The sequence below is a fragment of the Pseudomonas entomophila genome (assembly GCF_018417595.1).
Lineage (GTDB): Bacteria > Pseudomonadota > Gammaproteobacteria > Pseudomonadales > Pseudomonadaceae > Aquipseudomonas > Aquipseudomonas entomophila_C.
Map to the genome: position 1 here is coordinate 5,389,667 of NZ_CP070982.1, position 57,671 is coordinate 5,447,337.

Annotated in this window: 47 protein-coding genes, 1 pseudogene and 1 riboswitch (2 of these 49 running past the window's edge); of the genes and pseudogenes, 28 read left to right on the plus strand and 20 right to left on the minus strand. The window is 63.5% G+C overall.

Annotated features, from left to right (window positions below; all coding sequences use genetic code 11):
* The 6 genes from fba to tkt form a co-directional block, all read right to left on the minus strand.
* Positions 1-761 carry the 5' portion of a class II fructose-bisphosphate aldolase gene (gene fba / locus JYG34_RS23650; RefSeq protein WP_011536013.1) on the minus strand. 304 nt of this gene lie to the left of the window's left edge, so only the first 761 of its 1,065 coding nucleotides appear in the window; the start codon lies at positions 759-761; its stop codon lies off the left edge, out of view.
* A 99-nt stretch (positions 762-860) separates the two neighbouring features.
* Positions 861-1,190, minus strand: a complete 330-nt coding sequence (locus tag JYG34_RS23655) for an MliC family protein (protein WP_213658589.1) — start codon at positions 1,188-1,190, stop codon at positions 861-863.
* 80 nt (positions 1,191-1,270) lie between these two features.
* Positions 1,271-1,522, minus strand: coding sequence for a hypothetical protein (locus JYG34_RS23660; protein WP_434011792.1), 252 nt, complete (start codon positions 1,520-1,522; stop codon positions 1,271-1,273).
* Positions 1,522-2,685 (minus strand): phosphoglycerate kinase, encoded by a 1,164-nt coding sequence (locus JYG34_RS23665; RefSeq protein WP_213658591.1) that lies wholly within the window; start codon positions 2,683-2,685, stop codon positions 1,522-1,524. Before JYG34_RS23665 ends, JYG34_RS23660 begins: the two co-directional genes overlap by 1 nt.
* Before the next feature lie 12 nt (positions 2,686-2,697).
* Entirely contained in the window at positions 2,698-3,759 is a 1,062-nt protein-coding gene (gene epd, locus JYG34_RS23670) for an erythrose-4-phosphate dehydrogenase (RefSeq protein WP_213658592.1), read from the minus strand.
* Between the two features lie 149 nt (positions 3,760-3,908).
* Positions 3,909-5,906 carry a transketolase gene (gene tkt, locus JYG34_RS23675; protein WP_213658593.1) on the minus strand — a complete coding sequence of 666 codons (1,998 nt, stop codon included), beginning with the start codon at positions 5,904-5,906 and terminating at the stop codon, positions 3,909-3,911.
* Positions 5,907-6,176: 270 nt separating this feature from the next.
* On the opposite strand from tkt, the gene JYG34_RS23680 reads away from it, so the two are divergent.
* The 5 genes and pseudogenes from JYG34_RS23680 (at position 6,177) to JYG34_RS23700 (ending at position 18,266) form a co-directional block, all read left to right on the plus strand.
* Positions 6,177-7,169: an ArsR/SmtB family transcription factor gene (locus JYG34_RS23680; RefSeq protein ID WP_213658594.1), complete on the plus strand. Its 993-nt coding sequence runs from the start codon at positions 6,177-6,179 to the stop codon at positions 7,167-7,169.
* Positions 7,170-7,188: 19 nt separating this feature from the next.
* Positions 7,189-8,379 carry a methionine adenosyltransferase gene (gene metK / locus JYG34_RS23685; protein WP_213658595.1) on the plus strand — a complete coding sequence of 397 codons (1,191 nt, stop codon included), beginning with the start codon at positions 7,189-7,191 and terminating at the stop codon, positions 8,377-8,379.
* A gap of 172 nt (positions 8,380-8,551) precedes the next feature.
* Positions 8,552-16,468, plus strand: a complete 7,917-nt coding sequence (locus tag JYG34_RS23690) for a neuraminidase-like domain-containing protein (RefSeq protein ID WP_213658596.1) — start codon at positions 8,552-8,554, stop codon at positions 16,466-16,468.
* Between the two features lie 145 nt (positions 16,469-16,613).
* Positions 16,614-17,739: pseudogene (locus JYG34_RS23695) on the plus strand (hypothetical protein).
* 131 nt (positions 17,740-17,870) lie between these two features.
* On the plus strand, positions 17,871-18,266 hold the full coding sequence (locus JYG34_RS23700; protein WP_213658597.1) for a DUF1090 domain-containing protein: 396 nt from the start codon (positions 17,871-17,873) through the stop codon (positions 18,264-18,266).
* Positions 18,267-18,399: 133 nt separating this feature from the next.
* On the opposite strand, the gene JYG34_RS23705 is transcribed toward JYG34_RS23700, so the two are convergent.
* Entirely contained in the window at positions 18,400-18,846 is a 447-nt protein-coding gene (locus JYG34_RS23705) for a c-type cytochrome (RefSeq protein WP_213658598.1), read from the minus strand.
* Between the two features lie 119 nt (positions 18,847-18,965).
* On the opposite strand from JYG34_RS23705, the gene mltA reads away from it, so the two are divergent.
* Entirely contained in the window at positions 18,966-20,117 is a 1,152-nt protein-coding gene (gene mltA / locus JYG34_RS23710; protein ID WP_213658599.1) for a murein transglycosylase A, read from the plus strand.
* 49 nt (positions 20,118-20,166) lie between these two features.
* Here mltA and JYG34_RS23715 read toward each other — a convergent pair whose 3' ends face one another.
* Positions 20,167-20,553, minus strand: a complete 387-nt coding sequence (locus JYG34_RS23715) for an MAPEG family protein (RefSeq protein ID WP_213658600.1) — start codon at positions 20,551-20,553, stop codon at positions 20,167-20,169.
* Between the two features lie 30 nt (positions 20,554-20,583).
* Complete coding sequence (locus JYG34_RS23720; RefSeq protein WP_213658601.1) at positions 20,584-21,417, minus strand: DMT family transporter; 834 nt, start codon at positions 21,415-21,417, stop codon at positions 20,584-20,586.
* A 205-nt stretch (positions 21,418-21,622) separates the two neighbouring features.
* Here JYG34_RS23720 and JYG34_RS23725 point away from each other — a divergent pair, with 205 nt between their 5' ends.
* Positions 21,623-22,861 (plus strand): cation:proton antiporter, encoded by a 1,239-nt coding sequence (locus tag JYG34_RS23725; RefSeq protein WP_213658602.1) that lies wholly within the window; start codon positions 21,623-21,625, stop codon positions 22,859-22,861.
* Positions 22,862-22,910: 49 nt separating this feature from the next.
* Here JYG34_RS23725 and JYG34_RS23730 read toward each other — a convergent pair whose 3' ends face one another.
* On the minus strand, positions 22,911-23,312 hold the full coding sequence (locus tag JYG34_RS23730; RefSeq protein WP_050707228.1) for an acyl-CoA thioesterase: 402 nt from the start codon (positions 23,310-23,312) through the stop codon (positions 22,911-22,913).
* A 337-nt stretch (positions 23,313-23,649) separates the two neighbouring features.
* On the opposite strand from JYG34_RS23730, the gene JYG34_RS23735 reads away from it, so the two are divergent.
* The 7 genes from JYG34_RS23735 (at position 23,650) to JYG34_RS23765 (ending at position 31,491) form a co-directional block, all read left to right on the plus strand.
* On the plus strand, positions 23,650-24,156 hold the full coding sequence (locus JYG34_RS23735; protein ID WP_213658603.1) for an inclusion body family protein: 507 nt from the start codon (positions 23,650-23,652) through the stop codon (positions 24,154-24,156).
* Between the two features lie 85 nt (positions 24,157-24,241).
* The gene (locus JYG34_RS23740; protein WP_213658604.1) at positions 24,242-24,754 is read left to right on the plus strand and encodes a hypothetical protein; all 513 of its coding nucleotides are present in this window, start codon (positions 24,242-24,244) and stop codon (positions 24,752-24,754) included.
* Positions 24,755-24,852: 98 nt separating this feature from the next.
* Positions 24,853-24,948: riboswitch (S-adenosyl-L-homocysteine riboswitch) on the plus strand.
* Between the two features lie 21 nt (positions 24,949-24,969).
* On the plus strand, positions 24,970-26,379 hold the full coding sequence (gene ahcY / locus JYG34_RS23745) for an adenosylhomocysteinase (protein ID WP_213658605.1): 1,410 nt from the start codon (positions 24,970-24,972) through the stop codon (positions 26,377-26,379).
* A 141-nt stretch (positions 26,380-26,520) separates the two neighbouring features.
* Complete coding sequence (metF, locus tag JYG34_RS23750) at positions 26,521-27,366, plus strand: methylenetetrahydrofolate reductase [NAD(P)H] (protein WP_213658606.1); 846 nt, start codon at positions 26,521-26,523, stop codon at positions 27,364-27,366.
* 98 nt (positions 27,367-27,464) lie between these two features.
* Positions 27,465-28,535 carry a hypothetical protein gene (locus tag JYG34_RS23755; protein ID WP_213658607.1) on the plus strand — a complete coding sequence of 357 codons (1,071 nt, stop codon included), beginning with the start codon at positions 27,465-27,467 and terminating at the stop codon, positions 28,533-28,535.
* A 37-nt stretch (positions 28,536-28,572) separates the two neighbouring features.
* Positions 28,573-29,373, plus strand: a complete 801-nt coding sequence (locus JYG34_RS23760; RefSeq protein WP_213658608.1) for a substrate-binding periplasmic protein — start codon at positions 28,573-28,575, stop codon at positions 29,371-29,373.
* A 222-nt stretch (positions 29,374-29,595) separates the two neighbouring features.
* Positions 29,596-31,491, plus strand: coding sequence for a DEAD/DEAH box helicase (locus tag JYG34_RS23765; protein WP_213658609.1), 1,896 nt, complete (start codon positions 29,596-29,598; stop codon positions 31,489-31,491).
* Between the two features lie 87 nt (positions 31,492-31,578).
* On the opposite strand, the gene JYG34_RS23770 is transcribed toward JYG34_RS23765, so the two are convergent.
* The 3 genes from JYG34_RS23770 to JYG34_RS23780 form a co-directional block, all read right to left on the minus strand.
* Complete coding sequence (locus JYG34_RS23770; RefSeq protein WP_213658610.1) at positions 31,579-32,157, minus strand: YceI family protein; 579 nt, start codon at positions 32,155-32,157, stop codon at positions 31,579-31,581.
* 35 nt (positions 32,158-32,192) lie between these two features.
* Positions 32,193-32,744, minus strand: a complete 552-nt coding sequence (locus JYG34_RS23775; protein ID WP_213658611.1) for a cytochrome b — start codon at positions 32,742-32,744, stop codon at positions 32,193-32,195.
* 241 nt (positions 32,745-32,985) lie between these two features.
* Positions 32,986-34,848, minus strand: a complete 1,863-nt coding sequence (locus tag JYG34_RS23780) for a flavin monoamine oxidase family protein (protein ID WP_213658612.1) — start codon at positions 34,846-34,848, stop codon at positions 32,986-32,988.
* 205 nt (positions 34,849-35,053) lie between these two features.
* Here JYG34_RS23780 and JYG34_RS23785 point away from each other — a divergent pair, with 205 nt between their 5' ends.
* From JYG34_RS23785 to JYG34_RS23795, 3 genes are all read left to right on the plus strand, one after another.
* The gene (locus tag JYG34_RS23785; RefSeq protein ID WP_213658613.1) at positions 35,054-35,542 is read left to right on the plus strand and encodes a hypothetical protein; all 489 of its coding nucleotides are present in this window, start codon (positions 35,054-35,056) and stop codon (positions 35,540-35,542) included.
* A 78-nt stretch (positions 35,543-35,620) separates the two neighbouring features.
* Positions 35,621-37,027, plus strand: coding sequence for an adenosylmethionine--8-amino-7-oxononanoate transaminase (locus tag JYG34_RS23790; RefSeq protein ID WP_213658614.1), 1,407 nt, complete (start codon positions 35,621-35,623; stop codon positions 37,025-37,027).
* Positions 37,028-37,085: 58 nt separating this feature from the next.
* A complete protein-coding gene (locus JYG34_RS23795; protein WP_213658615.1) occupies positions 37,086-37,805 on the plus strand; it encodes a 16S rRNA (uracil(1498)-N(3))-methyltransferase in 720 nt (239 codons plus the stop codon).
* On the opposite strand, the gene trhA is transcribed toward JYG34_RS23795, so the two are convergent.
* From trhA to pilG, 7 genes are all read right to left on the minus strand, one after another.
* Entirely contained in the window at positions 37,802-38,419 is a 618-nt protein-coding gene (gene trhA / locus JYG34_RS23800; RefSeq protein ID WP_213658616.1) for a PAQR family membrane homeostasis protein TrhA, read from the minus strand. The genes JYG34_RS23795 and trhA overlap by 4 nt on opposite strands.
* Before the next feature lie 96 nt (positions 38,420-38,515).
* Positions 38,516-38,989 carry a chemotaxis protein CheW gene (locus JYG34_RS23805; RefSeq protein ID WP_213658617.1) on the minus strand — a complete coding sequence of 158 codons (474 nt, stop codon included), beginning with the start codon at positions 38,987-38,989 and terminating at the stop codon, positions 38,516-38,518.
* A complete protein-coding gene (locus JYG34_RS23810; RefSeq protein ID WP_213658618.1) occupies positions 38,982-44,261 on the minus strand; it encodes an Hpt domain-containing protein in 5,280 nt (1,759 codons plus the stop codon). Before JYG34_RS23810 ends, JYG34_RS23805 begins: the two co-directional genes overlap by 8 nt.
* Positions 44,262-44,275: 14 nt before the next feature.
* Positions 44,276-46,300, minus strand: a complete 2,025-nt coding sequence (locus tag JYG34_RS23815) for a methyl-accepting chemotaxis protein (RefSeq protein WP_213661249.1) — start codon at positions 46,298-46,300, stop codon at positions 44,276-44,278.
* Positions 46,301-46,363: 63 nt separating this feature from the next.
* Positions 46,364-46,918, minus strand: coding sequence for a chemotaxis protein CheW (locus JYG34_RS23820; protein ID WP_213658619.1), 555 nt, complete (start codon positions 46,916-46,918; stop codon positions 46,364-46,366).
* Positions 46,915-47,280, minus strand: a complete 366-nt coding sequence (pilH, locus tag JYG34_RS23825) for a twitching motility response regulator PilH (protein ID WP_213658620.1) — start codon at positions 47,278-47,280, stop codon at positions 46,915-46,917. The genes JYG34_RS23820 and pilH overlap by 4 nt, the downstream gene beginning before the upstream one ends.
* 46 nt (positions 47,281-47,326) lie before the next feature.
* Positions 47,327-47,728, minus strand: a complete 402-nt coding sequence (gene pilG, locus JYG34_RS23830) for a twitching motility response regulator PilG (protein WP_044488517.1) — start codon at positions 47,726-47,728, stop codon at positions 47,327-47,329.
* A gap of 245 nt (positions 47,729-47,973) precedes the next feature.
* Between pilG and gshB the strand changes: the two genes are divergently transcribed.
* From gshB to phaC, 11 genes are all read left to right on the plus strand, one after another.
* Complete coding sequence (gshB, locus tag JYG34_RS23835; protein WP_213658621.1) at positions 47,974-48,927, plus strand: glutathione synthase; 954 nt, start codon at positions 47,974-47,976, stop codon at positions 48,925-48,927.
* A 91-nt stretch (positions 48,928-49,018) separates the two neighbouring features.
* On the plus strand, positions 49,019-49,918 hold the full coding sequence (locus JYG34_RS23840; protein ID WP_213658622.1) for an energy transducer TonB: 900 nt from the start codon (positions 49,019-49,021) through the stop codon (positions 49,916-49,918).
* Between the two features lie 223 nt (positions 49,919-50,141).
* Entirely contained in the window at positions 50,142-50,711 is a 570-nt protein-coding gene (locus JYG34_RS23845) for a YqgE/AlgH family protein (RefSeq protein ID WP_213658623.1), read from the plus strand.
* The gene (ruvX, locus tag JYG34_RS23850) at positions 50,711-51,136 is read left to right on the plus strand and encodes a Holliday junction resolvase RuvX (RefSeq protein WP_011536052.1); all 426 of its coding nucleotides are present in this window, start codon (positions 50,711-50,713) and stop codon (positions 51,134-51,136) included. Before JYG34_RS23845 ends, ruvX begins: the two co-directional genes overlap by 1 nt.
* 51 nt (positions 51,137-51,187) lie before the next feature.
* Positions 51,188-51,706, plus strand: coding sequence for a bifunctional pyr operon transcriptional regulator/uracil phosphoribosyltransferase PyrR (gene pyrR, locus JYG34_RS23855; RefSeq protein ID WP_213658624.1), 519 nt, complete (start codon positions 51,188-51,190; stop codon positions 51,704-51,706).
* A gap of 12 nt (positions 51,707-51,718) precedes the next feature.
* Positions 51,719-52,723, plus strand: a complete 1,005-nt coding sequence (locus JYG34_RS23860) for an aspartate carbamoyltransferase catalytic subunit (RefSeq protein WP_213658625.1) — start codon at positions 51,719-51,721, stop codon at positions 52,721-52,723.
* Positions 52,720-53,991 (plus strand): dihydroorotase, encoded by a 1,272-nt coding sequence (locus JYG34_RS23865; RefSeq protein ID WP_213658626.1) that lies wholly within the window; start codon positions 52,720-52,722, stop codon positions 53,989-53,991. The genes JYG34_RS23860 and JYG34_RS23865 overlap by 4 nt, the downstream gene beginning before the upstream one ends.
* Positions 53,992-54,195: 204 nt before the next feature.
* Entirely contained in the window at positions 54,196-54,726 is a 531-nt protein-coding gene (gene hslV, locus JYG34_RS23870; protein WP_011536056.1) for an ATP-dependent protease subunit HslV, read from the plus strand.
* Positions 54,727-54,800: 74 nt separating this feature from the next.
* Positions 54,801-56,144 carry an ATP-dependent protease ATPase subunit HslU gene (hslU, locus tag JYG34_RS23875; protein WP_213658627.1) on the plus strand — a complete coding sequence of 448 codons (1,344 nt, stop codon included), beginning with the start codon at positions 54,801-54,803 and terminating at the stop codon, positions 56,142-56,144.
* Positions 56,145-56,315: 171 nt separating this feature from the next.
* Complete coding sequence (locus tag JYG34_RS23880) at positions 56,316-56,693, plus strand: gamma-butyrobetaine hydroxylase-like domain-containing protein (RefSeq protein ID WP_046853917.1); 378 nt, start codon at positions 56,316-56,318, stop codon at positions 56,691-56,693.
* A gap of 336 nt (positions 56,694-57,029) precedes the next feature.
* On the plus strand, positions 57,030-57,671 hold the beginning of the coding sequence (gene phaC / locus JYG34_RS23885) for a class II poly(R)-hydroxyalkanoic acid synthase (protein ID WP_213658628.1). Its footprint extends 1,038 nt past the window's final position; the window shows 642 of its 1,680 coding nt (coding positions 1-642); it begins with the start codon at positions 57,030-57,032; the stop codon falls past the right edge of the window.

Here is a 57,671-nt window from a genome sequence, read left to right on the forward strand (position 1 = left end):
TCTTTGATGTCGCCACCGTACTGGTTGATGATCGCCAGCCACTCTTGCGGCACCGAGGACGAACCGTGCATCACCAGGTGAGTGTTGGGGATGCGCTTGTGGATTTCCTTGATACGGTCGATCGCCAGCACGTCACCGGTCGGTGGCTTGGTGAACTTGTAGGCGCCGTGGCTGGTGCCGATGGCAATGGCCAGGGCGTCCACCTGAGTTTTCTTGACGAAGTCGGCGGCTTCTTCCGGGTCGGTCAGCATCTGGCTGTGGTCCAGCACGCCTTCGGCGCCGATGCCGTCTTCTTCACCGGCCATGCCGGTTTCCAGCGAGCCCAGGCAGCCCAGTTCGCCTTCCACCGAAACGCCGCAGGCGTGGGCCATGGCAACGGTCTGCTGGGTGACGCGAACGTTGTACTCGTATTCGGTCGGGGTCTTGCCGTCTTCGCCCAGCGAGCCGTCCATCATCACCGAGCTGAAGCCCAGCTGGATCGAGCGCTGGCACACGTCAGGGCTGGTGCCGTGGTCCTGGTGCATGCACACCGGGATGTGCGGGAACTCTTCGATGGCCGCCAGGATCAGGTGGCGCAGGAATGGGGCACCGGCGTACTTGCGGGCACCGGCGGAGGCCTGGACGATGACCGGAGAGTCGGTCTTGTCGGCGGCTTCCATGATAGCGCGCATCTGCTCGAGGTTGTTGACGTTGAAAGCCGGTACGCCGTAACCGAACTCGGCGGCGTGGTCCAGCATCTGGCGCATGCTAATGAGTGCCATTGTGTATCTCTCTCCCGACAAGCGTCGTTGTTTCGTGCAAGCCTGCCGCAGGGGCGGTTGCTGTTCAAGTAGTGTGGGCCATCCATGCGGCCCGGCCAGTCACGGTGCCTTGCAGCCCCGCCCAATCAGATCGTTGGTCGCCACCCAGTACACCAGGCCCTCATTGCCTTTGGTGTGCAGGGCCAGCACGCCATCGCTGTACAGCGCGCCCGAGGCGCCCGGCTCGGACTTGAGCCGGTAGACCTGGTCGCCGCCACCGAGGCGCACGTCGACCGCATCCTGTTTCGCGTCTGTGAAACGCCACAGCACCTCGGCCTGGCTGTCGCAGACCCAGCGGGTCCAGTTGTCCGCCGGGGCGGGTTGGGCAGGTTGCAGCATCGAGCAGCCTGCCAGGGTCGCCAGGGCCAACGCGGCCAGAAGCGCTTTCATTCTAAAAACCTCGTTGGAGGCCGTTGCGCGGCCCCAATGTCCAAGACCACGAAACCCGCTTTAGGTTGCCCGCCACCCGATCAAGGGCAGCCCGCCGCCTTGCGCTGGTGCTCGTCGTCGTACTTTTCCAGGCCATCCGGGCCCAGGCGCTTGTTGATCACCGGCGCCGTCTCCGCCTGCCACTGGGACTGGTAGCAGCCGCCCTTGGGCGGCTGCGCCGGATCTGCGTCGCTGCCGGGGTTGCTGGCGCAGGCGCCCAGCAACACGGCCACGATCATCACAGGCAATTGCTTGACCATCAGGTCGCTCCCTTTGCCAGGCGCCGTCAAAATCAGGCCTTGGCCCGCTCTTCCAGGATTGCCACCGCTGGCAGGACCTTGCCCTCGACGAACTCGAGGAACGCGCCACCACCGGTAGAAATGTAGGAGATATCGGCACCAACGCCATACTTGTCGATGGCCGCCAGGGTGTCACCGCCACCGGCGATGGAGAACGCGGCGCTGTCGGCGATAGCCTTGGCCAGCACCTTGGTGCCGTTGCCGAATTGGTCGAACTCGAACACACCTACCGGACCGTTCCACAGGATAGTCTTCGAGGTCTTCAGCAATTCGGCGAACTGCTCGGCGGTTTTTGGACCGATGTCGAGGATCATGTCGTCGGCAGCCACGTCGGCGATGGCCTTTACAGTGGCTTCGGCGTCTTCGGCGAATGCCTTGGCAACCACCACATCGACCGGCAGCGGCACGCTGACCTTGGCGGCGATGGCCTTGGCAGTCTCGACCAGGTCAGGCTCGTACAGCGACTTGCCGACCGGGTGACCGGCGGCGGCGAGGAAGGTGTTGGCGATGCCGCCACCGACGATCAGCTGATCGCACACCGTACTCAGGCTGTTCAGCACGTCCAGCTTGGTGGAAACCTTGGAGCCGGCGACGATGGCGGCCATCGGCTTGGCCGGGGCCTTCAGGGCCTTGCCCAGGGCATCCAGCTCGGCAGCCAGCAGCGGGCCTGCGGCCGCGACCTTGGCGAACTTGGCAACACCGTGGGTGGAACCCTCGGCGCGGTGGGCGGTGCCAAAGGCGTCCATGACGAACACGTCGCACAGGGCAGCGTACTTCTGCGCCAGCTCGTCGGCGTTCTTCTTCTCGCCCTTGTTGAAGCGCACGTTCTCGAACAGCACCAGGTCACCGGCCTTCACTTCGACGCCGTCGAGGTAATCGGCGACCAGCGGCACGTCGCGGCCCAGGGCCTTGCTCAGGTAAGCGGCGACCGGCTTCAGGCTGTTCTCTTCGGAGAACTCGCCTTCGGTCGGGCGGCCCAGGTGCGAGCAGACCATTACCGCCGCGCCCTTTTCCAGGGCCAGCTTGATGGTCGGCAGCGCTGCCAGGATACGCGCATCGCTGGTTACCACACCGTCCTTCACAGGCACGTTGAGGTCTTCGCGGATCAGTACGCGCTTACCTTGCAGGTCGAGGTCGGTCATCTTCAACACGGTCATGAATGCAGTCCTTCAGGGCTGTTTGCTGCGGGTGGGGTGGACGACGTGCAGAAAGTGTTCGGCAACGTCGAGCATACGGTTGGCGAACCCCCATTCGTTGTCGAACCAGGCCAGCAGGTTCACCAGCCGAGGGCCGGAAACGCGGGTCTGGCTGGCATCGACGATGGCCGAATGCGGGTCATGGTTGAAATCACAGCTGGCATGGGGCAGCTCGGTGTAAGCCAGCAGGCCTTTCAGCGGGCCGTCCAGAGCGGCCTCGCGCAGCACCCGGTTGACTTCCTCGGCGCTGGTGTCGCGGGAGGTCTGCAGGGTGATGTCCAGGCACGACACGTTGACGGTGGGTACACGTACCGCTTTGGCCTGGATTCGCCCGGCAAGTTCCGGCAGCAGGCGTTCGATGCCGCGCGCCAGGCCCGTGGACACCGGAATCACCGACTGGAACGCCGAACGGGTGCGGCGCAGGTCTTCGTGGTGGTAGGCGTCGATCACCGGCTGGTCGTTCATCGCCGAGTGGATGGTGGTGATCTGCACGTACTCGATGCCGAAGGCCTGGTCCAGCACACGCAGCAGCGGCACGCCGCAGTTGGTGGTGCAGGAGGCGTTCGACACCAGCAGCTCATCGCCGCTCAGGCAATCCTGGTTCACGCCGTAGACCACCGTGGCATCGACGTCCGCCTCGCTGGCCATGGGCTGGGAGAACAGCACCCGGGGCGCGCCGGCGTCGAGGAAACGCTGGCCGTCGGCCCGGGTGTTATAGGCACCAGAGCACTCCAGCACCAGGTCGATGCCCAGGGCGGCCCAGTCGATGCCTTCGGGGGTGGCGCTGCGCAGCACTTTCACGCAGTCACCATTGATATGCAGACAGTCGCCGTCGACCTTCACCTCGCCGGGGAAACGCCCGTGGGTGGAGTCGAAGCGTGTCAGGTATTCAAGGCTGGCCTGGTCGGCCAGGTCGTTCAGCGCGACGATCTCGAAACCGGCCTTCGCCCCTCGCTCAAACAGCGCGCGCAGGACACAGCGGCCGATGCGGCCGTAACCGTTGAGTGCAACTTTGTAGGGACGCGGATGGGGCATTCGGGACTCACGGAACAGATCAATTGTCGGCAACCTGCGGGATTTGCGGTGTGGCATTCGCGGGCAAGCCCGCTCCCACAGGGTGCAGTGACCACTGTGGGAGCGGGCTTGCCCGCGAATCTGGGCGACACCGCCCGCAGATCCTTACATCAGTCTTCCAGCAGCTCTTCGGCGGTGCCCAGGATGTTGTCCAGGGTGAAGCCGAATTCCTCGAACAGCGCGGCGGCCGGCGCCGACTCACCGTAGGTGGTCATGCCGATCACGCGGCCTTCCAGGCCGACGTACTTGTACCAGAAGTCCGCATGAGCGGCTTCGATGGCGATGCGCGCACCGACTTGCAGTGGCAGTACCGACTGCTTGTAGGCGGCGTCCTGGGCGTCGAACACGCTGGTGCTCGGCATCGACACGACACGGACCTTGCGGCCCTGTTCGGTCAGCTTGTCGAACGCCTGAACGGCCAGGCCTACTTCGGAACCGGTGGCGATCAGGATCAGCTCAGGCTCACCGGCGCAGTCTTTCAACACGTAACCGCCGCGGGCGATATCGGCGATCTGCTGGGCGTCGCGTGGCTGATGCTGCAGGTTCTGGCGCGAGAAGATCAGTGCCGACGGGCCATCTTTACGCTCCAGGGCGGCTTTCCAGGACACGGCGGATTCGACCGCGTCGGCCGGGCGCCAGGTGTCCAGGTTCGGTGTGCTGCGCAGGCTGGTCAGCTGCTCGATCGGCTGGTGGGTCGGGCCGTCTTCGCCCAGGCCGATGGAGTCGTGGGTGTAGACGTGGATCACGCGCTGCTTCATCAGCGCCGACATGCGTACCGCGTTGCGGGCGTACTCCATGAACATCAGGAAGGTCGCGCCGTACGGGACCAGACCGCCGTGCAGGGCGACACCGTTCATGATCGCGGTCATGCCGAACTCGCGCACGCCGTAGAACACGTAGTTGCCGCTGGCGTCGTTGGCTTCGACGCCTTTGCAACCTTTCCACAGGGTCAGGTTGGAGCCGGCCAGGTCGGCCGAGCCGCCGAGGAACTCAGGCAGCAGTGGGCCGAAGGCGTTCAGGGCGTTCTGGCTGGCCTTGCGGCTGGCGATGGTTTCGCCCTTGGCGGCGACTTCCGCGATGTAGGCAGCGGCTTTCTCCGAGAAGTCGGCCGGCAGTTCGCCGCTCAGACGACGCTTGAGCTCGCTGGCCAGTTCCGGGAAGGCGGCGGCGTAGGCGTCGAAACGCTTGTTCCACTCGGCTTCGACCTTGGCGCCTGCTTCCTTGGCATCCCACTCGGCCTTGATGTCGGCCGGGATCTCGAACGGTGCGTGGTTCCAGTTCAGTTCCTTGCGGGCCAGGGCGATTTCGTCGTTGCCCAGTGGAGCACCGTGGCAATCTTCCTTGCCCTGCTTGTTAGGGGAGCCGAAACCGATGATGGTCTTGCAGCAGATCAGGGTCGGACGGTCGCTCTTGCGCGCGGTCTCGATCGCCATCTTGATCTCTTCGGCGTCGTGGCCGTTGACGTTGCGGATCACCAGCCAGTTGTAGGCTTCGAAGCGCTTTGGCGTGTCATCGGTGAACCAGCCGTGCACTTCACCGTCGATGGAGATGCCGTTGTCGTCGTAGAAGGCGACCAGCTTGTTCAGGCCCAGGGTGCCGGCCAGCGAGGCGACTTCGTGGGAGATGCCTTCCATCATGCAGCCGTCGCCGAGGAACACATAGGTGTTGTGGTCGACGATGTTGTGGCCTTCACGGTTGAACTGGGCGGCCAGCACTTTTTCCGCCAGGGCGAAGCCCACGGCGTTGGCCAGGCCCTGGCCCAGCGGGCCGGTGGTGGTCTCGACGCCTGGGGTGTAGCCGAACTCCGGGTGGCCCGGGGTGCGGCTGTGCAGCTGGCGGAACGACTTGAGGTCATCGATGGTGACGTCGTAGCCGGTCAGGTGCAGCAGCGAATAGATCAGCATCGAGCCGTGGCCGTTGGACAGCACGAAGCGGTCGCGGTCGGCGAAGCTCGGGTTGCTCGGGTTGTGCTTCAGGTAGTCGCGCCAAAGCACTTCGGCGATATCCGCCATACCCATGGGGGCACCTGGGTGGCCGCTGTTGGCCTTTTGCACGGCATCCATGCTGAGGGCACGAATGGCGTTGGCACGTTCACGACGGCTGGGCATCGCTGAGTCTCCTGGGGCTTGAATAAGTAGTGAAACGAAAAAAGGCGGCCATTTTCGCCCACTGCAGGGGCCGGGGGCAATGACGGATGGTCGCAGTCGGGCTTTTTTCCTGTGTTTGTTCGGCAATTTGGGTGAAAACAGCGGGATTGCCGTCGGCTGCTTCGCGGGTAACCCTGCACAGGCGAGCTCATCCTCCGCCCATCGACCAATATCAAAACTTTTTGATATTGGTCTTGCTAGGGCAACGATGCCTGTCTAGACTCCCGCCCCATGAACGTCAATGCCCCCATCACGCCTCAACGTAACGACGCGCTGGCCGCCCTGTGCAAGGCCAGTGGCGACCCGTTGCGCCTGAACGTGCTGCGCGCACTGGCCAGCGACTCGTTCGGCGTGCTGGAACTGGCGCAGATCTTCGACATCGGCCAGTCGGGCATGAGCCACCACCTGAAAGTGCTGGCCCAGGCCGACCTGGTCGCGACCCGCCGCGAAGGCAACGCGATCTTCTACCGCCGCGCCCTGCCCGACAGCCAGCGCCTGGGCGGCCGCCTGCACACGGCGCTGCTCGAAGAAGTGGACGACCTCGCACTCGCCCAGGACGTGCAAGCACGCATCGCCCAGGTCCAGCAGCGCCGCGCGGCCACCAGCCAGGACTTCTTCCTGCGCGTGGAAGAGAAATTCCGCGCCCAGCAAGACCTGATCGCCGGCCTGCCGCAGTACCGCGAGAGCCTGCTGGCACTGCTCGACAACCTGAGTTTCGAGGCCGGCGCCAGCGCCCTGGAGGTCGGCCCCGGCGACGGCGGTTTCCTGCCTGATCTGGCCCGGCGTTTCGCCCAGGTCACGGCCATGGACAACAGCCCGACCATGCTCGAACTGGCCCGCCAGGTCTGCGAGCGCAACGAATTGAGTAACGTAAACCTGCAGTTGGCCGATGCACTGGGTGTAACGGATGTGGAAGCCGACTGCGTTGTGCTGAACATGGTGCTGCACCATTTCAGCGACCCGGCCCTGGCCTTGCGCCTGCTGGCCAAACGGGTGAAGGCGGGCGGCAGCCTGCTGGTCACCGAGCTGTGCAGCCATGACCAGGGGTGGGCCCGCGAAGCCTGCGGCGACCTGTGGCTTGGCTTCGAACAGGACGACCTGGCCCGTTGGGCCGACGCTGCCGGGCTGACCCCCGGGGACAGCCTCTACGTGGGCTTGCGTAACGGTTTCCAGATCCAGGTCCGACACTTCCAGCGGGCCGCTGGCGACACACAACATCGGTAAATTTCAGGAACCCATCGAGATGAGCGAATACTCCCTTTTCACCTCCGAGTCCGTGTCCGAAGGGCATCCGGACAAGATCGCCGACCAGATCTCCGACGCAGTCCTGGACGCGATCATCGCCCAGGATAAATACGCCCGCGTAGCCTGCGAGACCCTGGTCAAGACCGGTGTCGCCATCATCGCCGGCGAAGTCACCACCTCGGCCTGGGTCGACCTGGAAGAACTGGTGCGCAAAGTGATCATCGACATCGGCTACAACAGCTCCGACGTCGGCTTCGACGGCGCCACCTGCGCCGTGATGAACATCATCGGCAAGCAGTCGGTGGACATCGCCCAGGGCGTCGACCGCTCCAAGCCGGAAGACCAGGGCGCCGGCGACCAGGGCCTGATGTTCGGCTACGCCAGCAACGAGACCGACGTGCTGATGCCCGCCCCGATCTGCTTCTCGCACCGCCTGGTCGAGCGCCAGGCCGAAGCGCGCAAGTCCGGCCTGCTGCCGTGGCTGCGCCCGGACGCCAAGTCGCAGGTCACCTGCCGCTATGAAAACGGCAAGGTAGTCGGTATCGACGCGGTGGTTCTGTCGACCCAGCACAACCCTGAAGTGTCGCAGAAAGACCTGCAGGAAGCCGTGATGGAGCTGATCGTCAAGCACACCCTGCCAGCCGAGCTGCTGCACAAAGGCACCCAGTACCACATCAACCCGACCGGCAACTTCATCATCGGTGGCCCGGTGGGCGACTGCGGCCTGACCGGCCGCAAGATCATCGTCGACTCCTACGGCGGCATGGCCCGTCACGGTGGTGGCGCGTTCTCCGGCAAGGACCCATCCAAGGTCGACCGCTCCGCCGCCTACGCCGGCCGCTACGTGGCCAAGAACATCGTTGCCGCCGGCCTGGCCGAGCGTTGCGAGATCCAGGTATCCTACGCCATCGGCGTGGCCCAGCCGACCTCCATCTCGATCAACACCTTCGGCACCGGCAAGGTGTCCGACGACAAGATCGTCCAGCTGGTACGCGAGTGCTTCGACCTGCGCCCGTACGCCATCACCAAGATGCTCGACCTGCTGCACCCGATGTACCAGGAAACCGCTGCCTACGGTCACTTCGGCCGCGAACCGCAGCAGAAGACTGTCGGCGACGACACCTTCACCACCTTCACCTGGGAACGCACCGACCGCGCCCAGTCGCTGCGTGACGCTGCCGGCCTGTAAGTTTTCCTGCAGCGTTAAATGAAAGCCCCTGCCGAGTAATCGGCAGGGGCTTTTTTGTACGCGCGCAACTGACATTTTTGCCAGTTGCCGCCCCCAGCCTTCCGTTGGATGGTGATTCCTCGCACTTGCGCCGCGCCAGTACGTCGAACCCTCACCCTCGGGAGCATCGAACATGAGTGAAAGCACGCCGGTCACCGCTGCAACAAACACACCTGTTCCCATTTCAGAGGCTGCACCCCAGCGCGCCACCTATGCCGGCTTGCATCCTGAACAGGTTGCAGACAGGTGCCAACCCGATGCGCTCGAGTGTATCTACGCCCTAACTGCCTATCAGGTCGCACTGTACACACAAGTCCATGCCATCGAAGAGTGCGGCAATGCCGAGTCGATCATCAGCCTTGCCAAGCGTCGCCCTGATATCGACGAGCTGTTGCTGGACCAGAACTGCTTCGACAGTAAATACCCCACGCTCAAGCTGGTTATCGACGCTCTCAGCCGACAAGCCAAGACACACGCAGGTAATACACCCCTACCCACTGCGCTGAGCACAGCGGTACGCCGTGCCAATCTGCCCTACCATCAGCCGTTCGAGCAGATCCAAGCCGTACTTCAGCACAAGAAGCTGTCGCATTTCGACCTGCTGCAACAGACCGAATACACACACCCCAACTTTTGCTATGGCAACCTGCGTACCGATGGGCTGCGGGCAGTCATGCGCAACGCCTGCGGCCTGAGCCCCACACTGCAGGCACTGCTGCTCGATAACACAGCCCCCACGAGCAAAGGTTACTTCAAGTCGCGATTCGGTGTGGAAGGCAGGGCCGCCGATGCCGTCGAGGCGTTGTGCGACGTCGATCTGTTTTGCCGCAGCACCGGCCTTACGCCAGAAGACGTGCTCGACATGCTCGCCTTGTCCGCCGTGCCCGACGATGGGACGCAGGGTTTCACCACCGTCAGGCGCAGCACCGCCTTTCGCCCGAGCGGTACAGCAGACACCGGCGCCCATCTATACGGTGCCGTTTTCATCAACCAGGGGCAGGCACCTGCACTGAACCTCGAAGATAAGAAATCCGGCCCTGGCATCCAACTGAAGTTCCAAAACGCTACCGCGGACCACTTCCAGAAAATCTACAAATTGATCCACCTGCGCGCCGCACTCGGTCTCAGCTTTGCCGAGACGGACCTGCTGCTGACCTCGGCCCTGCGTGCGCAGAATGCCAACAACCTCTCCAAGATCTTGCCGGGAACCTTATGTGCCCTGGGCGTATTCACCCTGCTGCGTGAGCGCTACGGCATTTCCGTCGAACAATACGCCGCCCTGCTTCGGGAGGTCTCCCCCTACGCAGTCGGCACAGACACCCCATTTCTCGACCGCATCCTGGATGGCCCCGGGAGTGGTCAACTGGCGAGCGTGGGAGAAGGGCTGATCATCGATGATCGCGAGTTCACGCTGCCCGCTGATGCGGACATTAAAGACCGCCGCCCGACCTCATTGCTCATGAGCAAGCTAAGCCTGGCCCTGGGTGTAGACGAACGCCTCACTCATGAGTACCTGAAGCGGGTAATCAAGCAGCAGACGTTGACAGCACCACGCCTGTCACTTGGGCTGATCACATCCCTATACCGCCTTAGTCGGTTGCCTCGCCTGCTAGGGCTTTCCCAGTCTGATGGCACTGCTTTGTTCGAGCTACTGGAAAGTAGTGGCGCAAACATCTACGCGCAGTTGGCCGGCACCCCATTCATCAGCGACGAAGCAGAACAGGCTGACCTGCTCGATGTGCTGGTGGGCATCAGCAACACCGAGCGCTGGCTGCATCAGAATGGCCTGTCAGCCGGCCTGGTGCACCAGCTGGTTACGCCACTGGCCAAGGCTGACAGCGCATTGCTGAAGGTCTCCACGTCTATCCGTGAGGCGGCAGCGCAGGCACTGCCCGATCTACAAAAAGGACTGCTGCCGGAACCGCGACTGGACACGGAGACAGATATTTATCTCAAAACCCCCTGGAAGGAGCTATTTACCGACCTGATCGATCACCAAGGGCTGCTCAAGCCACCGCCCCAAAGTGCCAAAGAAGACCTGCCTCGCTTCCTCCAAGATAAGCTGAAGGATCATTTCAAGGAGGGAGCTGACGCAAGTAAGATTGCCGCCAAGCTTGCAACAGTTTTTGAGACCGCTCGCGCCGCCCAGGAAGGCGTAGTCAAGCAGATCCTGACCACGGCACTGGGCCAGAGAGAGAAACGCCTGTCGAGCGACCATGCACTTTCTTTGCTGCAGGTAGCAGGCAAAACAAGCTTCGACGTCCTGACCGATCTGCTTGCCGCACAGGCAAATGACTCGATGCTCACCGATGACAGCGCCCCGCGCTTTTCCACACTCAGCCCCACACTGTGGCACCACCTTCAGCGATATGCCATGGCAACTCTGGCCATGAAAGTAAGTCCCGCCGGCCTCGAGGCCCTCGCCAAGCATCCAGAGTGGTTTGACCTGCAGTCTGAAGCAGATGCCCCCAGCAGCGACACAACGACTGGTACGCCCCTCAACCTCGACCTGCTGTATCAGCTCAGCCGCTACCGCGATTGGGTCGACCTGTGCCGCAGCAATGGTGCTGAAGAAAGCGATGCGCTCGCGTATCTGCAGCGCCGAGCACAGGATGATTCCGCCGATGAAGTGGAACAAGCCAGCCAGGAACTGGGACGACTGATCGGCTGGGACGCGAATGAGGTCTACCACGCGTCCCCTACCGTGGAGCGTGCAGTCGTCACAGAAACGACAGTGCCAGCAACAAATTCACTTGGCGCCTTCCTGCAATCACTGAACGTTCATGAAAGAAACAGCTACAACCAGGGTGCAGCAAGTCAATGGGGAGCACTGGGCAAGCTACTCGATGACTATTACAAGGGCGTACCCGACCCAGAGCCCGCCCCCAATGCTATCAATACGAAGTTCAGGGCACTCATGGAGCGTTTTGGCCGAACGCTCGCCATTCCTATGGCCGAAAAAGTCAAACTCGATACATCGGATTCTTGGGCGCAGATGCTTGGCGAGCTTGAGACACCGCCCATTGCGCTAAGTGTCGATGAAGCGCCTAAGGGAACGATTGATGGTTTCCTCGACACATTGACACTTAAAGAATACAAGTACTATTTAGATAAGGGCTTAAGCCACATATTCAAATGCTATTACTTTCTCCGAAAGGGGCGCAGATACGTCTCCCTAGCTGCAAGCGTTTACAACAAACTCGTAGCATTTATCCACGAAAACCCTGGCCCACTGAGGATGTCCGACAAATTCGAATCCGTCGCTACACCTCGAGATTATTGGATAGACAAGATAGCTGAATACAACGCGACAGATGAAAGAGAAAACCCCACCTTCATCGAGTTTGAGCTCTATTCACTCGACAACGAACCGAACACTGTTGTCAAACCTGTCTATATCCCGCTGCCGCCCGCCGACATCAGCGATATCGAATACGTTCTACGCCTGCAGGCGCTGAGCAAGGCTAGCGGGCTGTCGTGCCAATCCCTGCTGAATCTGTCATGCCTTGACAAGGACAGCGCCCTTGACGAGTTTGATACCGCAGCCTCTTTGCTGCTTGGCGCTTGCAGCGAAAAGCAGCGCAGTGCCCTGGAGCAAGCCCTCCAGCCACAATTGCGTGATGCTTTGCTGGCCTACCTGATGAGCGAGTGGGTAGCATCCGACAAAGCCCTGCAGGCGTTCATCCCCACACCTGAGGCGCTGTCAAACTACTTCCTGACCGACGTACAGGTCCCCAGTGAGGTACAGACCACCCCTGCCAACCATGCCATCGCCAGCCTGCAGCACTACTTGCACCGCCTGACCGCGCAATTGGAACCCGGCTATGCGGCGAACGCGGTGTCGGACGATATCAAGCAAGCCTGGCACCAGTATCTGAGCGAGTACCGTAATTGGCGAATTCGGCAAGAACGACTGATACACCCGGAAAACCTCATCCACCACAGTAACCGCAAACACAAGACCACCGCGTTTGCAGACCTTGAAGTAGAACTGAACCAGGGCAAGCTCGATACCAGCTTGCTGCAGACCGCCATTTGCAATTATTTGAACAAGTTCGAGCGCCTCAGCAACCTTCAAGTGATCAGCGGCTACCTCGATGGCGACGACCCGCTGAATGATACCTATTACCTGATCGGCAAAACCAACAGCACACCGGTCGAGTATTACTGGCGCTCGCTGGACATAGGCATGCGTGATAACAAGAAGCGCCTGAGCCCTCTGGCGTGGAGTGAATGGCAAAAGATTACGCTTGCGTCCACTGGCGAGATAATGAAGCTGTCGCGCACTAGCGACGTAGACAACCCCAAAAAGGCGGACAACGAAAAACTAAAAGCTGATCTCAAAAATAACCTGGCCAAAAAACAATCCTTTACCTCGACTAGACGAGGTGACGGTTCCGAACTGCACTACTACAGTTACGATAGCGAAACAGGAACTACTCATGCCAGTCATTGTGACAATACCAAAAAGACTATCCGCCATGAAGAATTCCAGGCTGAGCTGCAGTTCATCAACTCAATCAACGTTGCCAACAAGGTCAAGGCCACAGTCAATCTCGACCTGGTGCGGCCGGTAGTGATTGCCGGTCGGCTCTACGTGTTCTGGGCCGAACGCGATATGCAGGGCATCCCGGATAAAGATGACAAATCCAAGATAAGCCAGCACAAAGCCATCAGGGTTCAGTGCTGCCACCTGCAGAGTGACGGCGCATGGTCGACCGCCAATGAAGTCATCCGACTCGATGGCACTTATGGGCACGAGCGTGGCGTGGCGCGTGACAATTCCTTGTTCACCGAAAAATGGCAATTCACACTGATAGTGGCCGTTAATGACAAAGAGGAACGAGCGAACGATCCTTGGGTGACCGTACTGCTCGCCCCCATTGAACGGACTGTTGAGAACCGTGATACTGGTTACTTCCTGGAAGTATTTGACTTACTTTTCGACCGCAAGCCAATCACCGATGACAGCATGGCAGATCAGCTTGCCGGCACGCTACATGCTATCTATGGAAACGAGCAACACATACAAGCTCCGTATGGACAAAAAATGCTCACAGACGCGAAAACCCACTCCACCACCTATAAAGTAGACAATCTTTCAGATTTATTTAAAAACACTTTTAACTCAATTGCCAACACCATAAAATTCAAACTAAGCATAAATAAATCGCCAAACACGTCACGCTACACCCTATCCATTTTCGCAAGCCAATTCCCCGCTCTTATCGTGGAGGCGAGCAAAAGAAGCACTGCTGGATTATCAAGCTTTATGGAGTACATTACCAAGGATAAGCATTCAGCGACTTCATCCACAAGCTTTAAAGTAGATATCAATGACAAGGGCGAAATCCATGCAGACCTTTCCTTGCCCGACCCCCCTTCAACTATCGAAGAAATAACACTAACCCTCTACTCAGACGCTAACAAAATAAAATTGATTTCCTTCAGCACTAAATTAGGAAACCTACTAATTAACACATTAAATCGCGCAGAAAATCATGTAAAACTCCACCAACAGAACCAAGCGCACTACTTGGAACTTTCCAAGACACCCAATACTGATAAAGCATTAGCCAGTCCTTACATCAGGTTGAACACGCTATTCGGAAAAGGCTTGGTATCACGCGCTACGGAGAGCGTCGAGCGGGTGCTGGCTTGGGAAACCCAGCAGTTCCCCGAGCCTGTCATCGATGGCAAGCAACCCGTTTCCGCTCTCGATTTCCACGGTGCCAATGGCTTGTATTTCAGGGAGTTGTTCCTGCACCTGCCCGCCATGGTCGCGTCTCGCCTGACCGAACAACATCAGTTTGAAGAGGCAGAGCATTGGTACCTGCACTACCTGTTCGATCCTTATCGCGCCAGCGACGATAATCAGCAGCTGGATCGGCCCGATCGCGAACGACGCGTGGCATTCTGGAACACCCGCCCGCTGGCCGAAGGTGGCACTTTGAGCTCCAATTTGCTCAAGCCTGTCGACCCCGTGAGCCGCGCCTTCGTCTTATCCCGTTACTACCGGCAGGCCATCTTCCTGGCGCTGCTGGAAAACTGGCTGTTGCAAGGCGACCAAGCCTTCCGCCAACTCAGCGACAGCAGCCTCACTAAGGCCGAGTTATGCTACCTACAGGCCCTGGAGCTGCTGGGGCCGTTGCCCGAACGCGCAGCCGTGTCACGCTGGCAACCGAAGCAGTTGAAGGACATCGATGCCAACTGCTTCCTCAGCCCCATCAACCCCCGCGTGCTCAAACTACGCGACGATTTGCGACGTCGTCTATACAACAAGCGCCATGGTTTGACCCTCAATGGCAACCCGCGTCCCGACGACAAGTGGGAAAGAGAACTGAATGATCCACTGGTTTCAGGCAAGGGTGGCTTGAGCCAGGTTGCCCGCCCCTACCGCAGTAGCCACAGCCCCATACCAGCGTACCGATTCCGCCAGTTGCTGGCGATGGCCCGCAGCGCCGTTCAACAACTGCTTGACTACGGCCGGCATTACATGAAGCTAATGGAGGACGAATTCAATACCAGTCTGTCCGTGCTGCTCAAGGAGCAGGAAATCAAGCTCTGCGACTTCACACTCAGCATTCAGAAAGAAAATGTGGACGGGATTAAGGTCAAGAAACACACACTGGAAATCAATAAACAGGCGGCAGTAGATAGACGCAACTACTTCGCTGGGCTCATTGACGAGAGTCGTAATGGATGGGAAATAGCTGCCGCGACACTTCACGCGGCCCAAACATATTTGACGGGGTATAAGCTCCCCCTGAATATGATGAAAGCTGCATTGGCCCCCATTCCGGACACTTTTGGCTTTGCAGTAGGCGGGTACAAGCTTTGGGTGATTCCGGAGGCAGCGGCCGACTCTGTCGAGACGACCGCCACGATCCTCGGCCTTACCGCTGACCAGTTGCTACGCGAATCAGAATACAACCGCCGCGATCAGCAGTGGCAATTCGAACTGAAGCAGGCCGAGTGGGACATCAAGGCACTGGAAAGCGAGATTAAGAACACCAGCATAGAACTCAATGCCGCAACGTTGTCCCTCAACATGATCAAGCAAGACAGGATGAATCTCGAGGAAGCCTATGTGGCCATGACCACTGGCTTCACCATCATTCCGATTTACAACTGGCTGGTGAAACGCCAAGAGCAACTCTATGACGCAGCGCATGATGCCGTCATGTCGCTATGCCTCAGCGCGGAGGCGGCCTGGCGCTACCAAATCGGCGACTACAAGCGGCCGGCCTTTATCAGGCCCAGTGGCTGGAGCGACGCCTACAAAGGCATGCTGGCCGGGGAGTCCCTGCTCAATGACTTGCTGCAAATGGAAAATGCCTACCTGCAGGCAAACGAGCGGCGGTTGACCATCAAGAAAACCTTTAGCCTCGCCACGCTGCTTGGCAATGATGCGATCAAGACCTGGGTCGATGCTCTTTCTGCTAGCACAGCAAAGGAAACAAACAAAAAATTGGAGTTTTCGTTCGCTGCCGAGCACTTCGACCAGAGCTATCCAGGGCACTATCGTCGGCAAATCCAACACGTATCGGTTTCTCTTCAAACCGTCGGGCTACCCGAGGATTGCGAGATCAGCGCAGTGCTGAGTCAAGTGGCCAGTACCACGCTGGTGGAGGCCGATAAAGCCGGTATCGAGTATTTCTATGCCAACCCAAAGGCTGCCAAAGAGCCCGTATTACCCGAAACCGTCAAACGTAACCTGCGGGCCAATCAGCAGATTGCACTGTCATCCGCCCGGCTGGAAGACGGTCTTGGCTTTCAACCAGGCGAGTGGATCTATGAGTTGATCGAACATGACGGACGCTACCTGCCATTCGAGGGGACTGGCGCCATTTCGAAGTGGCGCCTGGAAATTCTGGATGACACCTTTGCCGCTGCATTGAAGGGCAAACTCAAGGATATCCGCGTCACGCTGGTCTATACCGCCTGCGATGGAGGGGAGGCATTTAGAGACACTGTCAGGACAGCACGCAGTAACTGGTTGAAAAAGAAAAGCGAGCCTTCAGACACGGGGGACAAGTCCGAACCTTAGCCTTTTTTGTGGCAGTCGAGGAAAGCCCCTGCCGAGTGATCGGCAGGGGCTTTTTTTTGACATATCGGCTGACAACTGCGCGACGCGACGCTCACTGCTGTTGCCTAGGCTGAGGCTTTCACTCCGCCAAGCAAGGATGCTGGCCATGCCGTTACTGCTCCTGTCCCTGCTCTATCTATCGTTCAACGCGCAAGCCGACGGTTGCCCTGCCTGGTCGGCCGAGCGGGCACGCGCAGAAGTCACCAGCCTGCGCGCGACCGTCCTGCAATGGGATGACCACTACCATCGCCTGGGCAAGTCGCTGGTGCCCGACGAGGTCTATGACCAGAGCAGACAGCGCTTGCTGCACCTGCAAAGGTGCTTCGCACTGGAGAGCGAGCTGGATTCGCTGGCCAGCGCACACGGGCCGATTGCCCACCCGGTCCGCCACACCGGCGTCGACAAGTTGCCGGACGAACAGGCCGTGAGCCGTTGGATGGCCGGCAAGACAGGTGTCTGGCTGCAACCGAAGGTTGATGGCGTCGCCGTGACCCTGGTCTATCGTCAAGGCCGGCTGGTCCAGCTGCTCAGCCGTGGTGATGGCACCCAGGGGCATGACTGGAGCCGACATATCGCGGTTCTCGAAAACGTCAACCGACACCTGCCCAGCCCACTGGACCTGATCCTGCAAGGGGAGCTGTACATGCGCCTGGGTGACCATGTGCAGGCACAAGCCGGCAGTGTCAACGCCCGCACCACTGTCGCGGGGCTGTTGGCGCGCAAGCAACTGGGGCGTGAACAAGGCGCGGAGATTGCGCTATTCGTCTGGGACTGGCCGCAAGGGCCGATTGATCAAGGCGAGCGTATGGCTCGGCTGGCTGCCCTGGGCTTCCCCGACAGCCAGCGTTACAGCGTGGCCATCAACAGTGCTTTCGAGGCTGCACACTGGCGCATGCACTGGTATCGCACCGCCCTGCCCTTCGCCACGGACGGGGTGATCCTGCGCCAGGCGCCTGCAACGAAGCTTCGAGGCTGGCCGCACCCGGCCGTTCGCCCGGTGGATCAGCGGCCTCGGCGCGCCGATACCGCGCAACTTGCCACTCGAAGGCGACTGGGCAAGCCTCGCCAGCCGCTCAGCTGCGCAATGGCAGGCCTTGCCCGGTATCGGCGCAACCCGCGCCAGCCAGCTACAGGCTTTTTTCGCAGCGGAGCACGTGCAGGACCTGGCACAACAGCTGAGTGCAAACGGCATTCAAGGGTTCATGGCCGCAGCCACCCGTGAGAGGCAATGAGTTCTAACAAAATCAGCCGTAGGCAAACGCCGAGATTGTTCCAGAAATATCCAACAAGGGTTCCTAAATCGTCAAAAGCAAGGCAGGATTTGCCCCATCTTTTGCTGCCCCGCCCCCTCAAGGAGGCTTTGATGAAATTGATTTCCACTCTGGCACTGCTGACCACGCTTGGTCTTGCGGCTGGCGTTGCCCAAGCTGCCCAGCCCGAAGAGGGCCTGACTGGTTGCGCGGCCAAGCGCCAGGCCATCGGCGAGCAGATCGAACAGGCCCGTGCCCATGGCAACGGCGACCAGCAGGCCGGGCTGGAGAAAGCCCTCGCCGAAGTCACCGAGCACTGCACCGACGCGGGTTTGCGCAAAGAACGTGAGCAGAAGGTGCTCGATGCCCGCCACGAAGTGAACCAGCGCACCAAGGACCTGGACAAAGCCATGAAGAAAGGCGACGCGGAGAAGATCAACAAGCGCAAGGACAAGCTCGCCGAAGCGAAGAAAGAACTGCAGGAAGCCGTGGACGAGCTCGAACGCTAACGCTCACACGATCCCTGTAGGAGCGGCTTCAGCCGCGATCACCCGCGAAGCGGGTGCCTGACACCGCAATGCCTGCATCGCGGCTAAAGCCGCTCCTACAGAAGCGCCCTAGGCAGGGCGATCCTCCTGAACATCAATGATTGCGAAACTCGCTATGACAGGCCTTGCACGCCGCCTCGACCTTGTCCATCGGCGCCTTCATCTGCGCAACGTCCAGCGGCTGGGTGCGGGTCGCCTCGACCAGCTCGCCGGTAACACCCTCCAATTGGCGGGCAAGATCCTGGAACCTGGCCTGACGCTCCCAGACTTCAGCCCGCGCGCTGCTGTCGCCCTGGTCACGCACTTGCGGGAAATGCTGCCAGGGCTGGTGGGACAGGCCATCGAGCTTCGCCGCCCCGTCGGCGAACTTCGCGCCATCGAACGGCAAGCGGCCACGCAGCATGCCGCCCATGTCTTCACTGGTCTTGAGCATCGCCTTGAAAATGGCCTTGCGCTGGCCCAACGGCGAGTTGGGGTCGACGCGGTCACAGGCACTCAGGGCAAGGGCGGCGAGCAGAACTACGGTCAATCGCTTGAACATCACGGTCACTTCGGCCTGGCAAAACGGGCGGCCAGTATCACCGCCTGTCGGGCAAAGACCAATAGCCACACAGAAAACAGGGGCGATTTTTCATCTTCGCCCGCACCAGGATCACATTCATGACATCTGTAATGCGCCATCTCATCTGGGCATTCCCGGCCCTGGCCCTCTTGGCCGGCTGCAATGGCGGCGAGAACGCCAAGCCCGAACCCCATGCCATTGCCACCTACGCCAACGCCACCTGGCAAGACCTGCCCACGGTCAGCGACAACGATCTGCTGGCCGGTTTCCAGGCCTGGCGCAATGGCTGCGAGAAACTCACCCGCGACCTGGTCTGGGCTGAAACCTGCGCGGCAGCCACCGGCGTCGCGGCAGACCCCGCCCAGGTACGCGCCTTCCTGCAACAGAACCTGCAAGTCCACGGCCTGCGCTCGGCCGAGAACAATGCCAACGGCCTGATCACTGGCTACTACGAACCGGTCTACCCCGGCAGCCTGACACGCACCGAAGCTGCCCAGGTACCGGTGTACGGCGTCCCTGAGGACATGATCGTGGTCGACCTGGCCAGCGTGTACCCCGAACTCAAGGGCAAACGCCTGCGCGGGCGCCTTGAAGGCCGCGTGCTCAAGCCCTACGACACCGCCGAGGTGATCAACCGCGAGGGCACCAAGGCCCCCGTGCTGGCCTGGCTGACCGACCCGATGGACCTGCAGTTCCTGCAGATCCAGGGTTCCGGCCGCGTCCAGCTGGAAAGCGGCCGACAATTGCGCCTGGGCTACGCCGACCAGAACGGCCACCCCTATCGACCGATCGGCCGCTGGCTGATCGAGCAGGGCCAGCTGAAGAAAGAGGACGTGAGCATGGGGGCCATCCACGCCTGGGCCCAGGCCAACCCGCAACGCGTGCCGGAACTGCTGGCCAGCAACCCCAGCTATGTGTTCTTCAGTGCCCGCCCGGACAGCAACGAAGGCCCGCGCGGGTCGCTCAACGTGCCGTTGACCGCAGGCTACAGCGTGGCCATCGATCGCAAGGTGATTCCACTGGGCAGCCTGCTATGGCTCTCCACCACACGCCCCGACGGCTCACCGGTGGTGCGCCCGGTGGGTGCGCAGGATACCGGCGGCGCCATTACCGGCGAGGTGCGTGCGGACCTGTTCTGGGGCACTGGGCCTGCGGCCGGCGAGCTAGCTGGCAACATGAAACAGCAGGGGCAGATCTGGATGCTGTGGCCCAAGGGCAAACCGCTGCCCGAAGTGCCTGAAGTACCTTGATCGGTGCTGGGTTCTTCGCGGGCAAGCCCGCGAAGAAGGCAACTCGGTATCAGATGGAAACCACGAAGAACGACACGATCAACGCCAGCCCGGCAAACCAGACCAGCGAGCGCAACGCCGCCCAGTCCGCCAGGTAGCAGATGATGTAAAGCAGCCGGCTGGTGATGTACAAAACCGCCAGCACATCCTGGGTCACCTGTTCGGCGTTGCCGACGATATCGGCTACCAGTACCGCCGCGGCAAACGCCGGAAACGCCTCGTAGCCATTCTGCTGCGCGGCATGGGCACGCCGCGGCAGGCCTGCCAGCTTGTCGAGGAACGCGCGCGGATCATGATTGTCCTTCAGCCCGAAGCGGCCGCTGCTCACCTTGGCAATCAATGCACAAAGCGGTGGCAGGACCAGCGCGATCAGGATGCACCACAGGGCTACGGTCATGCACAAGACTCCTTGTTCACAGGGATAGGTTCAGAGCTTCATCACCAGCATGCCTGCCAGCACCAGCCCGCAAGCTAGGAGTCTCGGGCCGCCAAAAGGTTCTTTGAGGTAGCGCATGCCCAGCAGCACCACGAGGATCACGCTCAGCTCGCGCAGCGCCGCGGCCTCGGCCACCGAGCCCAGGTGCATGGCCCACAGCACCAGAGCGTAGCTCAGCAGCACGCACAGCCCCACGGCCAGCCCCAGCCGCCACTGGGTGCGCCAGAACAGCGCGAACTGCGGGCGGCGGGCGACGCCGGCCAGCAGCGGAAACGGCCAGGCACTGAGCAGGGTCAGCCATACCAGGTAGTCCAATGGCTTGCCCCACAAACGTACCGCTTGGCCATCGAACCACGTGTAGCAGCCGATGCACAGGCCGATCAGCGCCACCACCGGCAGCATCGACCAGGGCAGGCGGTCACCGCCACCGCCTTGCCACAGCAGGCACGCCATGCCACAGGGGATCAGCAGGATGCCGATGATCTGTTGCTGGCTGAGCGACTCGCCGGCAAAGGCCAGGGTCAGCCCCAGCACCACCAGTGGCGACAGGCCGCGCATCAGCGGATAGACCAGGCCCAGGTCGCCCACTTTGTAGGCTTTTATCAACAGGTAGCGATACAGCTGTTCGGCCAGTGCCGAAGCCAGCAGCCAGGGCCAGATAATGGCCGGTGGAAAGTCGACGAAGGCCACGGCCAGGACCGCGAAGACCAGCGCGACCAGGTCCATGCTGGCGATCACCAGCAGGCGTTCGGCGCTGAATTTGACCAGGGTGTTCCAGGTGGCGTGCAGCAGGGCCGCGACCAGTACCAGGGAGGTTGCCAACACGCCTTTGGATCCTTGGAGCCGATTAGAGGCGATCACTATATAGCGTGCCGGCTGGTTCGCCGGCAAGCCGGCTCCTGCACGGGTGGACGGGAACGAATCCGAGAAATCCGGTCATAGGGTGTGTCCCGAGCCCGCCGCCAGATCATCAAAGAACTGCCCGGGCACTTCGGGTAACGACTTGGAAGCCACTGTCACAGGATTCGGGATGCTTGAATTAGTTGCCGCGTTTATCTGCCTCACCACCCTCCTCACTTACGTGAACTACCGCTTCATCGGCCTGCCGCCGGCCATCGGCGTGATGGTCACCGCACTGCTGTTCTCCCTCATTCTGCAGGGTTTGAGCCTGATCGGCTTCCCTGGCCTGGAAGAGCGCGTCGAAGGTTTGATGAACCAGATCGACTTCAATGACCTGCTGATGCACTGGATGCTGTCGTTCCTGCTGTTCGCCGGCGCCCTGCACGTCAACCTCGCCGACCTGCGCAGCTACCGCTGGCCGATCGGCCTGCTGGCCACGCTGGGCGTGCTGATCGCCACCGTGGTGATCGGCTACCTGGCGCACTGGGTGTTCGCCCTGTTCGGCTGGAACGTGCCGCTGATCTACTGCCTGCTGTTCGGCGCGCTGATCTCGCCGACCGACCCGATCGCCGTGCTCGGCGCCCTGCGTACCGCCAACGCCTCGAAACCGCTGAAGACCACCATCGTCGGCGAGTCGCTGTTCAACGACGGCACCGCGGTGGTGGTGTTCACCGTGCTGCTGGGCATCATCCAGCTGGGTGAAACCCCGAGCGTCGCCGAAACCGCCACCCTGTTCGCCCGCGAAGCCATCGGTGGCATCGTCTTCGGCGGCCTGATCGGCTATGCCACCTATCGCATGATCAAGAGCGTCGAGCAGTACCAGGTCGAGGTCATGCTGACCCTGGCACTGGTCATCGGTGGGTCGGCAATGTGTTACGAGCTGCATGTCTCGGCGCCGATCGCCATGGTCGTGGCCGGCCTGATCATCGGCAACCTGGGGCGCAACCTGGCGATGAACGACATGACCCGTCGCTACATGGACGGTTTCTGGGAGTTGATCGACGACATGCTCAACGCCCTGCTGTTCGCGCTGATCGGCCTGGAACTGCTGCTGCTGCCGTTCAACTGGCTGCACCTGGCAGCGGGCGGTGTGCTGGCAGTGGCGGTGCTGCTGTCGCGGCTGCTGACCGTGGCACCTGCGATCGTCCTGCTGCGCCGCTGGCGCAGCGTGCCCCAAGGCACCATTCGCGTACTGACCTGGGGTGGCCTGCGCGGTGGCGTGTCGGTGGCCCTGGCGCTGTCGTTGCCGCAGGGCGATGAGCGCGACCTGCTGCTGTCGATCACCTACATCGTGGTGCTGTCGTCGATCCTGGTGCAGGGTTTGACGGTCGGGAAAGTGGTGCGCAGGGTGAGCCAACCGGCCGAATGACGCGCGGCGCAGGAGCCAGCAGGGCTGGCTCCTGCCTTCCTTGCGGCGCTTACTCGACGGCGCTGTCCGGGAACTGGTCCTGGATGTACTTGATCTCGGTGCGCCCGTGCGGTGCCGGCTGGCCATCCTCGCCCAGGTTGACGAAGACCATCTTGTCCACCGTCAGGATGGCCTTGCGGGTGATCTTGTTGCGCACTTCGCATTTGAGGGTGATGGAGGTGCGACCGAACTCGGTGGCGGTGATGCCCAGCTCGATGATGTCGCCCTGGCGCGAGGCACTGACGAAATTGATCTCGGAAATGTACTTGGTCACCACGCGCTGGTTGCCCAGCTGGACGATGGCGTAGATCGCCGCCTCTTCGTCGATCCAGCGCAACAGGCTGCCGCCGAACAGCGTGCCATTGGGGTTGAGGTCTTCGGGTTTTACCCATTTGCGGGTGTGAAAGTTCATCTGTACTCCTGGCCGGTGGCCTCATGAACGTCGAGTGGCGGGCGGCGGATCAACCGGCCCGGCCACGCTCTACATGGTAGTCCCATTGACTTGGGTCAACCATGGTCACGCCCTACGACCATTGGTCAGTATCCGCAGGCCGCCGTTTGACACCCACCCCCACGGATCTAGCCTGATCCTGTGACCCGCAGGTCACTCCAAGTGGTCGGACAACCGGAACTTGGCATACGGCGCGGCGAGACCGGCATTCGCAGGAAGCGAGGCTCCGGGCGGTGCCAGTGGAGAGCGACTGAGGCTCACCATTGACCTACTCGAAATCAGTGAAAGGGAATCCACTATGTCCAGAATCATTGATGTCAGCATCAACTTCGACACAGAAACCATCCTCAAGAAGTTCCCCAACGCGAGCAAGGACCCGAACAAGCCCACGTTCATCCAGCCGGAACACATCTACATGGTCACCTACCAGGACAACGTCATCTCCGGCCAGGCCGGGGGTGAGCTGCACCTGAAGGGCCGGGTGGGCGATGTGGTCCGCTGGCGCGAGCAGAGCATCTCGTTCGGCTTCGAGCAGTCGGTGATCCTCTATGGATTCGTATCGGACGATCCGAATCATCAACTGCTGGAGGATCCGCGCGCGCTCAAGGCCAAGGTACAGACCGCCGTACCGAACGCCAACAACAAGACCGTGCCAACCTGCCAGGTCAACGAAAACTACTACTGGCGCAGCGACCTGCTCGCGCAAGGCAAGGTCACCTACCACTTCAAGTTCATGATCATCGACCGTGACTGCAAGTGCTGTGGCTACTTCGAATGGGATCCGTTCATCACCATCACCAACTGATCCACACCTCGCACCGCCGCGCCTCGGGCCGGCGGTGCGCGCCTGTACCCGGATCCATCGTTGGTGCTCAAGGAAGGAGCGCATCATGATTTCGGAGAAATCCCCCCACCACTTGCTGCTGATCGTCGACACCCGGGGCCTGCTGGAGGCCTTCGCGCAACTCCCCGACGATCCCGGCGCACCCGCCGAACTCGATCCCCGGCACCTGTGCATCCTGCACACCCGCCCGACATCGGATGAAACCCTGCTCCTCGACTCGCCAGCACTGGACGTGGCGACCGGAGACACCCTGCTCCTCAAGGTGGTCCCGGTGGCGCTGCTCGGCGAAGAAATGCTGTTCAGCCACAGCCCCGCCAGCGAACCGCCGCTGGACATCGAGCTGGTCGAGCAACGCGACCTGCCCCTGGCGCTTCCCGATGCCTCGGCCCCCCTGCAACCGGAAAGCCGCCTGGTCGATACTTATCACTGGCGTATCCAGTGCGACACACCGGGCGAGTTCGCGCTGAGCTGGCAGGTAATGGTGCTGGCCCAGGGCTGCGACCCCATGGCCCACCTTACCTTGCGTCTTGCATTGCGGACCAACGGCCGCCCTCGTTGAGCCCGTCTGTGCTGTTTAGCCCTTGGGATGCATCGAAAGCCCCGCTATAATCGCCCGGCACTTTCGACGGTGGCCCCTGCGGCCGCCGTTCCCGCCACCCATCCGAGGGGCGCTGCAGCAGGTTCGTCCTGTCAGGCTCGGTTGGGGCGTTGTCCGCACAGCGGACGCTCAACGCACAACGGCGCCCATTCGCACACTACGAATGGAGGCTCTCAATGAGCGCTGTAAACACGCCTGCTGGTTTTTCCGACTTCAAGGTCGCCGACATTTCCCTGGCCGACTGGGGCCGCAAGGAAGTCATCATCGCCGAATCGGAAATGCCCGCGCTGATGGGCCTGCGCCGCAAGTACCAAGCCGAGCAACCGCTCAAGGGCGCGAAGATCATCGGCTGCATCCACATGACCATCCAGACCGCCGTGCTGATCGAAACCCTCGTCGCCCTGGGCGCTGAAGTACGCTGGTCGTCCTGCAACATCTTCTCCACTCAAGACCAGGCCGCCGCCGCCATCGCCGCCGCCGGCATCCCGGTGTTCGCCTGGAAAGGCGAAACCGAGCAGGAATACGAGTGGTGCATCGAGCAGACCATCCTCAAGGATGGCCAGCCTTGGGACGCCAACATGGTCCTGGACGACGGTGGCGACCTGACCGAAATCCTGCACAAGAAATACCCGGCCATGCTGGAGAAGATCCACGGCGTGACCGAAGAGACCACCACCGGCGTGCACCGCCTGCTGGACATGCTGGCCAAGGGCGAGCTGAAAGTCCCGGCGATCAACGTCAACGACTCGGTCACCAAGAGCAAGAACGACAACAAGTACGGCTGCCGTCACAGCCTGAACGACGCCATCAAGCGCGGCACCGACCACCTGCTGTCGGGCAAGCAGGCCCTGGTGATCGGCTACGGCGACGTGGGCAAGGGTTCGGCCCAGTCCCTGCGCCAGGAAGGCATGATCGTCAAGGTTACCGAGGTCGATCCGATCTGCGCCATGCAAGCCTGCATGGACGGCTTCGAAGTCGTCTCGCCGTTCAAGGACGGTATCAACACCGGTACCGAAGCCGGCATCAACAAGGACCTGCTGGGCCGCATCGACCTGATCGTCACCACCACCGGTAACGTCAACGTCTGCGACGCCAACATGCTCAAGGCCCTGAAGAAGCGCGCCGTGGTCTGCAACATCGGCCACTTCGACAACGAGATCGACACCGCCTTCATGCGCAAGAACTGGGCGTGGGAAGAGGTCAAGCCACAGGTGCACAAGATCCACCGCACCGGCGCCGGCACCTTCGACCCGCAGAACGACGACTACCTGATCCTGCTGGCCGAAGGCCGCCTGGTGAACCTGGGCAACGCCACCGGTCACCCGAGCCGCATCATGGACGGTTCGTTCGCCAACCAGGTCCTGGCACAGATCTTCCTGTTCGAGCAGAAGTTCGCCGAGCTGCCAGCCGCGAAGAAAACCGAGCGCCTGACCGTTGAAGTGCTGCCGAAGAAGCTGGACGAAGAAGTGGCCCTGGAAATGGTCCGCGGCTTTGGTGGCGTGGTCACCCAGCTGACCCCGCAGCAGGCTGAGTACATCGGTGTGACCGTCGAAGGTCCGTTCAAGCCGGACGCCTACCGCTACTAAGCGGCGGGTTGCCAGTCCCCGGCGCCTCGCCGGGGACTGGCTGGCAACGTTTCGAACCGATGTCCGAGCCAGGCCGGCCCCCACCGTCCTGGCTTTTATTTGCAGGCAGCTGCCCAGTGTTCGCTGTCCAAGGAACCAGAGATGTCACAAGAACGCCGCTACAGTTTCGAGTTCTTCCCCACCAAGACCGACGCCGGCCATGAAAAGCTGATGGGCGTCGCCCGCCAGCTGGCCAGCTACAATCCGGACTTCTTCTCCTGCACCTACGGTGCCGGCGGTTCGACCCGCGACCGCACGCTCAACACCGTGCTGCAGCTGGAGAGCGAAGTGAAGGTCCCCGCCGCCCCGCACCTGTCGTGCGTGGGTGACAGCAAGGACGACCTGCGCGCCCTGCTCGCCGAGTACAAGGCCGCCGGCATCAAGCGCATCGTCGCCCTGCGCGGCGACCTGCCCTCCGGCATGGGCATGGCCAGCGGCGAGCTGCGCTACGCCAGCGACCTGGTCGAGTTCATCCGCCAGGAAACCGGCAACCACTTCCACCTGGAAGTCGCTGCCTACCCGGAGATGCACCCCCAGGCGCGCAACTTCGAAGTGGACCTGGCCAACTTCGCGCACAAGGTCAAGGCCGGCGCCGACAGCGCCATCACCCAGTACTTCTTCAACGCCGACAGCTACTTCTACTTCGTCGAGCGTGCGCAAAAGCTGGGCGTGGACATCCCGGTGGTACCCGGCATCATGCCGATCACCAACTATAGCAAGCTGGCGCGTTTCTCCGATGCCTGCGGCGCCGAGATCCCGCGCTGGATCCGCAAGCAGCTGGAAGCCTATGGTGACGACACCGCCAGCATCCAGGCCTTCGGCGAAGAAGTGATCACCCGCATGTGCGAGCAATTGCTGCAAGGCGGCGCACCTGGCCTGCACTTCTACACCCTCAACCAGGCCGAGCCGAGCCTGGCCATCTGGAACAACTTGAAGCTGCCGCGCTGAAGGTATTTCCCGGTAATAATTATTTCGAGCTATGAAGAAGGCTTTGGCTTAGGCTAAAGCCTTCTTCACATTTGCCTCGCAATAGGTTAACGGCCAGCATGCAGCACCCTCAAACCGCCACTCCCCAGCTCGTCTACCTGGCATTCGGTGCGGCCACCTATCACCAGGAAGCCTGCTTCAGCATTGTCAGCGCCCTGGCTCATCTGCAGCCCGGCGAGATCATGGACATCCAGGTCTACACCGACGACCCCGCGCCGTACGACAAGCTGCCCATAACCCTGCACCTGCTCGACGAAGCCACGCGAAGTGCCTGGAATCAGCCCCACGGCTATCATTTTCGCAGCAAGCACGTGCTGCTGCGCCAGGTCCTCGAGCACCACCCGCTGGCCGTGCTCATCGACACCGACACGTTCTTCCGCACATCCCCCATGCAACTGTTTCGGCGGGTCGCCCCCGGTAGCCTGCTATGCAACGCCATCGTCGGGCGTTATGGCGAACACCCCGAGTGCCTGCTGTACAAGCACCTGCTGTCAACGCTTGAGGCCCGCAACCTGGCCGACTGCCAGATGCCACTGCTCAACTCCGGCGTGATCGGCCTTGCTAAAGAGGACGCCTCGATACTGGATCACTCCATCGCCATGATGGACGAGTTCTACCTGCTCTCGCAGAAAGCCTACATCCTCGAGGAGTTCTGCCTGGCGGTAGCGGCCTATCGCACACTGCAGGTCAACACCTGCACCGATGTGATCCACCACTACTGGAGCCGCAAGGCCCAGTTCCGCGCCAAGATCCAGGCCTGGTTGCGCAAGCACGGTGACGCACCGCTGAGCGCCGCGGCGCTTGCCGATGTCAGCCTGGTCAATGACCAACTGCCTCGCCCCCCCAGGCTACAGCGCCTGGGCTACAAGGCTCTGAGCCTCACCTTGCCACGCAGCCAGCGGCAGTTTGCCCGGGAGTTGCTGTACGGCTGCTACCCCTACGAGAACGAGTTCGACCGCGCCTGCGCATCGGCCTGGTGGGACAAGGCCCTCGAGAACCTCCGCCAGCGTCATGGCCAACTGGATGCGGCGCAGTTGCGCCAATGCCTGCGCCAACCCGGGCTGCGCCTGGCGCTTGGCAAGCATCGGCAGGCCATAGAAACCCGCCTGCTCCAGCAGCAACAGGCCTGATCGACATGCCGGGCACGTCACCACAGGGGTACCGACCTTGCCCCTGACACCCGCCCTGCTCTCGCTCCTGCGCCCAGCTTGCCTTCTACTGCTCCTATGCCTGAGCCCCCAGGCATACAGTGAGCGGCTGCGTATCGTCAGTGATGACTGGGCGCCTTACCTCTACCAGGACAATGCCCAGGCCAAAGGCATCGACTACGAAGTCACCAACGAGGTATTCAAACGCCTGGGTATCGAGGTGGAGTGGGAATTCCTGCCCTGGAAGCGCTGCATGGCGATGATCCAGCAAGGGCTGGCTGACGGCGTGATGGATACTTTTCGGGTCGAATCGCGTCAGGGCTTCCTGATCTATCCGGACGAGCCCATGTCGGATGTCGAGTTCATCCTGTATCAGGCCCGCGCCCGGCGCCACACCATCGAACGCCCTGAAGACCTGGCCGGCCTGACCGTGGGGACCTCACCGGGCTACAACTATGGCGATGCCTTCGATAATTCTGCGTTGTTTCGCCGCGAGTCGGCCCCGACTCAGGAGGCCAATTTCGGCAAGCTGGCCCTGGGGCGCATCGACCTGCTGGTGACCGATCGCCGGGTCGGCCGCTTCCTGAGCCGGCAACTCGGCATGGAGCAGACGGTCGAGGCCCTGCCCATGGTGATCAGCCGCCGCCAGCAGTACCTGGGGCTGGCGCGCAAACCGGGCCGGGAGCAACTGGCCAAGGCCTTTTCGGATGAACTGCGGCGCTTCAAGCAGGAGCCGGCGTACGCCGCCATCGCCTTGCGATATGACAACCTGGATAACTTTCCTGTCACCGTTGAGCAGCAGGAACGCAGCACGCGCTGATTGCTCTGTTATACTCGGGCCTTCCCGCCAGGCTCACGCCCGGACGCTCGGCCTCACCACAGGCATCCCAAACGACGGCAGCGCATGAAAGATGCCCGCCAACCGTTCCCCGGATACACCGTGACAGCCCAGCTGGACCGGACGCGATCGCATCCCTCCGATGCCCGTCGCGCCAGGCAGAACACCCCATCGGGCCCAGCCCCCACGAGAACAGGATTGCCCATGTCCTTTGCTTCCCTCGGTCTCTCCGAGGCTCTTGTCCGCGCTATCGAGGCTGCGGGCTATACCCAGCCCACTCCGGTGCAACAGCGGGCCATTCCCGCCGTGTTGCAAGGCCGCGACCTGATGGTTGCCGCCCAGACAGGTACTGGTAAAACCGGCGGCTTCGCGCTCCCCATTCTCGAGCGCCTGTTCCCGGGTGGCCACCCCGACAAGTCACAACGCCATGGCCCGCGCCAACCACGCGTACTGGTGCTCACACCCACCCGCGAGCTGGCTGCCCAGGTGCATGACAGCTTCAAGGTTTATGCCCGCGACCTGAATTTCATCAGCGCCTGCATCTTCGGCGGCGTCGGCATGAACCCGCAGGTCCAAGCCATGGCCAAGGGCGTCGACGTGCTGGTCGCCTGCCCAGGCCGTCTGCTCGACCTGGCCGGCCAAGGCAGCGTCGACCTCTCCCGCGTCGAGATCCTGGTCCTGGACGAAGCCGACCGCATGCTCGACATGGGCTTCATCCACGATGTGAAGAAAGTGCTCGCGCGGCTGCCGGCCAAGCGCCAGAACCTGCTGTTCTCGGCCACCTTCTCCAAAGACATCACCGACCTGGCCGACAAGCTGCTGCACAACCCCGAGCGCATCGAGGTCACGCCACCCAACACCACGGTCGAGCGTATCGAGCAACGCGTCTATCGCCTGCCGGCCAGCCACAAGCGCGCACTGCTGGCGCACTTGATCACCCTGGGCGCCTGGGAACAGGTACTGGTGTTCACTCGCACCAAGCACGGCGCCAACCGCCTGGCCGAGTACCTGGAAAAGCACGGCCTGACCGCCGCCGCGATCCACGGCAACAAGAGCCAGAACGCCCGCACCAAGGCCCTGGCCGACTTCAAGGCCAACACCGTGCGTGTGCTGGTCGCCACCGACATCGCTGCCCGCGGCCTGGACATCGACCAGTTGCCCCACGTGGTCAACTTCGAACTGCCCAACGTCGAGGAAGACTACGTACACCGCATTGGCCGCACCGGCCGTGCCGGTCGCTCGGGCGAGGCCATCTCGATGGTCGCGCCAGACGAAGAGAAGCTGCTCAAGAGCATCGAGCGCGTCACCAAGCAGAAGATCCCCGATGGCGACCTGATGGGCTTCGACGCATCGACCGTCGAGGCGGAGAAGCCGGAAGTCCGCGAACGCCAGCAGAACAATGGCCGCGGTGGCCGCAACCAGCAACCTCGCGGCGAAGGCGGCAAGGAAGGCAGTGGCGGGCGCAAGGACAAGGGCAAGGACAAAGGCAAGCAGAAACCTGCCGCCGAGAAACAGGCCGACAAGGAAAAGTCCGGCGACAAGCAACAGCAAGGCCAGCAACGCAAGCCGCGTGACAAGAAGCCACGCCAGCAGCAAGCTGCCCAGGGCCAGAAAGCGGCTCCGTCGGTACCTGCCGACCGTGATCCAGAAGAGTTCCTGGACGACGATGTCGACAATTTCGGTAACCGCGCCGACTACGTCAGCCCCTACCAGAACGCCAAGAACCAGGGCCGCAACCGCCGCCCGGGTAGCAATGGTGGTCAAGGCCAGGGCACCGGCCAGCGCAGCGGCGCAGGTCAGGGTCAAGGCCGTGGCAACGGCCAGCAACGTCAGGGCCAGAACCAGGGTTCCGGCGAAAAACGTGCCCGCAATGGTGGCGGTAGCGGCGGCGCTCGTCGTGACAACAATGGTGGCCGCAACCGCCGCGACGACACGGCGCGCCAGGAACCGGCCGTGCGTAACCCGCGCGAGCCGCAGAGCGCGCCGGTGATCATTCGCAAGGAATCCAAGCTCGACCGTTATCCGACACCCGAGCAGTTGGACGACCTGCCAAGCCGCCCACGGGGTGAGCGTCCGGCTCTGCTGACCCGCAAGGGTTGAGGCCTGTTCGCCGGCTTACCGGCGAACCTGTACGGCACACCAACAAAAACGCCGCCCAATGGGCGGCGTTTTTGTTGGTGCAACCGATTACTTCTGCTTCACGCCTTCGACACTGATGTCCAGGTCCAGGGTCTGCGAGGTAGCGCCCGGGCCCTTGATGTTGAAGTCGTTCAGGTTCAGGGTGGTGGTGGCGTTGAAGCCGGCACGCTCGCCGCCCCACGGGTCCTTGCCTTCGCCATTGAACACAGCCTTGAAAGTGACCGGCTTGGTCACACCGTGCATGGTCAGGTCGCCAGTCACATCAGCGGTCTTGTCGCCAGTGGGCTTGACGCTGGTGGAGACGAACTTGGCTTCCGGGTACTTCTTCACATCCAGGAAGTCTTTGCTGGCGATGTGCTTGTCACGCTCGGCGTGGTTCGACCACAGGCTGGCAGTCTTCAGGTCGACGTTGATCTTGCTGGCCTCGGGCTTTGTGCTGTCCCAGGTGAAGTTACCGTCGAAATCCTTGAAGGTACCGTGGATGAAGCTGTAGCCCAGGTGGCTGATCTTCCAGTCGACGAACGCGTGCTGGCCTTCCTTGTCGATCTTGTAATCGGCAGCCATGGCCTGGCCGGCGGAAATCAGGGCGGTACCGAGCGCCAGGGCGGCAAAAGTCTTTTTCAACATCCTTACGTTCCTTCCATTGCAATTGAGGGTGAGGGTCAAGCTTTGCGGCCCAACATACGGGTCAGGGTCGCGTCACGGTCGATGAAATGGTGCTTGAGTGCCGCCAGTGCATGCAGGACGGCGAAGATCACCAGCCCCCACGCCAGCCACAGGTGGATCACCCCGGCGGTATCAGCCTGGTCGGGCAGGTCGCTGACCAGTGCCGGCACCTCGAACAGGTCGAACACCGGAATGCCGACGCCATCGGCAGTGGAGATCAGGTAGCCCGCGGTCATCACCGCGAACAACCCCAGGTACAGCGCCAGGTGGCCTAGCTTGGCGGCCAGGCGGGTCACCTTGCCATGGTTGGCCGGTGCCGGTGGCGGCGGGCTGACGAAACGCCAGAGCACGCGCAGCAGCATGACCGCCAACAGCACCAGGCCAATGCTCTTGTGCAGGTCGGGGCCGGATTTGCGCCAGGGGCTGTAGTAATCCAGGCCGACCATCCACAGCCCCAGGCCGAACAGGCCGAAGACCGCCAGCGCCACGCCCCAGTGCAGGACGATGCTGACCAGGCCATAGCGAGAAGATGAGTTGCGCAGTTGCATGTTGGCGTATTTCCCCGTGAAAGCTGTGCACAGACTAACGCGTAACGTATCGAAGAAAAGCGGAAAAAATTGCTTCGGATAATCGAAAAATCCGATATTTAGTCTGCAACCTTCCCATTAAGGAAACATTAACGATAGACGTTGCGAGGGAGGCTGCCAATGCTGGAGGGCTGAGGCGTCAAAAGTTCGCCGGCAAGCCGGCCCCTACGCAGGAGCCGGCTTGCCGGCGAAGAGGCCGTTGTCAGTTCGCGTTTGCCTGGCTGTTCACCACAGGCTTTTTCACGGGCTCGGACTTGGCCGTGGCTTTCTTGACCGGCTCAGGCTTGGACGCGGGTTTATGCGCTGCCTGCTTGGCCGCAGGCTTGGCGACTGCCTTGGCCGGGGCTGGCTTGGTCGCGACCGGCTTGGCGGGCTCTTCCTTGGCCTCGATTACCGGGGCTGCCGGAGCAGGAACCTGGACAGGGGCCGGCGCAGGCGCTGCCTCCTCAGCCTTGGCAACCGGTGCAACCTTGACTTGCGGCTTGTCAGCACCACCGAACAAGCGAGAGAAGAAGCCCGGTTTGTCCTGCGCGGCCGCTTCGGTTTTGACCGGCTCGGCCTTGGCAGATGCGGGTTGTGCCTTGTCCGAGGAGCCACCGAACAGGTTGGAGAAGAAACCGCCCTTGTCCTTGGCTGCAACGGCGCCCACAGCTGCGGCAGCGGCCACTGGCGCCGCCTTGACCGGGTCGAACGACTTGCCTGCAGCCAGGTCCAGCACCTGGCTGGCGGCACGCTGGCCACTGCGCAGGGCGCCTTCCAGGGTGCCAGGATAGAGCGCGTCAGTGTGCTCACCGGCAAAGGTGATGCGCTGCACCGGGCGTTCCCACAGACGCCAGTACTTGCTGATCTGGCCTGGGCCGTAGGCCAGGTAGGCGCCACCGGTACCGGCATCGGTGCTGTAGCGACGTACTTCGTAGCCGGTGAACGCGCCACGGGCTTGCGGGTAGAACGCATGCAGGCGAATCAGCACCTGGTCGACCATCTGCTTGTCGCCGAACGCCTGCAGCAGGCGAGCATTGTCGCCGGACAGGTTGATCACCACGTTGGCCCCGCCCTTGAGCGCCGGTTCGATCCACAGCATGCCCAGGCCGGCATTGCTGAAGATCTCGCCGGACATGCGCGCACGGCTTTCCCAGACCGGGTTCTTGAACTTGAGCATCAGCTGGTCGCGCCAGCCGTAGTTGGTGCCTTTGAGCGCAGCCAGGTGCTGGTTGTCCAGGCCCGGGGTCATCTGGATCTTGGCCAGGGCGCGCAGCGGCACGGCCATCACCAGATAGTCGGCCTGGTAGCCAACGCTGCCGACCTTGACCGTCACCCCGTCCTTGTCCTGGACGATGGAGGTGACTGGCGAGCTGGTCTTGATGGTCTTCAGTTGTTTGACGAAAGCCTGGGCCAGCACCGGACTGCCACCCGGCAGGCGTGCGGCGCGCAGGTCACGGTCGCTGATATTGCGATAGACGCGGTTCTGCTGGGCGAAGTACAGCAGCGACAGGCGCGACGGTTCATCGTAGCGGGTGCGGATCTGCTGGTTGACCAACTGACGGGCGGTCGCCGGCAGTTGCAGCTTGTCGAGCCAGGTGGACACGTTCATCTGGTCCAGGGCGAACAAGGTGCTGTTGGCCGCCGGGTTGAGCGGGTCTTCAATGGAGCGAGCCAGGTCGTCGAGGGTCTTCTCGTAGCGCTTGAGCGCCTCGGCGGTAGCCGGCTGCTTGGCGGTAAGGTCGGCGGCGCTGAAGTACTCGCCATCGATCAGGTAACCGGGGGTGCGGACGAACTCCGGCGCTGGCAACGTAGCGACCTTGAACTGCTCCAGGTACTGGTTGAGCACCGGCTGGGTCTTGCCGTTGCCGATCCATTCGCTGGTGGCCAGGCCCGAACGCCCGCCCATGCCCGGCTTGGCTTCCAGCAGGGTGACCTGCCAGCCCTTGCCTTGCAGCTCGTAGGCGGCGGTCAGGCCCGCCAGGCCGCCGCCGACAACGATCGCAGTCTTGTCTTTGGCCAGCGTCGCGCCGCTGGACACCCCAATCAATACAAACGCGCACAGGCGCACCCAAGCAGCAGCCATGATGGCGAACTCCGGTAAGAGGGTTTTTAGGGAAAAAGGAGGGGAACGCCCCCCGGGGCAGATGCGTTAAGAATACGTCACCTCTACCCACCCTGCCACCGCAGTGCCATCAAGTGCTTTTGGCAACTGGTAATTTTGTCAGTTGCCCACGGAGCATCGTGTGGTCGATGCTCGCCCTGGCCCCATTCGCCTGCCAGGAGGCGTGATGATCTATCAGAAGCGGTTCGCCAGCGTGTCCCCGCAATTGCTCGAGAAAAAGCAGCCCTGGCGTACCTCGTCGGGCTTGCAGATCAAGTCGAATGGTTCGTTGTGCACAGGTTTCTGGCCATCTGCCGGGCAAAGGGATACCGAACTGATCATCGGTAGCCAATGCGATGTCGAAATCAGCTTCGCCCGCGAGGTCGACAGCCTGGCCATGGAGTTCTACGCAGTCTGCGACGACGCTGATCAGTGCCCCCAGACCCTGCTGGAGATCGAACGCCCCGACCAGGCTGACCGGCCCGATGAGCCTGGCCATTTCTTCTGGCTGACCCTGGCCGAAGACTTCTCCATGGACTGCGTTCCCGGGGCCTACGCCACCGAGCCCAGGTGGCAGGTTCTGCCGGGGCCGCTGCGCCGCCTGACCCTGTCGACCTCGCAGCACGCGCAGTTGCATATCCGCAACCTGAAGTGGACGCCCGTGCGCCGTCAATGAGCCCCAAGGTTGTCCTGCCCTGTCGCATTGCTTAGGCTTACGCGGTCCAACCAAGCCGCAATGCCAGGAGAAGCGCCCATGGGCCTCAACGATCAGTGGATGCAACGCGACCTGAAGGTCCTGTGGCACCCCTGCACCCAGATGAAAGACCACGAGCAGCTGCCACTGATCCCGATCCGTCGCGGTGAAGGCGTTTGGCTCGAGGACTTCGAGGGCAAGCGCTACCTGGACGCGGTCAGTTCCTGGTGGGTCAATGTGTTCGGCCACGCCAACCCGCGCATCAACCAGCGCATCAAGGACCAGGTCGACCAGCTCGAGCACGTGATCCTTGCCGGCTTCAGCCACCAGCCGGTGATCGAGCTGTCCGAGCGCCTGGTGGCCATGACCCCGGCCGGCCTCGATCGGGTGTTCTACGCCGACAACGGCTCGTCGTGCATCGAAGTGGCGCTGAAGATGAGCTTCCATTACTGGCAGAACACCGGCAAACCCCAGAAGAAGCGCTTCGTCACCCTGACCAACAGCTACCACGGCGAGACCATCGCCGCCATGTCGGTGGGCGATGTGCCGCTGTTCACCGAGACTTACAAGGCCCTGCTGCTGGACACGATCAAGGTGCCCAGCCCGGACTGCTACCTGCGCCCCGAAGGCATGGGCTGGGAAGAACACTCAAGGAACATGTTCGCCGCAATGGAGCAGACGCTGGCCGAGCAACACGCCAGCATCGCCGCGGTGATCGTCGAGCCGCTGATCCAGGGCGCCGGGGGCATGCGCATGTACCACCCGGTGTACCTCAAGCTGCTGCGCGAAGCCTGCGACCGCTACGACGTGCACCTGATCCACGACGAAATCGCCGTGGGCTTCGGCCGCACCGGGACGATGTTCGCCTGCGAGCAGGCCGGCATCCGCCCGGACTTCCTGTGCCTGTCCAAGGCCCTGACCGGCGGTTACCTGCCGCTGGCCGCCTGCCTGACCACCGACAAGGTGTACCAGGCGTTCTACGATGACTACCCGACCCTGCGCGCCTTCCTCCATTCGCACAGCTACACCGGCAACCCGCTGGCCTGCGCCGCGGCGTTGGCGACCCTCGACATCTTCGCCCAGGACAACGTGGTCGAAGCCAACAAGGCCCTGTCCGCGCGCATGGCCAGCGCCACCGCGCACCTGGCCGACCACGCCCACGTCGCCGAAGTGCGCCAGACCGGCATGGCCCTGGCCATCGAGATGGTCAAGGACAAGGCCGGCAAGGTCGCCTTCCCCTGGCAGGAACGCCGTGGCCTGAAGGTGTTCGAACATGCCCTGAGCCGTGGTGCGCTATTGCGCCCGTTGGGCAGTGTGGTGTATTTCCTGCCGCCCTACGTGATCACCCCGGAGCAGATCGACTTCCTGGCCGAAGTGGCCAGCGAAGGGATCGACATCGCCACCCGTGACAGTGTCAGCGTGGCGGTACCAGCCGACTTCCACCCCGATTTCCGCGACCCGGGCTAGCCCGCAAGCTCGCCGCTCCCACAGGGTCCCCGTTCCCATTTCTAGCTTGAGCTGAACCATGAGACTCTCCCGCTTCTTCATCGACGCCCCGCTTGGCCTCGGCGAGCACGAGCTCCCCGAAGCCCAGGCCCACTACATCGGCCGCGTGCTGCGCATGGCCCCCGGCGACGCCGTGCAGCTGTTCGACGGCAGCGGCCAGGAATACCTCGGCCAACTCCTCGAGGTGGGCAAGAAAACCGTGCGCGTCAGCCTCGACCAGGCCCTCCCCGGCCAGGCCGAGTCGCCCTTGCACATCCACCTCGGCCAGGGCCTGTCCCGCGGCGAGCGCATGGACTGGGCGATCCAGAAAGCCACTGAACTGGGCGTCAACGCAATCACCCCGATCATCAGCGAACGCTGCGAAGTGCGCCTGAAGGACGAGCGCGCCGACAAACGCCTGGCCCACTGGCGCCAGGTGGCAATCAGTGCCTGCGAGCAATGTGGCCGTTCGACCGTGCCGGTGATTCACCCGCCGGTCACCCTGGCGGAATGGATCAAGGGCAGCGACGCCGACCTCAAGCTGGTCCTGCACCCGGTGGCGGCGCCGCTGACCAGCCACGAAAAACCCGCCCGCCTGGCCTTCCTGATCGGCCCCGAAGGCGGCCTCAACGATGCCGAGGTCGAGCAGGCCAAGGCCGCCGGCTTCCACGCCGCCCGCCTTGGCCCGCGCGTGCTGCGCACCGAGACCGCGCCGGTGGTGGCGCTGTCGGTGGCGCAGCAGCTGTGGGGCGACTTCTAGCGAACGTAGAGATAGACCGCGACGAAGTGCATCAGGCTCCCGGCAATCACGAACAGATGCCAGATGCCATGCCAGTGGCGGAAGCGACTGTCGAAAGCGAAGAAGACGATGCCGACGGTGTAGAACACACCGCCGGCCGCCAGCCAGGCGAAGCCCGCAGCCCCCAGGCTGGACAGCAACGGCTTGACCGCCACCAGCACGATCCAGCCCATCACCGCGTAGATGATGATCGACAGGATGCGTGCTTCCGAACGTGGCTTGATCTCCTGCAGCATGCCGATCACCGCCAGCCCCCAGACCACCCCGAACAGGCTCCAGCCCCAGGGCCCGCGCAGGCTGACCAGGCAGAACGGGGTGTAGCTGCCGGCGATCAGCAGGTAGATCGACAGGTGGTCGAGCTTGCGCATGACCTGCTTCGCCCGCCCCCGGGTGCTGTGGTAGAGGGTGGAGATGCTGTAGAGCAGCAGCAGCGTGAAGCCGTAGATGGAAAAACTGACGATCTTCCAGGGGTCGCCCTGGAGCCCGGCCACGACGATCAGCCAGACCGCGCCAATGCAGGCCAGCACCGCACCGACCAGGTGGGTCCAGGCGTTGAAACGTTCACCATGGTACATGCAGGCACAGACCTCCTGAGGCGGTGCGGGTTCCGAAAGAGACTGCTTTGCGACCGGTTCGCCGCAGGAGCCGGCTTGCCGGCGAACCGGTCCATTCTAACTGGCCGCTGATTGCAGTTCGGCGTCACGCACCAACCGCTCCAGCCCCGCCAGGTCCGGCACCCGTGCCACCTGCTCGCCCACCTGCACCGCCGCCAATTCGAATTCGGCCAGTGGTACATCCACGTAGTTGAGCTGGCTGTCGAGCTTGCACGAACGCGGAATCCCCTGCAGCAGCATCGCCAGGTAGCGTAGCCCGGTGTCACCCAGGGCATTGAGCACGACGATCCGCGCCCGCTCGCCGGATGGGGTATGACCGCCACAGGCCGTCTCGAAGCCGATCAGCGGCAGGCGCTGCTGGCGCCAGTCGACCCAGCCCAGGTGCCAGGCCGGCTCAGCGGGCTCGCAGGCGATGGCAGGGTGGCCGATCAGTTCGGCCACCGCGACGTTGGGCAACACCAGCGTCCGGTCGCCCAGGGGCAGCAACAGCCCGGTCAGGCTGCTGCGCTGGCCGGCGATATGGTCAAGCATGGTTCTGGCTCCAATGGGCGATGCTCTGCAACAGCACCGACTCCTGGTAAGGCTTGCCCAGGTACTCGTTGACGCCGATGGCCATCGCTCGCTCGCGGTGTTTCTGCCCGGTGCGCGAGGTGATCATGATGATCGGCAACTGCTTGAGGCGTTCGTCGCGGCGAATGCGGGTGGCCACCTCGAAACCGTCCATGCGCGGCATCTCGATGTCCAGCAGCAGCACATCCGGGCGGTGCTCCTCGAGCAGGGCCATGGCATCGACACCATCCTTGGCGGTCAGCACGCTGATGCCATGGCGCTCGAGCAGGCGGCTGGTGACCTTGCGCACGGTCACCGAGTCGTCCACCACCATCACCAGCAGCGGCCGCCGTTGCGTCGGCCCGACCAGCCCGCGCTGGCTGCCCGCCGCACCCGGCAGACGTGCCAGGCGCCGCTGCTGGCCACGCAGTTGGCCGAGCAGGTCGAGGATCAGCACCACCCGACCGTCGCCAAGCAACGTCGCGCCCGACAACCCAGGCACGGCGGCGAACTGCGGCCCCAGGCTCTTGACCACGATCTCGCGACTGGGCGACAGGTTGTCGACCTGGATGGCGAACGACTGCTCGTGGGAGTGAGTGAGCAGCACCGGTAATGGCACGCTCTGGCCCAGCAGGCTGGGCTGCCCACCGCCCTGTACCAGCTCGCCCAGGTAGCGCAACGCATAATCGTGCCCGGCATAGCTGTAACGCGGCGGGTCGAGGCGATAGCAGGCCTCCAGTTCGGCCGGAGGCACCCGGACGATACCTTCGATGGTGTTCAGCGGGATGGCGTACTGCTCCTCCCCCAGGTGCACCATCAGCGCCCGGTTCATCGACACGGTGAACGGCAGGCGGATCAGGAAGCGCGCGCCCTTGCCAGGGCTGGACTCGATGCTCATCGAACCGCCCAGTTGCTTGACCTCTTCATGGACCACGTCCATGCCCAGGCCACGCCCGGAGATCTGGGTGATCTTCTCCGCCGTGGAGAACCCCGGGCGCAGGATGAACTGCAGGATCTCGTGGTCGCTCAGGCGCGCCTGCGGGTCGAGCAGCCCACGCTTTATGGCTTTGTTGCGCACCGCTTGCAGCGGCACGCCGGCACCGTCGTCGCTCATCTCGATGACGATGTCGGCACCCTCGTGCAGCAGGTTCAGGTGGATGGTGCCCAACTCCGGCTTGCCGGCGGCCAGGCGCACCTCGCGGGCTTCGAGACCATGGTCGACAGCGTTGCGCAGCATATGCTCCAGCGGTGCCACCATGCGTTCGAGCACGCTACGGTCCAGCTCGCCCTCGGCGTTGCCGACCACCAGTTCGACCTGCTTGCCCAACTCACTGGCCACCTGCCGCACCACCCGCTGCAAACGCGGCACCAGGCGCTCGAATGGCACCATCAATGTGGCGGTCAGGCCCTCCTGCAACTGGCTGTTGACCCGCGCCTGCTGCTGCAGAAGGCTGTGCGCCTCCTGGGCGCGCTGCATCAGGGTTTCCTTCAGGTCGAGCAGGTCGGAGGCCGACTCGAACAGGGCCCGGGACAACTGCTGCAACTGTGAATGGCGGTCCATCTCCAGCGGGTCGAAGTCGTCGTAGGCATCGCCTTCGAACTGTTGCCGGCTGGAGATCCGCCCTTGCGTTTCGATGTCCAGCCGCAGCAGCTGGTCGCGCATGCGCTCCAGCGTGGTTTCCATCTCGTTCAGGGCGAACTGGGCGTCGTTGACCTGCTGTTCGATCCGCCCGCGGATTACCGAATGCTCGCCGGCCAGGTTGCCTAGATCGTCGAGCAGTTCGGCGTCGACCTTGACCATGTCCCCTGCGGCTCTCTCGGGAGCGGCGGTCGGTGTATCGACCGGGGCGACCTCGCCCTGGGCCTGGCCAGCCGCACTGTCGGTGAGGGCGGCACTGGAGAAGTTGCGGATGTAGTCGATCAGCGCCGTGGCGGCGTGCAGCGGCTGCCCCAGGCGTACCGCGTCGAGCATGTGCGCCAGGCGGTCGTGGCAGTTCTGCAGCAGGCTGAACAGCGCCGGGGTCGACGGCAGGCGCCCGGCAGCCAGCAACTCGTAGAGAAACTCCAGTTCATGGGCGAGGTCGCCGATGGCGGCGATCTCCACCATCCGTGCACCGCCCTTGAGCGTGTGCAGGTCGCGCAGCAGGTTCTCCACTTCGACCGTATTGCGCGGGTCGGCCTGCCAGAGGGCCAGCGATTGCGCGGCGCTCTCGACGATGTCGGAACTCTCTTCGAGGAAGACCTCCAACAGCTCCTTGTCGCCTGCGGCCTCGTGTTGTTCCTCGGGCGGTTCTGTCTGGCCCGGTGGTGGCGTGGTATGGCGGAACTCGCGCAATTCGCCGAGCAGCGCCACCGCCGATGCGGGTCGCTGGCCCTGCTGAACGCCGTGCAACATCTCGGCCAGCGCACCGTGGCTACGCCCGAGCAGCTCGAACAACGCCGCGCTGGCGCCCAGGCGGCGGTCCACCAGGCCTTCGTAGAGCAGCGCCAGCTCCTGGGCAAGGAGTTCCACCGCGCCGATGGCGGCCATCTGCGCCCCGCCCTTGAGTGTCAGCACATCGTGCTGCAGGGCCGACAGCGCAGAGACGCTGTCCGGATCGGCCTTCCACTGTTGCAAGGCCTGGTCGGCACTGTCGAGGATGTCCCGCGCCTCTTCCAGGAACAGCTCGACCACCGCAGGATCCGGCAGTTCGCCTGCCCCCTGGAGCGGCGTCACCCGGTCGGCGCCAACCACCCCCATGGCACCCGGGTCGAGCGCATCGTCCAACAGGCCGCGCAATGCCGCCAGGCACTCCGGACGGGCATCCAGGTCTTGCCCGGCGGCAATCTCGTCGAACATGTCGAACAGTGCTTCATGAGCCTGCTGCGCCACCGCGAACAACCGTGGCGTGACTGCCAGGCTGCCCTCCTCCACCGCGCCGTACAGGTCGAGCAGCCCTTCGCAGATCTCATCCACCTGCCACAGCTCGGCCTGATGGGCGCTGTGGCCGAGGGTGGTCAAGTCATCCAGCAAGGTCTCCAGTGGCTGGCGCTCGCCTGGGTGCGCCTGCCAATGCATCAGCAGCGATTCGGCATCGAGCAGAATGTCCATGCCCTGGGCCAGGAAACTGCTGATCAACTGCGGGTCGCGGCGGCTGCGCCGTGGCTGATGCGGGTCGTCCTGATGCTGCGCCAGGCGGTTGTCGACGGTCTGTCCGACCTGCTCGATCAACTGTGCCGCGCCGGGAATGGCGGCCAGCGGCGTGCTGCCCAGCTGGGCCAGCCCCAGGTGGAACAGGGCACGGGCTGCCTCAAGCAGTTCGATCTCGGCCATGTGCAGCGATAGCTGGTGCCCCTTGTACTCACGCACCAGGCGGTCAAGCGCGGTGGCCAGCTCCGCCACCGGCATCACCCCGGCCATGGCGGCGCTGCCCTTGAGCGTGTGCAAGGCGCGCTGCAGGCTGTCACTGACCACGGTGCCCTGCACATCGGCGCCTTGCAGGAAAGTATCGAGCCCCGCCAGATGGCCCAGGGCCTCGTTGCGGAAGATCTCCAGCAAGTGCGGGTCGAGCCCGTCGATGCTGGTGCTGGCCGGCGTATCGTTGAGTGCCAGTGCGTGCAGGTGGCCCGCCAACTGCTCGATCTCGGCCGAAGGCGGCAGCTGGCTGGCCGCGAAATCGGCCAGCAGGTCGGGCAGGCGCACGAACACCTGCTGCAACGCCACCAAGCCCTCCGGGCTGAGCACGATGCGCCCTTCCAGCACGCGGTTGAGCAGGTGCTCGGCGCCCCAGGCCAACTCCGCCACGGCTTCGGCATGGACCATGCGCCCACTGCCCTTGAGCGTGTGCAAGGCCCGGCGCACTTCGACCAGCGGCTCGCGCAGGCTGTTGTCCGCCCGCCAGCGCAGCCAGTGGCGCTCGATCTCGGGCAGCAGTTCGGCGGCTTCCTCGAGGAACACTTCGCGCAACTCATCGTCGATGCCATCGATGGACTGCCCGGCATCGACTCGCTGGCACTGCACGCCCAGGGCGGCCAGGCTGGCATGGGCCATGTCGATGAACCGCTGGGCGTCGGCCAGCGGGTCGGCCACGCGCCATTGCAGGTAGGCCTCGCCAGCACTGAGGGCGTCGGCCAGGTGCGCCAGCTCGTCGGGCAGGGGCTCCTCCTCGAGGTGCACCAACCAGCCCTGGACATATCCGGCACAGCCGGCGAACACCTCGGCGGCCGCAGGCAACGCCAGCATCGCCAGGGCGCCGCGCACCTGATGCAACAGCCCGGGCAGGGCCTGCAGGCGCTGGCGCGACCAGTCCGATTCCAGGCAATCGCCGATCAGGTCCTTGGCCTGTTGCAGCACGTTGAGCGCTTCTGCGAGCACCAACTGGCGAATCTCAGCAAGGTCCGAGCCCGGCAAGTTGCCCGGCGCGGTCTCCTCCAGAGGCCCCACCATGCCGTTCAGGGTCGCTTCCACATAGAGCAGCGCGCCAGCCACGTCCATCAGCACCGCTTCGTCCACGCCATCGTCCCGCTCGACCACGGCCTGCAACGCCAGCACCTGGTCGATGATCACCCGCCGTGGTTGCTGGAAACCCAGCACCGACAGGGTGTCAGCCACATGCCGTAACGGCGCCAGCAGGCTTTCCAGCGGTTCGCGAGGCTGTCGCTCGCCGCTGACGAACGGGTCGAGGCGCTCCTTGATGCGCATCAGGTCGTCACACAACGCCATCACCACCGAACGCAGTGCATCACGACCAGAACCGGCCTGCATGTGCTCCCGCCAGTTGCCCAGCGACAGGTCGAGGTTGGCCAGGTCTTCGGCGCCCGCCAGGCGCTGGCCGAGCTCGCCCAGCAGGCTGCCCTGGGCCAGGGGCTCGGCGCCCCGGCAGACACGCAACTGGTTGAGCAGCGGCATCACCACCAATGGCAGGTCGTGCCGTGCGCCACGCAAACGGTCGAGGTAGGGGGGCAACTGCTCCAGGCCACGGAACAACGCGCCCAGGCAATCGCCACGAGGGCTGACCTGGCCCTCGGCCATGGCCCGCCCGAGCAGTTCCAGCTCCTCGGCCAGGCGCGCGGCACCCGACAGTTCGAGCAGACGCAGGCAGCTGTACACCTGGTGCAGGTTGTCGACGAAGAACGCGAGGATCGACAGATCCTCGGGCATACCGGTGAATCGTTCCAGGGCCTGGCGCGCCTGCCCCAGGCAATCGAGGATCGGCGCCTTGGTCCAGGCCAGGGCGACGGTGTCGTGCCGCGCGCCGCTGAGCGTACCCCCCATCACACTCGCCCCTTTCATTGACGCTCGACCGGTTTGGGTAGAGTGAAGCCGGACACCGAACGGCGCATCTCACTGGCCATGCGCGCCAGGTGGCGGATGCTGTCGGCGGTGGCGCCGGAGCCGGCCGAGGTCTGCGCGGTGATCTGCTGGATCACCGCCATGGTGTGGGAGATCTGCCCGGCGGACGAGGTCTGCAACTGGGCCGCATCGGAGATGCTGTGGATCAGCTCGGCCAGGGTCTGCGATACACCCTCGATCTCGGCCAGGGCCACGCCCGCGTCCTGGGCCAGGCGCGCGCCGCGCACCACTTCGGCGGTGGTCTGCTCCATGGAGATCACCGCTTCGTTGGTGTCGGCCTGGATGGTGCGCACCAGCGCCTCGATCTGGCGGGTGGCCGAGGACGAGCGCTCGGCCAGGCGCTGCACCTCGTCGGCGACCACGGCGAAGCCGCGCCCGGCCTCGCCGGCCAGCGAGGCCTGGATGGCGGCGTTGAGGGCAAGGATGTTGGTCTGCTCGGCAATGTCGTCGATCAGGCTGACGATGTCGCCGATCTCCTGGGAGGACTCTCCCAGGCGCTTGATCCGCTTGGCGGTGTCCTGGATCTGCTCACGGATGTTGTCCATGCCATGGATGGTGTTGTGCACCACTTCGTTGCCCTTGTTGGCGATGGCAACCGAGCGCTCGGCAACCTTGGCCGACTCGTAGGCATGGGCCGACACCCGGTCGATCGACTCGACCATGTCGCCCACCGCCTCCGACGCCTCGCTGATCTGCTCGGCCTGGTGCTCCGAGGCCTTGGCCAGCTGGCGCGCGGTGTTCTGCGTGTCCTGTACCGCCGCAGCCACCTGCTCGGCACTGTGGTTGATGGTGGCGACCAGGTCGCGCAGTTGGTCGACCGAATAGTTGATCGAGTCGGCGATGGCACCGGTGAAGTCCTCGGTGACCGATACGGTGACGGTCAGGTCGCCGTCGGCCAGCTCCTCGATCTCGTCGAGCAGACGCATGATCGCCTGCTGGTTGCGTTCGTTCTTCTCGGCGGTTTCGCGCAACTGGCGACTGGTGGCGCGCACCATCACCAGGCCGATCAGGATGATCGAGGCCAGCGCCAGCAGGCCGAGCACATAGCCGCCGACGGTGTCGAGGGTGCGCCCTCCGGCCAGGTTCTCGAAGCCGTTGGCCAGGTGCGAGGCTTCGTCGAGCAGCGTCTGCGACAGGCTGAAGATGTTGCCGGCGGCCTCGCGCACACGGAACAGCTCGGGCGAGGTCTCGAGGATTTCGTCCACGGAGCCTGCGACGAACTGGAACAGCTCGGCGATCTCGGCCAGACGTGCGCGGGCATCGGCGTCCTCGACCCGGGTCACCTGGATCGCCGGGTTGCCGGCGAGCATGCCCTCGAGCACCTGGCCGAAACGGCTGGCGTCGCGGCCGAAGGCATCGGCCGCCTGGACCGAAGTGTCGTCGCCGGCCAGCACGGTGTTTACCGAACCCAGAATCCGTTCGGCGAGCAGCAACTGGCGCTGGGCCACTGCTACCTGGTTGGCCGGGGCGCCGCTCTGCAGCAGGATCTCCACCACCTTTTCGTATTCGACCTGCAATTGCGGAACGGTCTCGGCCAGCGTGGCCGCGACCTGGTGCAGCGACAGCACCGTCTGCTCGCTGGCGAGGATGGTATCGGTGTTCTTGCGCAGGTTTTCCCAGTCCTGGCGCACCGCGTCCATCTCATCGCGCACCGTCACTGGCGCGGGCGGCAGCCCGGTGGCCTTGTCGCCTTCGCGCAGGTAGCTCCAGCGGCGCTCGAAGTCGTTGCGCGCATCGCTGAGCAGCTTGAACGCCAGTGCCTTGCCCGCCGCCGCCTCGGTGGCGTTCTTGGCGATGCGCTGCGACAGCACCCGCAGCTCGCCGGCATGGCCGATGTACTGTTTGTCGTGGTTGGCCTGGGTGTTGAGGTAGGCGAAATTGGCGAACAGCAGGACGATCGACAGGATCAGCACCACGAACAGCACGGTGATCTGCGCGCTGCTGCGTGGGCGCTGGGCCACGGCGGCCGGGGAAACGGCCGGCGCGACGACGGTGGGGCCGGGCTTGTTCACGTCGAAAATCCTCTACAACGCCACATCGAGAAAACCCGGGGCCTGGGCCAGGGCGAAAGGGCTGAAGATCGCCCAATTGCGTTCACGGGGGAAATACCCCTGCACGAAAGGCGCGGCCGTGCGGATCAGCGGCTGCGGCGGCGACAGTTCCAGGCTGCTGAGGGCAAAGTGCTGCAGGCCCACCACCTCGTCCACCAGCAGGCCGGCGAACAGCTCCTCGTGGTCTAGCACCAGCACGCGCCGCTGCTTGCCGGCGGCGGCCGGGCCCAGGCCGAAGAAGGCGCACAGGTCCATCAGCGGCAGCAGACGCCCACGCAGGTTGGCCACCCCGCGCACCCAGGGCTGGACGCCCGGAACCCGGCTGCTGCGGGGTTCGCGCAGCACCTCGGCGACCTCGCCCATGGGGGCGACGAACCACTGCCCGGCAATGCGAAAGCCGATGCCGCTCCATTGCTGCAGGCGCGTGTCCTGAGGCGGCTGGTCGGCGACCAGCAGGCGGCAACGGCGGTCGATGTCCAGCAGCAGCTCGAAGGCAGTCAGCGACGCGCCCTGAGGCCGGGTGGTCAAGCGCCGAGCACTTCTTTCAACTTGTTGATCAGCGCGTCTTCTTCCACAGGCTTGGTCAGAAAGTCGCGAGCGCCCTGGCGTTGAGCCCAGATGCGGTCGGTTTCCTGATCCTTGGTGGTGACCACGATCACGGGGATGGCGCTGGTTTCCGGGTCCTTGCTCAACTGGCGGGTGGCCTGGAAGCCGTTCATGCCGGGCATGACGATGTCCATCAGCACCGCATCGGGCTTTTCCTGGCGGGCCAGGGCCACGCCGTCGGCACCGTTGCTGGCCTTGAGCACTCCATAGCCATGCTTTTCCAGCCATTCGGTCAATCTGTACATCTCTGTCGGCGAATCGTCGACAATCAGAACTCGGGCCATGCTTTTTCCCCATGAGGAACGTGAGAGGCCGCCGATCTTGGCGGCGTCAGGGTGCGGGTTGGTCTTGCACGGCGAAACCGGGCACATGGGCACGGATCGCGTCGAGCAGTTCTTCCTTGCTGAACGGCTTGGTCAGGAACTGGTCGGAACCGACCACCCGGCCGCGGGCCTTGTCGAACAGGCCGTCGCGGGATGAGAGCAGGATCACCGGGGTGTCCTTGAATTCGCTGTTGTGCTTGATCACCGCGCAGGTCTGGTAGCCATCCAGGCGCGGCATGAGCACGTCGACGAAGATGATCCGCGGCTTGTGATCGATGATCTTCGCCAGGGCGTCGAAACCATCGCTGGCGGTGATCACCTCGCAGCCCGCCTCGCCAAGCAACATCTGCGCGGTGCGGCGGATCGTGCGCGAGTCGTCGATCACCATCACCTTCAGGGGTTGTTCCATAAATAGCGCCACATTGATGAGCGGTAAGCCGCGCGTTCCAAGCGGCAGGAACACAACGGTTCGGTGCATGCCACCTCACTGTTGTAGCTCATGGCCTGCGGCTTGACGCTGGATCGGGCCTTTTTAACACAGTCCCGAGGGCCATTCCATCCGCCAGCCCCTTGACCGCGGGCGCGCCCGGCGCCACCCTGAGCCACTTTTCTTTCGTGCCATCGCGGCCACCCGCCGCCAAGAGGAATTACCCCATGAGCGTTCGCCTCGGGATTGTCATGGACCCCATCGCGTCCATCTCCTATAAAAAGGACAGCTCGCTGGCCATGCTGCTGGCCGCCCAGGCTCGCGGCTGGAGCCTGTTCTACATGGAGCAGCGCGACCTGTACCAGGGCGAAGGCAAGGCCCGCGCGCGGATGCGCCCGCTGAAGGTGTTCGCCGACCCGGCGCGCTGGTTCGAGCTGGGCGAGGAGCAGGACAACCTGCTGGGCGAGCTGGACGTGATCCTGATGCGCAAGGACCCGCCCTTCGACATGGAGTTCGTCTACAGCACCTACCTGCTGGAGCAGGCCGAGGCGGATGGCGCGCTGGTGGTCAACCGCCCGCAGAGCCTGCGCGACTGCAACGAGAAGCTGTTCGCCACGCTGTTCCCGCAGTGCACGCCACCGACCCTGGTCAGCCGTCGCCCGGACATCATCCGCGCATTCGCCGCCCAGCATGGTGACGTGATCCTCAAGCCACTGGACGGCATGGGCGGCACCTCGATCTTCCGCCACCGGGTCGGCGACCCCAACCTGTCGGTGATCCTCGAGACGCTGACCGCGCTGGGTGCCCAGCAGATCATGGCCCAGGCCTACCTGCCGGCGATCAAGGACGGCGACAAGCGCATCCTGATGATCGACGGCGAGCCGGTGGATTACTGCCTGGCGCGCATCCCGGCCAGCGGCGAGACCCGCGGCAACCTGGCCGCCGGCGGCCGTGGCGAAGCCCGCCCATTGAGCGAACGCGACCGCTGGATCGCCGCACAGGTCGGCCCGACCCTGCGGGCGAAGGGCCTGCTGTTCGTCGGCCTGGACGTGATCGGCGAGCATCTCACCGAAATCAACGTCACCAGCCCGACCTGCATCCGCGAGATCGACGCCGCCTACAACACCAACATCGGCGGCAAGCTGATGGACGCCATTGATCGCCAGTTGAAGGCGCGCTGACCGCCGACACGTGGCAAACACGCGCGGTGGGGTATGATGCCGGTCCTTTTCACCCGACCTGCTGCCCCGCTTCGCGGTTGCTGGATACCAGATGACGCTGCCCGCCGACATCCCCGCCGACCTGTTGCCACCCCGCGTCCGCCCGGTGGACAGGCTCGGCTTCACCCTGTTCCTGGCTGCCCTGGTGCACCTGGCGCTGATCCTGGGGGTGGGCTTCACCGTGGTCAAGCCGGCCGAAATCCGCCATACCATGGACATCACCCTGGCCACCTTCAAGAGCGAAAAAGCGCCTGAGAAGGCCGATTTCCAGGCCCAGGAGAACCAACAGGGCAGTGGCACCCTGGAGAAGAAGGCGGTGCCCAAGACCACCGAAGTGGCGCCGTTCCAGGACAGCAAGATCAACAAGGTCACCCCACCGCCCGCCGCCCGCCAGGAAACGCCGCCGGCACCGGAGAAATCCGTGGTCGCAACGAAGGCGCCCAAACCGCAGAAAGCCGAGCCCAAGCCGAAGGAAAACAAGCCGCAAACGGCGCCAGCCACGAAAGTGGTGGACTTCGACAGCTCGCAACTGTCCAGCCAGATCGCCAGCCTCGAGGCGGAGCTTTCCAACGAACAGCAACTGTACGCCAAGCGCCCGCGCATCCACCGCCTCAACGCCGCCTCGACCATGCGCGACAAGGGCGCCTGGTACAAGGAGGAGTGGCGCAAGAAGGTCGAGCGCATCGGCAACCTCAACTACCCCGAAGAGGCACGGCGCCAGCAGATGTACGGCAGCCTGCGGATGATGGTGTCGATCAACCGCGACGGTTCGCTGTATGAGGTGCTGGTGCTGGAGTCCTCCGGCCAGCCGGTGCTGGACCAGGCGGCCCAGCGCATCGTGCGCCTGGCGGCGCCGTTCGCGCCGTTCACCGGCGACCTGGCCGAGTTCGACCGGCTGGAGATCATCCGCACCTGGCGCTTTGCCCGTGGGGACCGGTTGTCGAGCAATTGACCAGGCCGGTGAAGGGACTGGATCTTGTGGTGGTGCGGATATCGAGCGCCGCATGCGCGAATAAATTCGCTCCTACATCTTTTGCAACGACCCCATGCCTGGTGTCCTGGCTGGCTCTACCGCAGCCCTGCCTGCCTGTAGGAGCGGATTCATCCGCGATGCGCCGCATAAGCGGCGCTCGACCACCTTGCCAGCCTCACCACCTGGCGCCACACTAGCGCTCATGAAAACCTTCGCCCCCAGCTACCTCAAGCACCAGTTCCTGATCGCCATGCCGCACATGGCCGATCCGAACTTTGCCCAGACCCTCACCTACATCGTCGAGCACAACGCCAACGGCGCCATGGGCCTGGTGGTCAACCGCCCGCAGGAGCTGAACCTGGCCGACATCCTCGAGCAGTTGCGCCCGAACGAGCAGCCGCCCGCCAGCACGCTACAGGTGCCCATCTACCAAGGTGGCCCGGTGCAGACCGACCGCGGCTTCGTGCTGCACAGCGACGAGTGCAGCTTCCAGGCCACCGTGGCGTTGGAAGGGCTGTCGCTGACCACCTCGCAGGATGTGCTGCTGGCCATCGCTGCCGGCGTGGGCCCGAAGAAGAGCCTGATCACCCTCGGCTACGCCGGCTGGGAAGCCGGACAACTGGAAGCTGAGCTGGCCGACAACGCCTGGCTCAACTGCCCGTTCGACCCCGAGATCATCTTCGGCCTGGCCAGCGACCAGCGCCTGGGCGCCGCCGCCGCGAGCCTGGGGATCAACCTCAGCCTGCTGACCAGCCAGGCGGGCCACGCCTGATGGCCGAACTGCGCCTGCTGCTGGGCTTCGACTATGGCAGCAAACAGATTGGCGTGGCCGTCGGCCAGGTGATCACCGGCCAGGCCCGTGAACTGTGCGTGCTCAAGGCCCAGAACGGTGTGCCGGACTGGAACCAGGTCGAGAAGCTGATCAAGGAATGGAAACCCGACGCTATCGTCGTGGGGCTACCGCTGAACATGGACGGCACACCCAGCGACATGAGCGAGCGCGCCGAAAAGTTCGCCCGCCGCCTCAATGGTCGCTACAACCTGCCGGTACACACCCACGACGAACGCCTGACCACCTTCGAAGCCAAGGGCGAGCAGATGGCCCGTGGCGGCCGCCACGGCAGTTACCGCGACAACCCGGTCGACGCCATCGCCGCCGCCCTGCTGCTGCAAGGCTGGCTGGAGGCCAACACTTAAATCCGCTTTGCCGCCGGCTGGATCCGGCGCCCGCCTTCCGAGGAGCACGCAATGAGCCTACCCAATCCCGCCGACCTGATCCGGCAGATGGCCGTCGACCTTCGCGCCCACCTGGCCCGTCGTGCAATCACCGAGCCACGCTTCATCGGCATCCGCACCGGCGGTGTGTGGGTGGCCCAGGCCCTGCAGACGGAGCTGGGCGACGACAGCCCGCTGGGCACCCTCGATGTCTCGTTCTACCGAGACGACTTCAGCCAGAACGGTCTGCACCCGCAGGTACGCCCCTCGGAGCTGCCATTCGAGATCGAAGGCCAGCACCTGGTGCTGGTGGACGACGTGCTGATGAGCGGCCGTACCATCCGCGCCGCCCTCAACGAACTGTTCGACTACGGCCGCCCGGCCAGCGTGACGCTGGTGTGCTTGCTCGACCTGGATGCCGGCGAACTGCCGATCCGCCCGAACGTGCTGGGCGCCACCCTGTCCCTGGCCACCCATGAACGGGTAAAATTGACCGGACCCACGCCGCTCGCCCTCGAGCGCCAGGACCTCGCCCCCGCTTCCGCCCTTTAAGAGTCCCCCGCGATGACGCCATTCGACGCCAAGCGCCCGCTGCAGCTCAATGACCAGGGCCAGCTGCGCCACTTCCTCTCGCTCGACGGTTTGCCCCGCGAACTGCTCACCGAGATCCTCGACACCGCCGACTCGTTCCTCGAAGTCGGCGCCCGGGCCGTGAAGAAAGTCCCGTTGCTGCGCGGCAAGACCGTGTGCAACGTGTTCTTCGAGAACTCCACCCGTACCCGCACCACCTTCGAACTGGCCGCCCAGCGGCTGTCGGCCGACGTGATCAGCCTGAACGTGTCGACCTCCTCGACCAGCAAGGGCGAGACCCTGTTCGACACCCTGCGCAACCTCGAAGCCATGGCCGCCGACATGTTCGTCGTGCGCCATTCCGACTCCGGCGCGGCGCACTTCATCGCCGAGCACGTGTGCCCGGACGTGGCGGTGATCAACGGCGGTGACGGCCGCCACGCCCACCCCACGCAAGGCATGCTCGACATGCTGACCATCCGTCGCCACAAGGGCGGCTTCGAGAACCTTTCGGTGGCGATCGTCGGCGATATCCTGCACTCGCGCGTGGCCCGCTCGGACATGCTCGCGCTCAAGGCGCTGGGCTGCCCGGACATCCGCGTGATCGGCCCGAAGACGCTGATCCCGATCGGCATCGAGCAGTATGGCGTGAAGGTCTACACCGACCTCGCCGAAGGCCTGAAGGACGTCGACGTGGTGATCATGCTGCGCCTGCAGCGTGAGCGCATGGCCGGCGGCCTGCTGCCCAGCGAAGGTGAGTTCTACCGCTTGTTCGGCTTGACCACCGCGCGCCTGGCAGGGGCCAAGCCGGATGCCATCGTCATGCACCCGGGCCCGATCAACCGCGGCGTGGAAATCGAGTCGGCGGTGGCCGACGGCAAGCATTCGGTGATCCTCAACCAGGTCACCTACGGCATCGCCGTGCGCATGGCGGTGCTGTCCATGGCCATGAGCGGGCAGAACGCGCAACGTCAATTCGACCAGGAGAACGCCCAGTGACCATCAGCATTATCGGCGCCCGGGTCATCGATCCTGCCAGCGGCCTGGACCGCGTCACCGACCTGCACCTGGAAGGCGGGCGCATTGCCGCCATCGGCGCGGCCCAGGCCGGCTTCAGCGCCAGCCGCACGATCCAGGCCACGGGCCTGGTCGCCGCTCCGGGCCTGGTCGACCTCGGTGTGTCGCTGCGCGAGCCGGGCTACAGCCGCAAGGGCACCATCGCCAGCGAGACCCGCGCCGCAGTGGCCGGCGGCGTCACCAGCCTGTGCTGCCCACCGCAAACCAAGCCCATTCTCGACACCTCCGCCGTCGCCGAGCTGATCCTCGACCGCTCCCGCGAGGCGGCCAACAGCAAGGTCTACCCGATCGGCGCCCTGACCAAGGGCCTGGAAGGCGAACAACTGGCCGAGCTGGTCGCCCTGCGCGACACCGGCTGCGTGGCCTTCGGCAATGGCCTGAAAGAGATCCCCAACAATCGCACCCTGGCCCGTGCCCTGGAGTACGCGGCGACCTTCGACCTGACCGTGGTGTTCCACTCCCAGGACCGCGACCTGTCGCAGGGCGGCCTCGCCCATGAAGGCCCGATGGCCAGCTTCCTCGGCCTGCCCGGCATCCCGGAAACCGCCGAGACCGTGGCCCTGGCCCGCAACCTGCTGCTGGTCGAGCAGACCGGCGTGCGCGCCCACTTCACCCAGATCACCAGTGCCCGCGGCGCGCGACTGATCGCCCAGGCCCAGCAACTGGGGCTGCCGGTCACCGCCGATGTGGCGCTGTATCAGCTGATCCTCACCGACGAGGCCCTGCGCGACTTCTCCAGCCTGTACCACGTGCAGCCGCCGCTGCGCACCGCCGCCGACCGCGACGGCCTGCGCGAGGCGGTGAAGTCCGGGGTGATCCAGGCGATCTCCAGCCATCACCAGCCCCACGAACGTGATGCCAAGCTGGCGCCGTTCGGTGCCACCGAACCGGGTATCAGCAGCGTCGAGCTGTTGCTGCCACTGGCCATGACCCTGGTGGAGGACGGCCTGCTCGACCTGCCCACGTTGCTGGCGCGCCTGAGCAGTGGCCCGGCCGCGGCCATGCGCCTGCCGGCCGGTGAGCTGAAGGTGGGTGGCGCGGCAGACCTGGTGCTGTTCGATCCGAAGGCGTCCACCGTTGCTGGCGAGCAGTGGTACTCCCGCGGCGCGAACTGCCCGTTCATCGGCCACTGCCTGCCGGGCGCGGTACGTTACACCCTGGTCGACGGGCACATCTGCCACGAGGCCTGATAGATCGCGTCGCTCCCTTCGCGGGTAAACCCGCTCCCACAGGGCTATCGAAGCGCCTGTGGGAGCGGGTTTACCCGCGAATGCCCCAACATGAATGCGCCTGCCCTACCCCAACCACTCATCCCCCAAGGTTGAAATCCTTCCCCCCTCCCCCCATATGAGTCGGCATCAGGCATTTTCGCCCCGCTGCGTGGAGACTCTCCCTTGACTACCATCGTTTCTGTCCGCCGTAACGGCAAAGTCGTCATGGGCGGCGACGGCCAGGTTTCCCTCGGCAACACCGTGATGAAAGGCAACGCCAAGAAAGTCCGTCGCCTGTACAACGGCCAGGTCATCGCCGGTTTCGCCGGTGCCACCGCCGACGCCTTCACCCTGTTCGAGCGCTTTGAAGCGCAACTGCAGAAACACTCCGGCCACTTGGTCCGCGCCGCCGTCGAGCTGGCCAAGGAATGGCGCACCGACCGCTCGCTCAGCCGCCTGGAGGCGATGCTGGCCGTGGCCAACAAGGACGCCTCGCTGATCATCACCGGCAACGGTGACGTGGTCGAGCCCGAGGACGGCCTGATCGCCATGGGCTCCGGCGGTGGCTACGCCCAGGCCGCGGCCCGCGCCCTGCTGAACAAGACCGACCTGTCGGCCCGCGAAATCACCGAGGCCGCCCTGAACATCGCCGGCGACATCTGCGTGTTCACCAACCACAACCTGACCATCGAGGAGCAGGACCTGGCCGAGTGAATCAGTTGTTTTGGCGTCCCGCTCGCAGCGGGACTTTTCCACACTGATCACTCTGCTCGAGGACCCCATACATCATGTCCATGACCCCCCGCGAAATCGTCCACGAACTCAACCGCCACATCATCGGCCAGGACGACGCCAAGCGCGCCGTCGCCATCGCCCTGCGCAACCGCTGGCGGCGCATGCAGCTCCCTGCCGAGCTGCGTGCCGAAGTCACCCCCAAGAACATCCTGATGATCGGCCCCACCGGCGTGGGCAAGACCGAAATCGCCCGCCGCCTGGCCAAGCTGGCCAACGCGCCGTTCATCAAGGTCGAGGCGACCAAGTTCACCGAAGTCGGCTACGTGGGCCGTGACGTCGAGTCGATCATCCGCGACCTGGCCGACGCCGCGCTGAAGATGCTGCGCGAGCAGGAAATCGTCCGCGTGCGCCACCGCGCCGAAGACGCCGCCGAAGACCGCATCCTCGACGCCCTGCTGCCGCAGGCGCGGGTCAGCAGCTTCAGCGAGGAAGCCCAGCAGTCCAGCGGCGACTCCAACACCCGCCAGCTGTTCCGCAAGCGCCTGCGCGAAGGCCAGCTGGACGACAAGGAAATCGAGATCGAAGTCGCCGAGAGCATGGGCGTCGATATTGCCGCGCCGCCCGGCATGGAAGAGATGACCAACCAGCTGCAGAGCCTGTTCGCCAACATGGGCAAGGGCAAGCGCAAGAGCCGCAAGCTGAAGGTGAAAGAAGCCCTGAAGATGGTCCGCGATGAAGAGGCGAGCCGCCTGGTCAACGAGGAAGAGCTCAAGGCCAAGGCCCTGGAAGCGGTCGAACAACACGGCATCGTGTTCATCGACGAGATCGACAAGGTGGCCAAGCGTGGCAATGTCGGTGGCGCCGACGTGTCCCGCGAAGGCGTGCAGCGCGACCTGCTGCCGCTGATCGAAGGCTGCACGGTCAACACCAAGCTGGGCATGGTCAAGACCGACCATATCCTGTTCATCGCCTCCGGCGCGTTCCACCTGAGCAAACCCAGCGACCTGGTGCCTGAACTGCAAGGCCGCCTGCCAATCCGTGTCGAGCTCAAGGCGCTGACCCCGGAAGACTTCGAGCGCATCCTGAAAGAGCCGCACGCCTCGCTGACCGAACAGTACCGCGAGCTGCTCAAGACCGAAGGCCTGCATATCGAGTTCGCCGACGAAGGCCTCAAGCGCCTGGCCGAGATCGCCTTCCAGGTCAACGAGAAGACCGAGAACATCGGTGCCCGCCGCCTGCACACCCTGCTCGAGCGCCTGCTCGAAGAGGTGTCGTTCAGCGCCGGCGACCTGGCCAGCACCCACGACGAGAAGCCGATCCACATCGACGCGGCCTATGTGAACAGCCACCTCGGTGAGCTGGCGCAGAACGAAGACCTGTCGCGCTACATCCTGTAAGACCGCGTGGGGCCGCTGCGCGGCCCGTTCGCGGCACAAGGCCGCTCCTACAGGGAATCGCGATCGTCTGTAGGAGCGGCCTTGTGCCGCGAACGGGCTGCGCAGCAGCCCCTTGCACAATGGCCAAAATCACTCGAAGCTTGCCGCTTGAAGCCAGAGAGAGACATAGCCATGGCCCGCCTGCCCACCGCGATCAACCTGCACAAAGCCTCGAAGACCCTCACCCTCACCTACGCCCCCGGCGAGGTCTACCACCTGCCCGCCGAATTCCTGCGCGTGCACTCCCCCTCCGCCGAGGTCCAGGGCCACGGCAATCCCATCCTGCAGTTCGGCAAGATCAATGTCGGCCTCAGCGGCCTGGAACCGGCCGGTCAATATGCACTGAAACTGACCTTCGACGACGGCCATGACTCCGGATTGTTCACCTGGGAATACCTGGAACAGCTGTGCCTGCGCCAGGAGCAATTGTGGGCCGATTATCTGGACGAATTGCACAAGGCCGGCAAATCCCGCGACCCGTCGGAATCGGTGGTGAAACTGATGCTCTAGCTCAAGGCTCCCACGCTTTAGAGCGCATTTTCTAATCTCATCTGCTTGAATGCCTGGATGGCAGCCAAAGACTGGCTGTCTTGCGCATTACACGAAAGTCGGGTAACCAATGGAGCTGGCAAGTTCCCTGCATTGCATTTCGGGCAAGCAGGGCCAGGCCGGTAGGTAGAGGTCGCGAGCGAAAGCAGGCTGTCTTCACACGCAGAAAATCCCGCCGCTCATCACCGACACGCCCCCGGTCGCAGCACCGCTGTTCCTTATCACTGGTCACCCGAGTAGCAGTACCGGGCTGTCACAGCACACCGGTACTCGTCTCAGGACAACGGAGCGTCGTAGATGAGTAACAAGAACAACGATGAGTTGCAGCGGCAGGCCTCGGAGAACACCTTGGGGCTGAACCCGGTCATCGGCATTCGCCGCAAGGATCTGTTGACCTCGGCGCGCACGGTATTGCGCCAGGCATTGCGTCAACCGTTGCACAGCGCCAAGCACGTGGCGCATTTCGGCCTGGAACTGAAGAACGTGCTGCTGGGCAAATCGAGTCTTCAGCCCGAAAGCGACGACCGTCGCTTCAGCGACCCGGCCTGGAGCAACAACCCGCTGTACCGCCGCTACCTGCAGACTTACCTGGCCTGGCGCAAGGAGCTGCACGACTGGATCGGCGAGAGCGACCTGTCGCCCCAGGACATCAGCCGCGGCCAGTTCGTCATCAACCTGATGACCGAGGCCATGGCGCCCACCAACACCCTCTCCAACCCCGCCGCGGTCAAGCGCTTCTTCGAGACCGGCGGCAAGAGCCTGCTCGACGGCCTCTCCCACCTCGCCAAGGACCTGGTCAACAACGGCGGCATGCCCAGCCAGGTGAACATGGAAGCCTTCGAGGTGGGCAAGAACCTGGCCACCAGCGAAGGCGCGGTGGTGTACCGCAACGATGTGCTGGAACTGATCCAGTACAGCCCCATCACCGAACAGGTGCAC

Coding starts and splice junctions, on each gene's coding strand:
- JYG34_RS23655 (WP_213658589.1), bottom strand. CDS start 1,190: ATGAAAGCGCTTCTGGCCGCGTTGGCCCTGGCGACCCTGGCAGGCTGC.
- JYG34_RS23665 (WP_213658591.1), bottom strand. CDS start 2,685: ATGACCGTGTTGAAGATGACCGACCTCGACCTGCAAGGTAAGCGCGTA.
- epd (WP_213658592.1), bottom strand. CDS start 3,759: ATGCCCCATCCGCGTCCCTACAAAGTTGCACTCAACGGTTACGGCCGC.
- tkt (WP_213658593.1), bottom strand. CDS start 5,906: ATGCCCAGCCGTCGTGAACGTGCCAACGCCATTCGTGCCCTCAGCATG.
- JYG34_RS23680 (WP_213658594.1), top strand. CDS start 6,177: ATGAACGTCAATGCCCCCATCACGCCTCAACGTAACGACGCGCTGGCC.
- metK (WP_213658595.1), top strand. CDS start 7,189: ATGAGCGAATACTCCCTTTTCACCTCCGAGTCCGTGTCCGAAGGGCAT.
- JYG34_RS23690 (WP_213658596.1), top strand. CDS start 8,552: ATGAGTGAAAGCACGCCGGTCACCGCTGCAACAAACACACCTGTTCCC.
- JYG34_RS23700 (WP_213658597.1), top strand. CDS start 17,871: ATGAAATTGATTTCCACTCTGGCACTGCTGACCACGCTTGGTCTTGCG.
- JYG34_RS23705 (WP_213658598.1), bottom strand. CDS start 18,846: ATGTTCAAGCGATTGACCGTAGTTCTGCTCGCCGCCCTTGCCCTGAGT.
- mltA (WP_213658599.1), top strand. CDS start 18,966: ATGACATCTGTAATGCGCCATCTCATCTGGGCATTCCCGGCCCTGGCC.
- JYG34_RS23715 (WP_213658600.1), bottom strand. CDS start 20,553: ATGACCGTAGCCCTGTGGTGCATCCTGATCGCGCTGGTCCTGCCACCG.
- JYG34_RS23725 (WP_213658602.1), top strand. CDS start 21,623: ATGCTTGAATTAGTTGCCGCGTTTATCTGCCTCACCACCCTCCTCACT.
- JYG34_RS23730 (WP_050707228.1), bottom strand. CDS start 23,312: ATGAACTTTCACACCCGCAAATGGGTAAAACCCGAAGACCTCAACCCC.
- JYG34_RS23735 (WP_213658603.1), top strand. CDS start 23,650: ATGTCCAGAATCATTGATGTCAGCATCAACTTCGACACAGAAACCATC.
- JYG34_RS23740 (WP_213658604.1), top strand. CDS start 24,242: ATGATTTCGGAGAAATCCCCCCACCACTTGCTGCTGATCGTCGACACC.
- ahcY (WP_213658605.1), top strand. CDS start 24,970: ATGAGCGCTGTAAACACGCCTGCTGGTTTTTCCGACTTCAAGGTCGCC.
- metF (WP_213658606.1), top strand. CDS start 26,521: ATGTCACAAGAACGCCGCTACAGTTTCGAGTTCTTCCCCACCAAGACC.
- JYG34_RS23755 (WP_213658607.1), top strand. CDS start 27,465: ATGCAGCACCCTCAAACCGCCACTCCCCAGCTCGTCTACCTGGCATTC.
- JYG34_RS23765 (WP_213658609.1), top strand. CDS start 29,596: ATGTCCTTTGCTTCCCTCGGTCTCTCCGAGGCTCTTGTCCGCGCTATC.
- JYG34_RS23770 (WP_213658610.1), bottom strand. CDS start 32,157: ATGTTGAAAAAGACTTTTGCCGCCCTGGCGCTCGGTACCGCCCTGATT.
- JYG34_RS23775 (WP_213658611.1), bottom strand. CDS start 32,744: ATGCAACTGCGCAACTCATCTTCTCGCTATGGCCTGGTCAGCATCGTC.
- JYG34_RS23780 (WP_213658612.1), bottom strand. CDS start 34,848: ATGGCTGCTGCTTGGGTGCGCCTGTGCGCGTTTGTATTGATTGGGGTG.
- JYG34_RS23785 (WP_213658613.1), top strand. CDS start 35,054: ATGATCTATCAGAAGCGGTTCGCCAGCGTGTCCCCGCAATTGCTCGAG.
- JYG34_RS23790 (WP_213658614.1), top strand. CDS start 35,621: ATGGGCCTCAACGATCAGTGGATGCAACGCGACCTGAAGGTCCTGTGG.
- JYG34_RS23795 (WP_213658615.1), top strand. CDS start 37,086: ATGAGACTCTCCCGCTTCTTCATCGACGCCCCGCTTGGCCTCGGCGAG.
- trhA (WP_213658616.1), bottom strand. CDS start 38,419: ATGTACCATGGTGAACGTTTCAACGCCTGGACCCACCTGGTCGGTGCG.
- JYG34_RS23805 (WP_213658617.1), bottom strand. CDS start 38,989: ATGCTTGACCATATCGCCGGCCAGCGCAGCAGCCTGACCGGGCTGTTG.
- JYG34_RS23810 (WP_213658618.1), bottom strand. CDS start 44,261: ATGGGGGGTACGCTCAGCGGCGCGCGGCACGACACCGTCGCCCTGGCC.
- pilH (WP_213658620.1), bottom strand. CDS start 47,280: ATGGCCCGAGTTCTGATTGTCGACGATTCGCCGACAGAGATGTACAGA.
- pilG (WP_044488517.1), bottom strand. CDS start 47,728: ATGGAACAACCCCTGAAGGTGATGGTGATCGACGACTCGCGCACGATC.
- gshB (WP_213658621.1), top strand. CDS start 47,974: ATGAGCGTTCGCCTCGGGATTGTCATGGACCCCATCGCGTCCATCTCC.
- JYG34_RS23840 (WP_213658622.1), top strand. CDS start 49,019: ATGACGCTGCCCGCCGACATCCCCGCCGACCTGTTGCCACCCCGCGTC.
- JYG34_RS23845 (WP_213658623.1), top strand. CDS start 50,142: ATGAAAACCTTCGCCCCCAGCTACCTCAAGCACCAGTTCCTGATCGCC.
- ruvX (WP_011536052.1), top strand. CDS start 50,711: ATGGCCGAACTGCGCCTGCTGCTGGGCTTCGACTATGGCAGCAAACAG.
- pyrR (WP_213658624.1), top strand. CDS start 51,188: ATGAGCCTACCCAATCCCGCCGACCTGATCCGGCAGATGGCCGTCGAC.
- JYG34_RS23860 (WP_213658625.1), top strand. CDS start 51,719: ATGACGCCATTCGACGCCAAGCGCCCGCTGCAGCTCAATGACCAGGGC.
- hslU (WP_213658627.1), top strand. CDS start 54,801: ATGTCCATGACCCCCCGCGAAATCGTCCACGAACTCAACCGCCACATC.
- JYG34_RS23880 (WP_046853917.1), top strand. CDS start 56,316: ATGGCCCGCCTGCCCACCGCGATCAACCTGCACAAAGCCTCGAAGACC.